54 protein-coding genes and 1 tRNA gene (1 of these 55 cut by a window edge) are annotated in these 56631 nt (G+C 57.4%); 12 read left to right on the top strand and 43 right to left on the bottom strand.

Annotation, left to right across the window (positions count from 1 at the left end; all coding sequences use genetic code 11):
- A protein-coding gene (locus HMPREF3142_RS21680; protein WP_032732684.1) for an FGGY-family carbohydrate kinase crosses the window boundary here: on the top strand, positions 1 to 323 show its end. 1174 nt of this gene lie to the left of the window's left edge; the window shows 323 of its 1497 coding nt (coding positions 1175-1497); its start codon lies off the left edge, out of view; the stop codon is at positions 321 to 323.
- On the top strand, positions 320 to 1348 hold the full coding sequence (locus tag HMPREF3142_RS21675) for a 2-hydroxyacid dehydrogenase (protein ID WP_012542472.1): 1029 nt from the start codon (positions 320 to 322) through the stop codon (positions 1346 to 1348). Before HMPREF3142_RS21680 ends, HMPREF3142_RS21675 begins: the two co-directional genes overlap by 4 nt.
- Before the next feature lie 35 nt (positions 1349 to 1383).
- Here the strand turns inward: HMPREF3142_RS21675 and HMPREF3142_RS21670 are convergent, their stop codons facing one another.
- Genes HMPREF3142_RS21670 through HMPREF3142_RS21650 form a run of 5 tightly spaced genes read right to left on the bottom strand, consistent with a single transcriptional unit; the run spans position 1384 to position 6851 of the window.
- On the bottom strand, positions 1384 to 2325 hold the full coding sequence (locus tag HMPREF3142_RS21670; RefSeq protein WP_070612551.1) for a carbohydrate kinase family protein: 942 nt from the start codon (positions 2323 to 2325) through the stop codon (positions 1384 to 1386).
- Between the two features lie 11 nt (positions 2326 to 2336).
- Positions 2337 to 3341 (bottom strand): ABC transporter permease, encoded by a 1005-nt coding sequence (locus tag HMPREF3142_RS21665; RefSeq protein WP_070550270.1) that lies wholly within the window; start codon positions 3339 to 3341, stop codon positions 2337 to 2339.
- Positions 3338 to 4327 carry an ABC transporter permease gene (locus HMPREF3142_RS21660; protein ID WP_008805611.1) on the bottom strand — a complete coding sequence of 330 codons (990 nt, stop codon included), beginning with the start codon at positions 4325 to 4327 and terminating at the stop codon, positions 3338 to 3340. The genes HMPREF3142_RS21665 and HMPREF3142_RS21660 overlap by 4 nt, the downstream gene beginning before the upstream one ends.
- Positions 4324 to 5826: a sugar ABC transporter ATP-binding protein gene (locus tag HMPREF3142_RS21655; RefSeq protein WP_176747627.1), complete on the bottom strand. Its 1503-nt coding sequence runs from the start codon at positions 5824 to 5826 to the stop codon at positions 4324 to 4326. Before HMPREF3142_RS21655 ends, HMPREF3142_RS21660 begins: the two co-directional genes overlap by 4 nt.
- Before the next feature lie 44 nt (positions 5827 to 5870).
- Positions 5871 to 6851, bottom strand: a complete 981-nt coding sequence (locus HMPREF3142_RS21650) for a sugar ABC transporter substrate-binding protein (RefSeq protein ID WP_008805613.1) — start codon at positions 6849 to 6851, stop codon at positions 5871 to 5873.
- Positions 6852 to 7262: 411 nt separating this feature from the next.
- Between HMPREF3142_RS21650 and HMPREF3142_RS21645 the strand changes: the two genes are divergently transcribed.
- The gene (locus HMPREF3142_RS21645) at positions 7263 to 9572 is read left to right on the top strand and encodes a molybdopterin-dependent oxidoreductase (protein WP_070612548.1); all 2310 of its coding nucleotides are present in this window, start codon (positions 7263 to 7265) and stop codon (positions 9570 to 9572) included.
- A gap of 107 nt (positions 9573 to 9679) precedes the next feature.
- On the opposite strand, the gene HMPREF3142_RS21640 is transcribed toward HMPREF3142_RS21645, so the two are convergent.
- Both HMPREF3142_RS21640 and mtnC read right to left on the bottom strand, forming a co-directional pair.
- The gene (locus HMPREF3142_RS21640; RefSeq protein ID WP_008805615.1) at positions 9680 to 10222 is read right to left on the bottom strand and encodes a 1,2-dihydroxy-3-keto-5-methylthiopentene dioxygenase; all 543 of its coding nucleotides are present in this window, start codon (positions 10220 to 10222) and stop codon (positions 9680 to 9682) included.
- The gene (gene mtnC / locus HMPREF3142_RS21635; RefSeq protein WP_008805616.1) at positions 10219 to 10908 is read right to left on the bottom strand and encodes an acireductone synthase; all 690 of its coding nucleotides are present in this window, start codon (positions 10906 to 10908) and stop codon (positions 10219 to 10221) included. Before mtnC ends, HMPREF3142_RS21640 begins: the two co-directional genes overlap by 4 nt.
- Before the next feature lie 140 nt (positions 10909 to 11048).
- On the opposite strand from mtnC, the gene HMPREF3142_RS21630 reads away from it, so the two are divergent.
- Positions 11049 to 12194: a pyridoxal phosphate-dependent aminotransferase gene (locus HMPREF3142_RS21630; protein WP_162499994.1), complete on the top strand. Its 1146-nt coding sequence runs from the start codon at positions 11049 to 11051 to the stop codon at positions 12192 to 12194.
- On the opposite strand, the gene HMPREF3142_RS21625 is transcribed toward HMPREF3142_RS21630, so the two are convergent.
- The 4 genes from HMPREF3142_RS21625 to dsbG form a co-directional block, all read right to left on the bottom strand.
- The gene (locus HMPREF3142_RS21625; protein ID WP_012542464.1) at positions 12195 to 12821 is read right to left on the bottom strand and encodes an IbrB-like domain-containing protein; all 627 of its coding nucleotides are present in this window, start codon (positions 12819 to 12821) and stop codon (positions 12195 to 12197) included.
- Positions 12806 to 14029: a phosphoadenosine phosphosulfate reductase gene (locus tag HMPREF3142_RS21620; protein ID WP_012542463.1), complete on the bottom strand. Its 1224-nt coding sequence runs from the start codon at positions 14027 to 14029 to the stop codon at positions 12806 to 12808. The genes HMPREF3142_RS21625 and HMPREF3142_RS21620 overlap by 16 nt, the downstream gene beginning before the upstream one ends.
- Before the next feature lie 111 nt (positions 14030 to 14140).
- Positions 14141 to 15073, bottom strand: coding sequence for a DNA-binding transcriptional repressor CitR (gene citR, locus HMPREF3142_RS21615; protein WP_070612546.1), 933 nt, complete (start codon positions 15071 to 15073; stop codon positions 14141 to 14143).
- Between the two features lie 180 nt (positions 15074 to 15253).
- Positions 15254 to 16003 (bottom strand): thiol:disulfide interchange protein DsbG, encoded by a 750-nt coding sequence (dsbG, locus tag HMPREF3142_RS21610; protein ID WP_022065704.1) that lies wholly within the window; start codon positions 16001 to 16003, stop codon positions 15254 to 15256.
- A 411-nt stretch (positions 16004 to 16414) separates the two neighbouring features.
- Between dsbG and ahpC the strand changes: the two genes are divergently transcribed.
- Together ahpC and ahpF are read left to right on the top strand one after the other, a co-directional pair.
- On the top strand, positions 16415 to 16978 hold the full coding sequence (ahpC, locus tag HMPREF3142_RS21605; RefSeq protein WP_002894394.1) for an alkyl hydroperoxide reductase subunit C: 564 nt from the start codon (positions 16415 to 16417) through the stop codon (positions 16976 to 16978).
- Positions 16979 to 17166: 188 nt separating this feature from the next.
- Complete coding sequence (ahpF, locus tag HMPREF3142_RS21600) at positions 17167 to 18732, top strand: alkyl hydroperoxide reductase subunit F (protein WP_008805622.1); 1566 nt, start codon at positions 17167 to 17169, stop codon at positions 18730 to 18732.
- A 72-nt stretch (positions 18733 to 18804) separates the two neighbouring features.
- Here the strand turns inward: ahpF and uspG are convergent, their stop codons facing one another.
- The 4 genes from uspG to dcuC all read right to left on the bottom strand — a co-directional run bounded on the left by uspG (position 18805) and on the right by dcuC (position 22274).
- Positions 18805 to 19233, bottom strand: a complete 429-nt coding sequence (uspG, locus tag HMPREF3142_RS21595; protein ID WP_002894401.1) for a universal stress protein UspG — start codon at positions 19231 to 19233, stop codon at positions 18805 to 18807.
- A gap of 188 nt (positions 19234 to 19421) precedes the next feature.
- A complete protein-coding gene (rnk, locus tag HMPREF3142_RS21590; RefSeq protein ID WP_008805623.1) occupies positions 19422 to 19832 on the bottom strand; it encodes a nucleoside diphosphate kinase regulator in 411 nt (136 codons plus the stop codon).
- A 178-nt stretch (positions 19833 to 20010) separates the two neighbouring features.
- Entirely contained in the window at positions 20011 to 20808 is a 798-nt protein-coding gene (rna, locus tag HMPREF3142_RS21585; RefSeq protein WP_016160487.1) for a ribonuclease I, read from the bottom strand.
- 92 nt (positions 20809 to 20900) lie between these two features.
- Complete coding sequence (dcuC, locus tag HMPREF3142_RS21580; protein ID WP_008805625.1) at positions 20901 to 22274, bottom strand: anaerobic C4-dicarboxylate transporter DcuC; 1374 nt, start codon at positions 22272 to 22274, stop codon at positions 20901 to 20903.
- Between the two features lie 332 nt (positions 22275 to 22606).
- On the opposite strand from dcuC, the gene pagP reads away from it, so the two are divergent.
- Complete coding sequence (gene pagP / locus HMPREF3142_RS21575) at positions 22607 to 23131, top strand: lipid IV(A) palmitoyltransferase PagP (protein WP_306034378.1); 525 nt, start codon at positions 22607 to 22609, stop codon at positions 23129 to 23131.
- 194 nt (positions 23132 to 23325) lie between these two features.
- Positions 23326 to 23535 (top strand): transcription antiterminator/RNA stability regulator CspE, encoded by a 210-nt coding sequence (cspE, locus tag HMPREF3142_RS21570; RefSeq protein WP_012542460.1) that lies wholly within the window; start codon positions 23326 to 23328, stop codon positions 23533 to 23535.
- A 66-nt stretch (positions 23536 to 23601) separates the two neighbouring features.
- On the opposite strand, the gene crcB is transcribed toward cspE, so the two are convergent.
- The gene (gene crcB / locus HMPREF3142_RS21565) at positions 23602 to 23985 is read right to left on the bottom strand and encodes a fluoride efflux transporter CrcB (RefSeq protein WP_008805628.1); all 384 of its coding nucleotides are present in this window, start codon (positions 23983 to 23985) and stop codon (positions 23602 to 23604) included.
- 89 nt (positions 23986 to 24074) lie between these two features.
- Here crcB and HMPREF3142_RS21560 point away from each other — a divergent pair, with 89 nt between their 5' ends.
- Both HMPREF3142_RS21560 and tatE read left to right on the top strand, forming a co-directional pair.
- On the top strand, positions 24075 to 24863 hold the full coding sequence (locus HMPREF3142_RS21560) for a deaminated glutathione amidase (protein ID WP_060876151.1): 789 nt from the start codon (positions 24075 to 24077) through the stop codon (positions 24861 to 24863).
- Between the two features lie 244 nt (positions 24864 to 25107).
- On the top strand, positions 25108 to 25314 hold the full coding sequence (gene tatE, locus HMPREF3142_RS21555; protein ID WP_008805630.1) for a twin-arginine translocase subunit TatE: 207 nt from the start codon (positions 25108 to 25110) through the stop codon (positions 25312 to 25314).
- A 191-nt stretch (positions 25315 to 25505) separates the two neighbouring features.
- Here tatE and lipA read toward each other — a convergent pair whose 3' ends face one another.
- From lipA to leuS, 15 genes are all read right to left on the bottom strand, one after another.
- Positions 25506 to 26471, bottom strand: coding sequence for a lipoyl synthase (gene lipA, locus HMPREF3142_RS21550; protein WP_002894467.1), 966 nt, complete (start codon positions 26469 to 26471; stop codon positions 25506 to 25508).
- A 180-nt stretch (positions 26472 to 26651) separates the two neighbouring features.
- Positions 26652 to 27611, bottom strand: coding sequence for a YbeF family transcriptional regulator (locus tag HMPREF3142_RS21545; RefSeq protein WP_012968702.1), 960 nt, complete (start codon positions 27609 to 27611; stop codon positions 26652 to 26654).
- Positions 27612 to 27740: 129 nt separating this feature from the next.
- Complete coding sequence (lipB, locus tag HMPREF3142_RS21540) at positions 27741 to 28385, bottom strand: lipoyl(octanoyl) transferase LipB (protein ID WP_012542459.1); 645 nt, start codon at positions 28383 to 28385, stop codon at positions 27741 to 27743.
- A 104-nt stretch (positions 28386 to 28489) separates the two neighbouring features.
- Positions 28490 to 28753: a DUF493 family protein YbeD gene (gene ybeD, locus HMPREF3142_RS21535; RefSeq protein WP_002894474.1), complete on the bottom strand. Its 264-nt coding sequence runs from the start codon at positions 28751 to 28753 to the stop codon at positions 28490 to 28492.
- 112 nt (positions 28754 to 28865) lie between these two features.
- Complete coding sequence (gene dacA, locus HMPREF3142_RS21530; RefSeq protein ID WP_008805633.1) at positions 28866 to 30065, bottom strand: D-alanyl-D-alanine carboxypeptidase DacA; 1200 nt, start codon at positions 30063 to 30065, stop codon at positions 28866 to 28868.
- Positions 30066 to 30204: 139 nt separating this feature from the next.
- Complete coding sequence (gene rlpA / locus HMPREF3142_RS21525) at positions 30205 to 31362, bottom strand: endolytic peptidoglycan transglycosylase RlpA (protein ID WP_008805634.1); 1158 nt, start codon at positions 31360 to 31362, stop codon at positions 30205 to 30207.
- Between the two features lie 11 nt (positions 31363 to 31373).
- Positions 31374 to 32486 carry a peptidoglycan glycosyltransferase MrdB gene (gene mrdB, locus HMPREF3142_RS21520; RefSeq protein ID WP_008805635.1) on the bottom strand — a complete coding sequence of 371 codons (1113 nt, stop codon included), beginning with the start codon at positions 32484 to 32486 and terminating at the stop codon, positions 31374 to 31376.
- A complete protein-coding gene (gene mrdA / locus HMPREF3142_RS21515) occupies positions 32486 to 34387 on the bottom strand; it encodes a peptidoglycan DD-transpeptidase MrdA (protein ID WP_008805636.1) in 1902 nt (633 codons plus the stop codon). The genes mrdB and mrdA overlap by 1 nt, the downstream gene beginning before the upstream one ends.
- Positions 34388 to 34414: 27 nt before the next feature.
- Positions 34415 to 34882: a 23S rRNA (pseudouridine(1915)-N(3))-methyltransferase RlmH gene (rlmH, locus tag HMPREF3142_RS21510; RefSeq protein ID WP_002894620.1), complete on the bottom strand. Its 468-nt coding sequence runs from the start codon at positions 34880 to 34882 to the stop codon at positions 34415 to 34417.
- Between the two features lie 3 nt (positions 34883 to 34885).
- Positions 34886 to 35203 (bottom strand): ribosome silencing factor, encoded by a 318-nt coding sequence (gene rsfS / locus HMPREF3142_RS21505; protein WP_002894623.1) that lies wholly within the window; start codon positions 35201 to 35203, stop codon positions 34886 to 34888.
- Positions 35204 to 35425: 222 nt separating this feature from the next.
- The gene (locus tag HMPREF3142_RS21500; protein WP_016160489.1) at positions 35426 to 36055 is read right to left on the bottom strand and encodes an adenosylcobalamin/alpha-ribazole phosphatase; all 630 of its coding nucleotides are present in this window, start codon (positions 36053 to 36055) and stop codon (positions 35426 to 35428) included.
- Positions 36056 to 36127: 72 nt separating this feature from the next.
- Positions 36128 to 36778, bottom strand: a complete 651-nt coding sequence (nadD, locus tag HMPREF3142_RS21495; RefSeq protein WP_008805638.1) for a nicotinate-nucleotide adenylyltransferase — start codon at positions 36776 to 36778, stop codon at positions 36128 to 36130.
- Positions 36771 to 37802 carry a DNA polymerase III subunit delta gene (holA, locus tag HMPREF3142_RS21490; protein WP_032691138.1) on the bottom strand — a complete coding sequence of 344 codons (1032 nt, stop codon included), beginning with the start codon at positions 37800 to 37802 and terminating at the stop codon, positions 36771 to 36773. Before holA ends, nadD begins: the two co-directional genes overlap by 8 nt.
- Positions 37802 to 38392, bottom strand: a complete 591-nt coding sequence (lptE, locus tag HMPREF3142_RS21485) for an LPS assembly lipoprotein LptE (protein WP_008805640.1) — start codon at positions 38390 to 38392, stop codon at positions 37802 to 37804. The genes holA and lptE overlap by 1 nt, the downstream gene beginning before the upstream one ends.
- A 14-nt stretch (positions 38393 to 38406) precedes the next feature.
- Positions 38407 to 40989 carry a leucine--tRNA ligase gene (leuS, locus tag HMPREF3142_RS21480; RefSeq protein ID WP_012542455.1) on the bottom strand — a complete coding sequence of 861 codons (2583 nt, stop codon included), beginning with the start codon at positions 40987 to 40989 and terminating at the stop codon, positions 38407 to 38409.
- A gap of 226 nt (positions 40990 to 41215) precedes the next feature.
- Between leuS and HMPREF3142_RS21475 the strand changes: the two genes are divergently transcribed.
- Complete coding sequence (locus HMPREF3142_RS21475; protein WP_032691348.1) at positions 41216 to 41698, top strand: zinc ribbon-containing protein; 483 nt, start codon at positions 41216 to 41218, stop codon at positions 41696 to 41698.
- Positions 41699 to 41743: 45 nt separating this feature from the next.
- On the opposite strand, the gene HMPREF3142_RS21470 is transcribed toward HMPREF3142_RS21475, so the two are convergent.
- From HMPREF3142_RS21470 to miaB, 11 genes are all read right to left on the bottom strand, one after another.
- Positions 41744 to 43537, bottom strand: a complete 1794-nt coding sequence (locus HMPREF3142_RS21470) for a filamentous hemagglutinin N-terminal domain-containing protein (RefSeq protein WP_070612544.1) — start codon at positions 43535 to 43537, stop codon at positions 41744 to 41746.
- A 64-nt stretch (positions 43538 to 43601) separates the two neighbouring features.
- Positions 43602 to 45272: a ShlB/FhaC/HecB family hemolysin secretion/activation protein gene (locus tag HMPREF3142_RS21465; RefSeq protein ID WP_070612542.1), complete on the bottom strand. Its 1671-nt coding sequence runs from the start codon at positions 45270 to 45272 to the stop codon at positions 43602 to 43604.
- A 372-nt stretch (positions 45273 to 45644) separates the two neighbouring features.
- Positions 45645 to 46370, bottom strand: a complete 726-nt coding sequence (locus tag HMPREF3142_RS21460) for an amino acid ABC transporter ATP-binding protein (protein ID WP_008805645.1) — start codon at positions 46368 to 46370, stop codon at positions 45645 to 45647.
- Positions 46370 to 47044 (bottom strand): glutamate/aspartate ABC transporter permease GltK, encoded by a 675-nt coding sequence (gene gltK, locus HMPREF3142_RS21455; RefSeq protein ID WP_012542451.1) that lies wholly within the window; start codon positions 47042 to 47044, stop codon positions 46370 to 46372. Before gltK ends, HMPREF3142_RS21460 begins: the two co-directional genes overlap by 1 nt.
- Positions 47044 to 47784, bottom strand: a complete 741-nt coding sequence (locus tag HMPREF3142_RS21450) for an amino acid ABC transporter permease (RefSeq protein WP_002894709.1) — start codon at positions 47782 to 47784, stop codon at positions 47044 to 47046. Before HMPREF3142_RS21450 ends, gltK begins: the two co-directional genes overlap by 1 nt.
- A 164-nt stretch (positions 47785 to 47948) precedes the next feature.
- Entirely contained in the window at positions 47949 to 48860 is a 912-nt protein-coding gene (locus HMPREF3142_RS21445) for an amino acid ABC transporter substrate-binding protein (protein ID WP_012542450.1), read from the bottom strand.
- A 355-nt stretch (positions 48861 to 49215) separates the two neighbouring features.
- The gene (gene lnt / locus HMPREF3142_RS21440) at positions 49216 to 50754 is read right to left on the bottom strand and encodes an apolipoprotein N-acyltransferase (RefSeq protein ID WP_070612540.1); all 1539 of its coding nucleotides are present in this window, start codon (positions 50752 to 50754) and stop codon (positions 49216 to 49218) included.
- Positions 50755 to 50882: 128 nt separating this feature from the next.
- A complete protein-coding gene (gene corC, locus HMPREF3142_RS21435) occupies positions 50883 to 51761 on the bottom strand; it encodes a CNNM family magnesium/cobalt transport protein CorC (RefSeq protein WP_004197606.1) in 879 nt (292 codons plus the stop codon).
- A 147-nt stretch (positions 51762 to 51908) separates the two neighbouring features.
- Complete coding sequence (gene ybeY / locus HMPREF3142_RS21430; protein WP_002894722.1) at positions 51909 to 52382, bottom strand: rRNA maturation RNase YbeY; 474 nt, start codon at positions 52380 to 52382, stop codon at positions 51909 to 51911.
- Positions 52379 to 53425 carry a PhoH family protein gene (locus HMPREF3142_RS21425; protein WP_008805649.1) on the bottom strand — a complete coding sequence of 349 codons (1047 nt, stop codon included), beginning with the start codon at positions 53423 to 53425 and terminating at the stop codon, positions 52379 to 52381. Before HMPREF3142_RS21425 ends, ybeY begins: the two co-directional genes overlap by 4 nt.
- Positions 53426 to 53578: 153 nt before the next feature.
- Positions 53579 to 55003 carry a tRNA (N6-isopentenyl adenosine(37)-C2)-methylthiotransferase MiaB gene (gene miaB / locus HMPREF3142_RS21420; RefSeq protein WP_012542448.1) on the bottom strand — a complete coding sequence of 475 codons (1425 nt, stop codon included), beginning with the start codon at positions 55001 to 55003 and terminating at the stop codon, positions 53579 to 53581.
- Between the two features lie 179 nt (positions 55004 to 55182).
- On the opposite strand from miaB, the gene ubiF reads away from it, so the two are divergent.
- Positions 55183 to 56358 (top strand): 3-demethoxyubiquinol 3-hydroxylase, encoded by a 1176-nt coding sequence (gene ubiF, locus HMPREF3142_RS21415; RefSeq protein ID WP_032739319.1) that lies wholly within the window; start codon positions 55183 to 55185, stop codon positions 56356 to 56358.
- A 119-nt stretch (positions 56359 to 56477) separates the two neighbouring features.
- Here ubiF and HMPREF3142_RS21410 read toward each other — a convergent pair.
- A tRNA-Gln gene (locus tag HMPREF3142_RS21410) sits at positions 56478 to 56552 on the bottom strand.
- Positions 56553 to 56631: the final 79 nt, after the last annotated feature.

Genomic DNA, 56631 nt, shown 5'->3' with positions numbered 1-56631 from the left:
GCGGCGAGCTGTATCTGACCGGCGGCGGCGCAGCCTCGGCGACCTGGCTGCAGATTATCGCCGACTGTACCGGGCGTACGGTGGTCTCCAGCGCCTTTAACGAACTGAGCGCGCGCGGCGCGGCGATTCTGGCGGCCCGCAGCGTCGCGGCGCTGGCCGAGACGCCTCCGCTGGCGCAGACCCGCTATCAGCCGCGCCCTCAGGCGCATGCCCGCTACGCGGCGCTGTATCCCGTTTACCGCCTGCTGCGTGAGCAGATGCTGCCGGTATGGCAGGCCAGACAGGCCGCCCTTCAATCTTTTTCTCAGGACCGACAACCATGAAAATCGTTTTTACCGCCGAGCATGCTGGCGACCTTAGCGCCTTCCACCAGCTGGGCGAGCTGCTGGTGGAGGGATGGGCGCTGGGCAAACCGAAACTTAGCGCCGGTCAGCTGATTGAGCTGGCCCATGACGCCGAGGTGCTGGTGACCAGCTATGATGAGGTGACGGACGCGGTAATGGCCGCCTGTCCGCGCCTGCAGGTGATCGCCTGCACCCGCGCGAATCCGGTGAATATTGATACCCAGGCTGCGCAGGCGCGCGGCATCCGGGTGCTCTACACCCCGGGGCGCAATGCCGATGCCGCCGCGGAGCTGACGCTTGGCCTGATGCTCAGCCTGGCGCGCCATATTCCGCAATCCCATGCGGCGCTGAAGCGGGGGGAATTCACGCAGGCTGACAATGCCGCCGCCGCCACCCAGCAGGGTCTGCGGCGGGATGTGGTCTGGGACGTGAGCCCGGAAAGCCCCTATGAAGTGTTTAAAGGCAGTGAACTGCGCAATAAAACGCTGGGGCTGGTGGGGTATGGCAACATTGGCCGCCGGGTGGCGCGTATCGCCCGGGCGTTCGGCATGGCGGTGTTGGTGGTGGATCCGTTCGTCGCCGCAGAGGATATCAATGAGCCAGGACTACAGAAAACGACCCTGGAGGCGCTGTTCCGCGAGGCGGATATCGTCAGCCTGCATCTGAGCAGCGGGCCGCACAGTGACGGGCTGGTGAATGCGGCGCTGTTAAACAGCATGAAGCCCGGCGCGCTGCTGATCAATACCTCTCGCGCGGCGGTGGTCGACGAGGCGGCACTAATTGATGCCCTGCGTCACGGCCCGCTGGGCGGCGCGGCGCTGGATGTCTATCACCGCGAACCGCTGTGGCGCGATCATCCTTTTGTCACCGAGTTCGATAACGTGATTATCACGCCGCATATCGCCGGAGCCACCCGGGAGAGTATCGCCAAACACACGGCGATGATTGCCGCCGATCTTCAGCGCTATGTCGCCGGGGAGCCGCTGCTGTACCAGTGGCGTTAAGCCGCTTGCGCCGCTGCGGCGGCGCGGGTCCATCGTCAGGGGCGATGGGCCGCCATAAAAGCCTGGGTCTGTTCCCAGTCCACTACCCCGGCATCCGATCCCATCCCGGTCGCCACCAGCGCGGCCACCGCCGAGGCGACGTCACACGCTGCTTTCACGCTGAGTCCGCGCGCCAGCGCGGCAATAAACCCGCCGCAGTAGCTGTCGCCGCAGCCGGTGGTATCCACTGCCTCGACCGGCCACGGCGCAATATGCTCCAGCGCGCCATCGCGACGGATAAGCCAGGAGCCGTTCTCGCCGTCTTTCAGAATGCAGGTGCCCACGCCGAGCGCCAGGAAGAAGCGGCCGATGGCCTCCGGCTGCGTCTCGCCGGAGAGAAAGGCGGCTTCCTCCAGCGAAGGCATGAAATAATCCACCGACGGCAACAGGGGCCGCAGTAGTTCGAGGGTGTCTTCATTCGGGGCGATAAGGTCAAAGCTGGTGGTGACTCCGCGTGCTTTAGCCGCCTGCAACAGCCGCGCGCTCTGTCCCTGGTCCATTGCCGCCAGCAGTCCGGTCCCGCCGTGATGCAGGAAACGACAGTCGAGGACGGCGTCAAATTCCGTTTCACTGACGAACAGGGCGTCGGATGCGCCCCGGCAATGCAGGGCCGGACGCTCGCCGTTGGGGCGAATCGGCAGGATCGTCGCCGAGGTCTCTTTCAGCGCGGTGCGCTGGATAAGCGAGCAGTCGATGCCCAGCCGGGCATAGCTGGCGAGGATAAAGTCGGCCTTTTCATCTTCACCCAGGCAGGCCACCGCTGCGGTGCGGATCCCCAGCTTCGCGGCGTTAATATTGGCCCCGGCGGCGGTGCCGGCGGGGTTGAGGCGAATGTGCTCAATAAAGGCGACGCCGCCGCGCGGCGGGATCGCCACCACCGGGCGCCCGGCGATATCCAGAATAGTCAGGCCGACAAACACGGCGTCAAAGGTTGCCATCGTTCTCCCGTTTAGCGATGCGTTTGGCGCAGGCGCGCCTGCCAGAAAGAAAGGGCGAGGGCCACCACCAGAATCACGCCGACCAGCGCGTCCTTCACCAGATAATTGAGCCCCATCAGGTTCAGGCCATTATCAATAATGGCAAGGAACAGCACGCCGCCGAGGGTGCCGAGGATGCTGACCCGGCCCAGACGGTTAAAGGCGGTGCCGATAAATACCGCCGCAATGGCGTCCATCAGGTAAGACTGCCCGGCCAGGGGAGTAAACTGCCGCAGGTTGGCGGAGAGGATCACCCCGCCGATGGCGCAGAGCGCCGAGGCGGCCACCAGCACGCCGAGCATGGTCAGGCGATCGCGGATCCCGGCGATGCGCGCCGCTTCGCTGTTCTGACCGATGGCGCGGACATATTTGCCCCACAGCGTGCGCTCGGTGACCAGCCAGGCCACCAGCCACAGCGCCAGCACAATCACCACCGGCGTGGGGATCCCACCAAGGCTGCCCACTGCCAGATCGTGATATTCCGGCGCCATCCGCCGATAAGCTATCGCGCCGCCGCCGTCGGTATAGATGCGCTCGGCGCTGCTGGCGATAAACCAGGTGCCGAGCGTGGCGAGGAAGGGGCGGATCCGGCAGATGAGGATCAGAAAGGCATTGAGCAGGCCAATCAGCACGCCGCCAAGCAGGGCGCAGCCCACCGCGGCCTGCCACGGCAGATGCCAGGTTTTCAGGGCGACGAGGGCGAAGGCGGCGCCGAAATCGAGCGCAACGCCCACCGACAGATCAATCGCCCCGGCGCTGACGATCAGGGTCATCGCCATCGCCACAATCAGCAGGATCGCGCTGCCCTGCAGCAGGTTGGCCCAGTTATCCACGGTTAAAAATACCGGATTCGCCCAGCCAAACAGGGCGATGGCCAGCAGGGTGATGACGCCAAATCCGGCCCGCGATAGCCAGGCCAGCGGGCTGCTGGCCGTCTGTTCTGTCGGGGCAGGGGTTTTCAGGGTGATTTGGCTCATGCCTCGCCTCCTTTGTGTCTGACCGCCGATGCCGCCAGCACCACCAGGATCAGGCCGCCTTTAATGGCGCCCATCCAGAAGATATTGACTCCCAGCAGGCCGAGCCCGTTAGAGAGGGCGTTGACCAGAATTGCCCCCAGCAGCGCCCCCCAGATGGTGACCACCCGACGGCGCGAGAAGGCGGCGCCGATAAAGGTCGCCAGCACGGTTTCCAGCAGCAGCGGCGTGGCCGTCCCGCTGGAGCTGCCGGAGCCCTGGCTGAGCAGCGGCAGAATAGCCAGCCCGGCGGCAATGCCCGCTAACAGCCAGACCAGCAGGGTCAAGCGGCGCACGTTCAGGCCGCTCATCTGCGCCATATCGCGGTTGCCGCCCACCGCCTGCACATGCTGGCCGAAGCGGGAGTGGTGGAGCAGGAACTGGAACAGGATAAACACCCCCAGCAAATAAATCAGCGGCCAGGGCAGGCCCAGCACGCTGTTATCGCGAAAGGCGACCATCAGCGGATCGCTGACCGCGATGCGTCGCTGGCCGGTCAACAGATCTGTCAGGCCGGTAAACGCCACGGAGGTCGAGAGGGTGGCCAGCAGCGGCGGCAGGCCGGCCGCCAGCACCAGGAAGCCGTTGATCGCCCCGCAGAGCAGGCAAACCGCCGCCAGCAGCGCCAGCAGCAGGAGATACGGCGTGTGCCATTCGGCCAGCCCGAGACTGAGCAGCGCGACGCCGAGCACCGCCGTCGCCGGCAGGGAGAGGTCGATGCCGCCGGAGACCACGTCATCCCCGCCCACGGCGATAACGCAGACCAGGCCGAAACAGAGGATCGCCAGCGGAACGCTCTGGACCAGCATCAGGCTGATATTTTGCCAGCTGAGAAAGTAGGGAGACTGTACGCTCAGCCATACCAGCAGCGCCAGAAACAGGATCAGGGGAAATTTTTCAATCAGCGTCGCCAGGCCCGGACGGCCGCGACGCTGGATAGCGGTACTCATAGTGAAGGCTCCTGTCCGCCGTTGATCGCCACCAGCAGGGCGTCCAGCGTTAGCCCGCGGGTGGGCAGATTGGCCGCCAGCGTGCCGCGCCAGAGGACCAGGATCCGGTCGCATAGTCCGAGCAGTTCGGGGGCGTCGCTGGAGGAGACCAGCACCGCCCGTCCTTTATCGGCCAGCTGGCGCGTCCGTTGATAAATATCGCGACGGGCGCCGATATCGACCCCAAGGGTGGGTTCATCGAGAATAAACAGCCGGGCATCGGTGCCGAGCCAGCGGGCGAGGATCGCTTTTTGCTGGTTGCCGCCGCTCATGTAGCGTACCGGCAGCGCCGGGCGTCCCGGGCGGATCGCCAGCTGTTCTATCCAGTCGCGCGCTTTCTGCTCGGCGATACCCCGCCGCTCCCAGCCAAAGGTAGCGGTCTCCGGCAGTGAGGCGAGATTAATATTGTCGGCGGTGGTGAAGGGCAGGATCAGCCCCTGATGGCGGCGGTCGCGTGGCACCAGCGCCATGCCGGCGCGGATCGCCTGCTTCGGCGTACGAATGCGCCGCGGCTGGCCGTCGAGGTGGATCGTACCGCTTTCTGCCGGGCGTAAGCCGTAGAGTAAGTCGACCAGAACATCGCGTCCGGCGCCCAGCAGGCCGGCGACGCCGACGATTTCGCCCGGCTGAATATCAAAAGAGAGATCCTGCAGCTGCCGCCCGTCGCTCAGCTGGCGCACCGAGAGCAGCGGGGCCGCCCCGGTGTCTGCCGCCGGGTGCTGGCGCGGGGTATACAGCTGGTCGATTTCCCGGCCGACCATCATGGCGATCAGCGCCTCGGTATTCTGCAGCAGGTCGCGGTCCGGGTAACCGACCACTTCCCCGTTACGCAGCACGGTGCCGCGGTCGCAGAGGGTAGCTATCTCATTGAGGTAGTGGGAAATATACAGAATGGCAATGCCCTGGTCGCGCAGGCGAAGGATGGCGGAGGAGACCAGACTGGCCTCCTGCGCCTCCAGGGGGGCGGTGGGCTCGTCGAACACCACCAGCCGCGCCGCGCCGTCGATCAGCGCGCGGGCAATCTGCACCAGCTTGCGCTCGGCCAGGCTCAGGTCGCGCACCAGCCGTTCGGGGTCGATCGCCAGTTGCCAGTTTTGCTGGAAAAATTGCGCCGTGGCGGCCTTCATCCGTCGGCGATCCAGCGCCCCCCAGCGGGTGCGATACTCCTGGCCGAGAAACACCGATTCCGCGACGGTAAAGTGCGGGATCAGGTTAAGCTCCTGGTGAATGACGCGAATGCCGGCGGCTTCAATGACTGCCGGATTGCCGAGGGGCAGCGGGTGACCGTCGAGGGTCGCGCTGCCGCTGTCAGCCTGATAGACGCCGGCGAGGATTTTAATCAGCGTCGATTTACCGGCGCCGTTCTCGCCAATCAGGCCATGAATTTCCCCCGGATTGAGGCGCAGGGTGACTGAATTAAGCGCCGTAACGCTGGCAAAACGTTTGCCGATCTGGTCCATGACCAGACCCGCGGCGGGGCGCTCCCCGCCAGGGTGTTGATTTATCACTGCAGTTCGCCGTATCCCAACTGTTTATACACCGCTTTCGCCTCCTGCGGACCTTTCACCGGTATCACCGGGATAAAGGTTTGCACCGGCAGTTTCTGACCGGCAAAGTAGCGGGCCACGTTGTCGGCGGAGGTCTGGCCAATCAGATGCGGCTGCTGCGCGACGTTAGCCACAAACGGACTGCCGGGCTCTGCCATGATCTCCAGCGTCTCCGGACCGGCGTCGATGGCCGTCACTTTCACGTCCTTATCACGGCCGGTCTCTTCCAGTGCCTGGACGATACCGATGGCCGGTTGATCCCAGCAGGCGACATGGATGGCGTCCAGTTTGCCTTTCGGATACTGGCTGAGTAATTCGAGGGTTTTCTTCCGCGCGTCTTCCGGCGAGTTGGCGAACTGTTCCGCGAGCTCAGGCTGGATAATATGAATATCCGGATAATCCTTAAGGACATATTTCCACTGATCGTAGCGAATTCCGCAAATACGCAGCGCGCTGGAGAACGCGTTAAATACGGCGACGTTGCCTTTGCCGCCTAATTCATCCGCCATGTAGCGGCCGATGGTCGAGCCTAAGGTGTAGTTATCGGAGGTGGTATTGTTGACCGAATATTGAGAAACATGATCCACGGTAAATACCGGGATACCAGCATCACGCAATGCTTTAAATTTTGGTTCGACGGCGCTGTCGCCGAGAATACTAATTACCGCGTCCACCTTGCGTGACAGTAAAATATCGTGATTATTGGCATGCACCTGATTATCGCGACCGCCATCAACGCCAATGACTTTGCCCCCCAGTTTCTCCACTTCCTCTGTCGCACCCTTAAAGGCCTCGCGATCCCAGAAATGCTGAGTGCCGACAACGGCAACGCCAATGGTTTTTCCCTGTAAGGAGAGGGCGTCTGCGGCAGTGACGCTCAGCGAGGCAAGGGAAAGCAGTCCCAGCGCGGCAGGCAATAATTTTCTCTTCTGCGACATTGTTATTATGATCCTGTGATGAAGGTGGTTGCGGACCGGTAGCATGACAAGAAGCACCTCGCCACCTCAAATACAAAATAAGTCTAAGTTATGCCGGGAATGTTATATCGCAGAAACGCCAGAGAAAAATGTTATTTTGCCATCGGGAACCTGAAAATATTTCATGATGCAAAATATACCTTTTTATTTTGTGGTTTTATTTTTGACTTATTCCGTGTTTATTTAACGGATAAAGACGGCTTTCTGTTTATAGTAATGGCGTGGAGAAATACGGCCCTTGCAGGGGAATGCAGGTGATTTCGCGGGCTAATACTTTTTTTAGCAGAGTAATGTCTGGCTGGGACGGGGATATTTCCGTCATTTCCTCGATTTATTTTAACGAGTTTTTTGGCTGAGAAGAACGCGAGTGCTATGAAGAAACAGCATAATTATACGGTGATGCACTGGGGAACGTGGCAGGTGGAGAGCCGCGAGGGCGATATCGTGGCGGTTAATCCGGTGCCCTGGGATAAAAATCCGTCACGCATTGGTCAGTCGCTCCCCGACGCGGTGACCAGCCAAACGCGCATTCGCCGTCCGGCGGTGCGCGCCGGCTATCTTCAGCAGGGCCCAGCGTCACGAGAAGGGCGAGGCAAGGAGCCCTTTGTTGAAGTCAGTTGGGAGGTGGCGCTCGACCTGCTGGCTCGCGAGCTGCGCTCGGTCAAGGCGCGCTGCGGCAATGAGGCGATCTACGGCGGCTCCTATGGCTGGGCCAGCGCTGGACGCTTTCACCATGCGCAGAGCCAGCTGCACCGGTTTCTCAAGGGCTTTGGCGGGTACACCGCCAGCACCAATACCTATAGCAGCGCCGCGGGCGAGCGCATTCTGCCGCATATTCTCGGGCCGTTGAGCCCGCTGCACCGTCAGCATACCCATTTTTCCGAGCTGGCGCGGGAGTGTCAGCTGTTTGTCGCCATCGGCGGACTGCCGCTGCGCAATGCCCAGGTCAACGGCGGCGGCGCCAATGACCATATGCTGCCGTACTGGCTGGATAAGATGCAGGCCAACGGCACCCGGTTTATGAATATCAGCCCGGTACGCAATGACCTCAGCGCGGTGCCCGACGCCGAGTGGCTGGCCATTCGGCCGGGCACCGATACCGCACTGCTGCTGGCGCTGAGCTATGTACTGATCGCTGAGTCTCTCTACGACCAGGCGTTTGTTGCCAGCCATACCGTCGGGTTTGCCCCCTATCGCGCTTATCTGTTGGGCGAGCACGACGGCGTAGCGAAAACCCCAGCGTGGGCGGCGGCGATTACCGGCCTGGACGCCCAGCGCATCGCCGACCTGGCGCGGGAGATGGCCCGCCACCGGACGATGGTGAATATCTCCTGGTCTATCCAGCGCGCCCGTCAGGGAGAGCAAGCCTACTGGGCGACGGTGGCCCTGACCGCGCTGCTGGGACAGATCGGCACGCCGGGCGGCGGCCTCGGGTTTGGCTACGCCTGCACTAACCTGGCGGGCGCGGTGCGAAAAGCGTTTTCCGGCCCACGCTTACCCGCCGGGGAGAATGCGGTGGATAGCGTTATCCCGGTGGCGCGGCTGTCCGATATGCTGCTGCACCCGGGAGAAGCCTATGAGTTCGACGGTCAGCAGCTGCGCTATCCCGACATCCGTCTGGTTTACTGGGCGGGAGGCAATGCGTTTCATCATCATCAGGATATCAACCGACTGTGCGAGGCCTGGCGCCGTCCGGAGACGGTGGTGGTGCATGAGCAGTACTGGACCGCGCAGGCTAAATTCTCCGATATTGTCCTGCCAGCCACCACCTCGCTGGAGCGAGAGGATATCGGCAGCGGCGGTCACGACGGGTTTATGATCGCCATGAGCGCGCAGATCCCGCCGGTGGGCGAAGCGCGTGACGATTACGCCATTTTCCACGATCTGGCCGATCGGCTGGGCTTCGGAGAACAGTTCAGCGAGGGGCGGGACGCCGGGCAGTGGCTGCGTCATCTCTATGAGGAGTCAAGACCGCGGGCGCAGGAGGAGGGTATTGCGCTGCCTTCGTTCGAGGACTTCTGGCAGCAAGGGGTGCTGGAGTACAGAGCGCCGGAGCGGCCGCAGATCTTTCTCGCCGATTTTCGCGCCGATCCGCAGCGCTATCCGCTCTCCACGCCCTCCGGCAAGATTGAACTCTTTTCCGCCACCGTCGCCGGGTTTGGCTATCGTGAATGCCCGGGCCATCCATGGTGGGATGAGGAAGAGGCCGCCCGGCAGCGGCAGGAGGCGGCGCGGTGGCCGCTTCATCTGCTCTCCAGCCAGCCGCGTGCCCGCCTGCACAGTCAGTACGACCACGGCAGCGTCAGCCGGGCGACGAAAATTCAGGGACGCGAGCCGCTGTGGATGCATCCGAGCGATGCGCAGGCAAGAGACATCCGCGAAGGCAGCGTGGTGAAGGTCTATAACGACCGCGGGGCGATTCTGGCGGGCGTGCACCTGAGCGAGCAGATTTTGCCCGGCGTGGTACAGATGTCCACCGGCGCCTGGTATGACCCTCTGGATCCCAATGAAAAAGGATCGCTCGATAAGCACGGTAATCCCAACGTGTTAACCGAGGATCGCGGCAGTTCGCGCCTGGGGCAGGGCTGTAGCGCCCAGAGCTGTTGGGTGGAGATCGCCCCGTGGCGTGAGGCACTGCCGCCGATCACCGCCTTTGATCCGCCGAGGTTTATTGAGGTTTAGGCGTTGGCGCTCGCCGGCGGCGGGGCGGGTAGTCCGGAGGAGGCGCGGTATGCGCCGCCTCCGGCAAAGCCCGCGCCTGGCGGTTTAAGACTGACGACAGTTTGACGTTACGCCAGCCGCGGGTAGGCGCTGGCGATATCGTCACCGGTAAACTGGGCGATCCAGCCTTCCGGGTTATCAAAAATGCGAATGGCGGTGAAGTTCGGTTCTGAACCCATATCAAACCAGTGCGGGGTGTGGGCGGGAACCGAAATCAGATCGTTCTTTTCGCACAGTACCTGGAACACCTCGTCGCCAATATGCAGGCAGAACAGGCCGGCGCCCTCGACAAAAAACCGCACCTCGTCTTCGCCATGGGTGTGCTCGTTGAGGAATTTTTCCCGCAGCGCCTCTTTTTGCGGGTTATCGGCGCGCAGGCTGATGACGTCCCAGCTCTGATAGCCCTTTTCGGCGACCAGTTTATCAATCGCATGCTGATAGGCGGCAATGACCGTTTCCGGGCTGGGATTTGCGCCGAGGTCACGGTCGGCCTGCCAGCGCTCGAAGCGGACGCCTTTGGCGTTAAGTTGATCCTGAATCGCTTTGGCGTCGGTGCTGTGCCAGAGCGGTGTTTGCGGATCGGTCACGGAAAAAAGAGTTAATGCGCTCATGCTGGGATCTGCTCCGGATGAATGTCGTCAAAACGCTGAACCTGAGGATGGTGGCTCGCCGGGTCGCGGTCGCCGCGTACCAGCTGGATCGTTCGCAAACCTGCAGCCTCGGCGGCGTCGAGCTCCTGATGGATATCCGACAGGAACAGGATGGTGCCAGGGGCATGGCCCAGGTGTTCAGCAATGTTACGGTAGGACTGCACCTCGCGTTTGGCGCCTACCAGGGTATCGAAATAGCCCGTGAACAGATGAGTAATATCACCTTCATCGCTGTAGCCAAATAACAATTTCTGCGCGGCAACGGAGCCTGAGGAATATACATAAAGATCAATGCCCTGCGCTTTCCATTTCTCCAGCGCCGGCAGTACGTCCGGATAGAGATGGCCGGTAAAGTCGCCGTTGAGATAGCCGTCACGCCAGATGATCCCCTGCAGCGCCTTTAGCGCCGTGGATTTACGGTCTTCGTCCATAAAGGCGAAGAGGGTAGTGATAAGGTCGGCGGTGCTGGCGGCCGGGGCGTCTGTCTCGCGGCGCAGGTTGTCGAGAATGGTTTTGACGGGCTCAGCGTACTGCTGAGCGGTCACAAAGCCGGCCAGTCGTTCGCGGGCGTAGGGGAACAGCACGTTATGCACGAAGCGGATATCGCTGGTGGTGCCTTCTATGTCGGTCACGATGGCGCGGATCATGGTTTCTCCAGAGTGGCGTGGCGCGGAATAACATTAGCATTTAGACGTCTAAGCGTCTTGATTGCCAAATATTAACATCGTGTTATAGTGGCTTCAACAACAGCATTACAATCGGTATAAAAAGAATGAGCAATAACCCTTTGATTCCAGAGAGTAAACTTCCTGCGCTCGGCACCACGATTTTTACCCAGATGAGCGCCCTGGCCCAGCAGCATCAGGCCATCAACCTGTCACAGGGCTTTCCCGATTTCGACGGCCCGCGCTATCTTCAGGAGCGTCTGGCCTACCATGTGGCGCAGGGGGCGAATCAGTACGCCCCGATGACCGGCGTGCCGGCGCTGCGCGAGGCGATCGCCGGGAAGACAGCGGAGCTGTATGGTTACCTGCCCGACGTCAATAGCGATATCACGGTCACCGCCGGCGCGACGGAGGCCCTGTACGCGGCGATCACCGCCCTGGTGCGCCGCGGCGACGAGGTGGTCTGTTTCGATCCCAGCTATGACAGCTATGCCCCCGCGGTGGCGCTGGCCGGCGGCGAATTACGCCGTATTGCGCTGCAGCCGCCGCATTTTCGCGTCGACTGGCAGCAGTTTGCTGCGGCGCTGAGCGATAAAACCCGTCTGGTGATCCTCAATACCCCGCACAATCCATCAGCCACCGTCTGGCAGCGTGAAGATTTCGCTGCCCTGTGGCAGGCGATTGCCGAACGCGAGATCTATGTCCTCAGCGATGAGGTCTATGAGCACATCTGCTTTGCCGAGGGCGGCCACGCCAGCGTGCTGGCGCATCCCCAGCTTCGCGAGCGGGCGGTGGCGGTCTCCTCGTTTGGCAAAACGTTTCATATGACCGGCTGGAAGGTCGGCTACTGCGTAGCCCCGGCGGCCATCAGCGCCGAACTGCGCAAGGTGCATCAGTATCTGACCTTCTCGGTGAATACCCCGGCGCAGCTGGCGATCGCCGACATGCTGCGCGAAGCGCCTGAGCACTATCGTGAGCTGCCGGCGTTTTATCGGGAACGCCGCGATCTGTTTATTGAAGCGCTGCGCCCAAGCCGACTGGAACTTCTGCCCTGTGAAGGGACCTATTTCCTGCTGGCGGACTACAGCGCCATTTCCGATCTTGACGACGTCAGCTTCTGCCGCTGGCTGACGACCGAAGTCGGGGTGGCGGCGATCCCGCTCTCCGTCTTCTGCGCCGATCCGTTCCCGCACAAGCTGATCCGCTTATGCTTTGCCAAACAGCCGGCGACTCTGTTGGCTGCGGCGACGCGTTTGTGCCAGCTGTAGTCACTTAATCGTCCACGCCTGGGAGAACTGGCGGCCAGCGAACATCTCCGTGAGGCCGCTAATTTGCTTCAGGCGCAATACCTCATCGGCATCCATCCCCAGCTCTTTGCCGATTTTCTGTGGCGTCCAGCCAAGCTGGGTCAGTTCGCGGACAATCTCTGACATGGCGTGGATTTGGTGGCGCCCGCGCGCCCGGTTATGGCGTATGGTCGCTGCCATCAGCCCGTCACGCGAGGCGGCTTCACTCGTCAGGCAGGTCACTGGCAGATAACCTTTCAGCGTTTTTTTCAGCACCGCTTTGCTGCAGGCCAGCTCATGACGGTGAAAACCGTCGACAATCGTATACGCCTGCGGGCTTTGCTGGATGACGACGACCGGCTGGGTAAAGCCGTCGGCTTCCAGCGACGTTTGCAGCAGGCGTTTTTCCGGTGGCGCCACGTTATTCGGATTGTAGTCGTTGGGGATGACCTGCTCCTGTTTTACCCACAGCACGCAGTCAACGGGCTGGGAGCGGAAGGGACTGCGCTGGTGGAGCACCTGACGAAACGCATTGATTGCCTCGATGCGCGCCTCGTCATCCAGCGTTTGCAGATAAGCGTCCAGCGCCTGCGTCAGTTGTTGTTGCATAATATTCCCCATTGTTGGCGATGTTTTTCCATGCGTTTACGGTAGCGCTGATAGTGGCTGCTTTTGGTCGGGCTAAACGAAAGCTGACGGCACCAGTAGTCGTTATTGAGCAGCACTTTGCAGACCCGCCGCCAGGACGGGATATCTTTGGTGCCAATGTCCGCAGGCTGGGTGTCCGGAATATCTTCCATGCCTTTTTTCTGATACCAACGCAGGTAGACGGCGATTTTGTTGCGGTAGTGCTCGGCAGTGGTTTCCGGCATGCTGTCGAGCAGGAACAGCGCATAGCTTTTCCATGTCAGGTGGTCGGGCTTGTCGATTTTTCGGTGGCCGTAAAATTGATTATCATGCCCGGCATAGACCCCGCCGCTGTGTGCGCCGCTCACCCGCTGACACATTGCGGCCCAGCGCTCAGGCTCCAGCACATGGTAGAGCCACAGCCCCTGGCGCTGCTCCGGACCGAACGGTTCGCAGATGCGCATATAGCGCAGCGGCACCCCGGCCTGATACATCAGATCGTACAGAGGGTTATAAGACTGCCCGCTTTTGGCAAACCAGGTCCAGATGTCGGCCGTTTTCCAGTCATAGAGCGGGTAGATGTACCAGGCGTGGCCGCCCGGCGCCGAGGTGGTCCAGGGTTTATCATCGGCGAAGCGCTGTTTACGCTGCGAAGAGATGGCCATAAAGCGATTCAGTGACTCGTCGGCGCGAATGCCCACCAGCACGGCGGCGGGGCGCCGCTGTGAAAACCACTCGGCGAAGTGGCTGACAAAGGACTCAAAGCTCATCCCCGGTTGATAAAATGAAAAATAGCCCGGGTGGGTAATCGCCCAGGGCGGCGGCTGACGGACCCAGTCGGCCCCGGGCTCCCAGCATTGCCATTGCGGTTTATACTGCGTCAGCGCGTTTTGGGTGGTGAGCGGCAGGGCGACCCAGTAAAAGGTTTCGACAACATCCGCATACAGCGCACGCAGTTTTTCGCAGTGGGCGATGGTGCAGGAGAACTGCGCTTCCCAGTCAATAAACAACACACTGATTTTTTTACCCTGTAACCGCGCCGCCTGGGCGGTTAAATGCAGCATGACGGTGGAGTCTTTTCCACCCGAGAAAGAGACGCAAACGCGTGAAAAATTATCCAGCACCCACTGGATGCGCTGCTCAGTTGCCTGCAGCACCGATTCCGGTAAGGGATATTTAATAAACGACATGACCATTAATCCTTTAATAGTAGAGCTTCCCGTTTGTTCAGTATAAACGATGAGCGCTGCGAAATTAATGGTCGATCTGCATTCAAACAGAGTGTGAAAACAGGTGGGCAGTTACTCACTATTATTAAGTTGTGGGCGTGATATATCTCTGTCATTCATTAGAATGGAGATTAATTCAGATATAAAATGATTTTGTGTAGATGATTGATGGTAGTTAATGTATATCGTGATCTCTGGAAAAAGTGCCTCTATATCGAGAGCGTGAAGTGGCATGGCCGGGGAAATAAAATCATATAAATAGGAGGGGATGAAGCCAATTAAGTCGGTTTTATTGATCATGTTAAGAATGGTCATAAAAGAGTCGCTGCGAAAGGCAATATTACCCGGATTTAACCATGGCGTGCTGCTTTGCTGGACGCGCTGAATGACAGGATCGTTGGTGATATAGTGGGTGAAAAATTCCTGTGCCAGCGCTTCAATCGACGTGAGTTGATCTCGCCGCGGATGGTCCGCCCGGCAAACCGCCAGCGTCTGCACCGTCTGATAGGGCTGACAGATCGTGGCGCGGTTGGTAATAGGCATTCGGGTGAACACCAGGTCCGCCTGGCGATACGCCAGCAGCTCCTCAGCCGATTCCGTGGTGGTCAGGTTATGGTGTTCAATCTGCAAATTGGCCTGATGACAGAGCTCATTAATCATAAAATGGCTATTCACTGAACAGAACAGCGGAGGGCCATATATCACGATACGTTTACGCAGTTCGGAGCGATTATTGAGATTGATGGTTTTTTCCAGCTGTTCGAGATTTTGTTGCAAATGATAATGAAGATTGACACAGGCGGTAGTGGGCGTCATCCCTTTCCCAACGCGAACAAATAACGGATCGTTTAACTGCTGGCGCAAACGCTGCAACGACTGGCTCACCGCTGACGGGGTGATAAATAACATGGCGGCTGCTTTGCTAATGCTCAAATGTTGATAGATACATTCAAAAATAACCAATAAATTCAAATCGAACTTTTTCAGATCGTAAAGATTTGCCATTAATGCAGTCCTGTGTATTATCAGCGCGGGTGGAAATATTCTTAGTGAGAATGTTGATTGGCTTAATATTTGCGGTGTGAATTTAATTACCGGACTATAACGTTAAGTTCTGCTTAATATATCTTATCGTCGTCAGGGGCGCCAGCGGTCGTTGTTATCTGGCGCCATTATGCAATGGGATTATTCTTGTTCGCCCATCATGATCTGCAGTTTTTCTTTATCCGGCAGGCCGACCACCTGCTGCAGCATATTATCCTTATTCATATAGTAAATGGCTGGCGTGACGTTGGCCCCCAGTTCGTCCATCAGTTGCTGATTAACGTTGAGCACTTTCATTTTCTCCGGCGGAATAGCCTGCGGGATCGTCAGGGCCATTTTTCCATTCGATTGCTCATAATCATGCCAGGTCTTCGCCGGATCCTTGGTGGCCAGAATCGCGGCGGCGGTGGCCGGGCTTTCGGGCTTGATCACCCCCACCAGCAGGGTGCGGATCTGCACTTTACCGGCTTCCACCCAAGGGCGGGACTGCTGCCAGAACTGTTTACAGTAGGGGCAGAAGGGATCGGCAAAGACATACAACACGATGGGGGCGTCCTTATTGCCATCCTGCAGCCAGTGGGCGCTGGCCATCTTCTTCCACATCTCCTGTCCTGCCGGCGTGTAGAGCTCTTTTTGAAACAACTGCTCGCTGAGGTTGTTGCCGTTCTCGTCATACATATAGCCGGAAATGGCATGTTTGCCGTCCGGCGTGAGGTAGATGGTGACCCCCATGTCCTGGTATTTGCCCAGCCAGCCTTTCATTCCCCCCGGCGCCTCAAAGGGTTTTATAATAGTAATGCCCTGTTTTTCAATCGCTTTTACCGGAGCGGGGAGCTCCTCCGCCTGGCTGCATAACGGAAAAAGGCTGAGCAAGAGAAGACGCTTTAACATGAATATTCCTTGTAAAATCAGCAGGAAAGGGCAAAACGATTGTCGAACCTATCACAGTCATAGGCAAGATCAGCAGAATGACGGATTGCCCTTTGCTGGCGTGGGTGATGTAATCCTGGATGCTGTTACATTAAGGTAATGTAGAGCGCAACACATAGCCAGTCTGACTGGCGCTGAACCTACCTTCGGGTATTTCAGGTAACGGGGCCGCCTGAAAGGGTGGCCTTTTTACTTTTGTCGCGGCAAATGATGCGAAAAACAGCGATCAGCGCTGAACGCGTCGACAGGTTCACAGAGTTGTCTTGTTCCGGTTGTTAGATAACGCTTATTGATTCGATAATGTAAACGCATTGGTCGGGTCAGGAAAAATTCGTTAACTTAGACCTCAACGAAAACACGGAGGAAGTATAGATGTCCTTAATTAACACCAAAATCAAACCGTTCAAAAACCAGGCATTCAAAAATGGTGAATTCATCGAAGTCACCGAGAAAGACACCGAAGGCCGCTGGAGCGTCTTCTTCTTCTATCCGGCTGACTTCACTTTCGTCTGCCCGACCGAACTGGGCGACGTGGCTGACCATTACGAAGAACTGCAGAAGCTGGGCGTAGACGTTTACTCTGTGTCTACCGATACCCACTTCACCCACAAAGCGTGGCACAGCAGCTCTGAAACCATCGCGAAAATCAAATACGCGATGATCGGCGACCCGACTGGCGCCCTGACCCGTAACTTCGACAATATGCGTGAAGATGAAGGTTTGGCTGACCGTGCCACCTTCGTGGTTGACCCGCAGGGTATCATCCAGGCGATCGAAGTTACCGCTGAAGGTATCGGCCGTGATGCGTCTGACCTGCTGCGTAAAATCAAAGCGGCGCAGTACGTTGCTTCTCACCCAGGCGAAGTCTGCCCGGCTAAATGGAAAGAAGGCGAAGCGACACTGGCTCCGTCTCTGGACCTGGTCGGTAAGATTTAAGTCTGTTTGTGCCCGGCGGCGCTACGCTTGCACGGGCCTACAAGATTGTAGGCCGGGTAAACGGCGTGCCACCCGGCAATCAATGGGCGCTTTCGCGCCCATTTTATTCCAACACCATGATGCAAGCGCATTCAGGCCGCCTGGACGAGGCCGCTTGCATGATGATGTTTTAAGCCCAGGAGATAACAATGCTCGACACCAACATGAAAACCCAGCTCAAGGCCTACCTTGAGAAGCTGACCAAGCCTGTTGAGCTGATTGCCACGCTGGATGACAGCGCTAAATCGGCAGAAATCAAGGAACTGTTGGCTGAAATCGCTGAACTGTCAGACAAAGTCACCTTTAAAGAAGACAACACGCTCGCGGTACGTAAGCCATCATTCCTGATTACTAACCCAGGTTCCGACCAGGGCCCACGCTTTGCAGGCTCTCCGCTGGGCCACGAGTTTACCTCGCTGGTGCTGGCGCTGCTGTGGACCGGCGGTCATCCGTCGAAAGAGGCCCAGTCGCTGCTGGAGCAGATCCGCGATATTGATGGCGATTTCGAGTTCGAGACTTATTATTCACTCTCCTGTCATAACTGCCCGGATGTGGTGCAGGCCCTGAACCTGATGTCGGTGCTCAACCCGCGCATCAAGCACACGGCGATTGACGGTGGGACCTTCCAGAATGAAATTACCGATCGCAACGTCATGGGCGTTCCTGCGGTGTATCTGAATGGTCAGGAGTTTGGTCAGGGGCGAATGACGCTGACGGAAATTGTCGCCAAAGTGGATACCGGTGCGGAAAAACGCGCAGCGGAAGAGCTGAACCAACGTGATGCTTACGATGTGCTGATTGTCGGCTCCGGCCCGTCCGGTGCGGCCGCGGCGGTATATTCTGCGCGTAAAGGTATTCGTACCGGCCTGATGGGCGAGCGCTTCGGCGGTCAGGTGCTGGATACCGTGGATATCGAAAACTATATTTCGGTGCCGAAAACCGAAGGCCAGAAACTGGCCGGCGCGCTGAAAGCGCACGTCAGCGACTATAACGTCGATGTGATCGACTCCCAGAGCGCGACCAAACTGACGCCAGCGGCGACAGAGGGCGGCCTGCATCAGATTGAAACCGCCTCTGGCGCGGTGCTGAAGGCGCGTAGCGTCATCATTGCCACCGGGGCGAAATGGCGCAATATGAACGTACCGGGCGAAGATCAGTATCGCACCAAAGGCGTGACCTACTGCCCGCACTGCGACGGTCCGCTGTTTAAGGGCAAACGCGTAGCGGTAATTGGCGGCGGGAACTCCGGGGTAGAAGCCGCTATCGACCTGGCGGGCGTCGTAGAGCATGTGACCCTGCTGGAGTTTGCTCCAGAGATGAAAGCCGACCAGGTGTTGCAGGATAAAGTCCGCAGCCTGAAGAATGTCGACATCATTCTTAATGCGCAGACCACGGAAGTGAAAGGCGATGGCAGCAAAGTCACCGGCCTGCAATATCGTGACCGGGTGAGCGGTGATGAGCATCATGTCGCGCTGGCGGGGATCTTCGTCCAGATTGGCCTGCTGCCTAACACCACCTGGCTGGAAGGCGCCGTTGAGCGCAACCGCATGGGTGAGATCATCATCGATGCGAAGTGCGAAACCAATGTCAAAGGCGTATTCGCCGCTGGCGACTGCACCACCGTGCCGTACAAGCAGATTATTATCGCGGCAGGGGAAGGGGCAAAAGCGTCGCTGAGCGCCTTCGACTACCTGATCCGCACGAAAACCGCATAACAAGTCAGACAATAGACCTGCATAACAAAGAGGCTACCCTGGGGTAGCCTCTTTTTTTCTATTTCGTCATATTTACCTGACGACCATCACCGGGATATGGGCATGGCGGATCACGCTTGAGGCATTGGATCCGAGCAGGTGGGTACTGATGGACGGGTTGCGCGAGCCAATCACCACGACATCGGCGTTAATTTCGCTGGCCAGCTCGTTGACCATATCGCGCACGCTGCCGAAACGGACATGCAGCTTGATACGTGAGGGGTCAATGCTGAAATGGCTGACCATCGTCTGCAGACGAGTTTCCGCCTCATGCTGCAGGTGTTCTTCAAACCGCCGCAGATCGGCGGTAAAGCGGCTCATGGTGAAGCTCGCAGAGCCGGGTAATACGTGGAGCAGATGGATCACCCCGTCCTGCTGGGCCAGAAACTCCGCATGCCGGACGGCTTTATCGCTCAGCGCCATCTCAAAGACATCAACGGGCATAATGATAGTCTTATACATATGCAATCCTCCTTGTTCATTTGCGTCTATATCAACATATTATATGCGGATATAGTGTCATTCAGGTCGCAAAACTGTCAGTCAGGCAGGTGCAAAGCGTAAAAAAAGGTTAGCGGGGGAAGAAACAGCAGAAAGAGGATGTATGGACATCCTCTGAATAAAGCGCGAAACGCCTCAGGCAGCAGGGATTAGCGGTGGAATTCGCCAGCGGCTTCCGGCTGGTACAAGAGCTCCAGCACTTCCAGGTGTGTCGATGCACCGCCCGGCAGCTCCCAGTGAATGGTGCTGCCGACTTTCAGACCCAGCAGCGCGGCGCCCACCGGCGCGAGGACGGAGAGCTGGCTGGCGCTGTCAGTCACCTGAGACGGAAACACCAGCGTCCGCACGCGCTCTTCGCCGCTGGTTAAATCGCGGAATTTTACCTTACTGTTCATGGTGACGACGTCATGCGGCATCGCTTCCGGCGCCAGCATTTGCGCGCGGTCGAGCTCGTCATTCAGGGCATCGGCAACCGGTAAGTTGGCGAAAGCCGGCTGCTCCAGCAGCCTGTCGATACGTTCGGCATCCAGTTCGTTAATGATGATTGCGGGTCTGGTCATTGCATACTCCATGTTATCCAGGAACCTGTCCGTAAAAGAAAACCCTCGCCGAAAAGGGCAAGGGTTAAGGTCCTACCATCATACTGAGAGTTGCCGGTAGTTTGAAGTGATGAAACGCACATTCAGCGTGCAACGCCCCCCGGCGGGCGGCGTTTTCTGCTCAGCATGTCGCTTTGCGCTACTGACCGACCTTGTCCAGGATAAACTGGGTTCCACAGTTGCCCGGATGGGGTTGCGGCAGAAAGGCGGACGTGGTCAGCGGGGCGTTGATGGTGGCGGCGTTGAGGGAGATTTGCATCTCGGTCAGATAGGCCGGATTACCGTTACAGGTTAATTTAAACGCCTTCACGCTTTGCGGACCCCAGGCGCGGGCCACCGCGGCATCGAAGTCGGCGCGGCTGACGGTTTGACCATAATGCTTCGCGAGGAAATCGCCTACCGGGCTATGCTTAATTTCCCCATTCAGGCGCACCATGGTGCCAAAATAGCTATCGGGATCAAAGCCGAAGCAGACGCCATGTTTGGCGTATTCGTAGCGCTCCAGGCAGGAGGTGCCGCCCGAACCCGGCATCACGTTATTGAGCTTATTGGCCATCTCCAGCGACAGCCCGGTTTCCGCCGCCTGGCATTTGCGGTTCGCTTTCACTTCCGGCATGTTGGGCACCGGGCGCGTGGCGCAGCCGTAGCGCATCCAGCGTCGTTCATCCACCCCGCGCGCGGCAATCGACTTTGGCAGCCCGGGCCACAGGCCGTGCACGGTCAGAAAGTCGGCTTTGTTCGCGGTGTCCTGCTGCAGGCGACACTCTTCCGGTTCGCTACGGTTGCGGTCAAGCATGCTCTGACAGAATCCGGTTTGCCAGGAGAGGGCAAGAACGTAGCGGTCAAAATCAGCGTATCGCGTCGCGGTGAGCGGTTCAGCGCCGGCCTGAGTGGCGGTGAGCACAAGGGCAAGCGCGGCGAAATCCTTCCTGAACATGTTTATTCCTGATTGTGGATGGCAAAAGATAACGGGGAGTTATTAAAGCATAAAAAAGGCGCCCGCTGGCGCCTTTTCGCGTGGTTAGACCATTAGTGGACTGCGCTGCCGGGCACCAGAATCTCAGTGGCGATAATCACCACCAGCAGGCCAACCATCACCGGCACGGAGGTACGTTTGACCACTTCGAACGGCGAAATTTTTGCCATCCCGGCAACGGCGACCACCACCCCGGAGACCGGCGATATCGTGCGGCCGAGGTTAGAGGCCTGCAGCATCGGAATCGACAGATAAGCCGGATTGATGCCGGAAGAGTGCGCCAGCTTGGGGATCATCTCAACGAAGGCGTAGAACGGGGCATTACCGGAACCGGTGGTCATTGCCGCCAGCATGGTCAGGATCACCAGCACCAGCATCAGAATAATACTGGCCGAGCCGAAGGAGGTGGCGATGGAGATCAGCCCATTGATAAAGCCGATGGTGCTTAGCCCCTGGGCGAAGACGCCGGCGGCGACCAGCAGCATCACTACGCCGGCGAAGGCGTCAGCCATCCCGCGGTAGGCGACTTCAAGCCCGCTGAAGACGTTTTTGGTGTTAAACCCGCGCAGGAACTCAAGGATCGCCGCCAGCAGCATGCAGCCGACGAGGATGGTGATAATGTGCAGTTCCGGTCCCCATTTACCATCAAAGATCAGCACGCCGATGATCGGGGTAAACGGCAGAATGGCGTACAGCGCCGGGGCGGTGGTGGTGATGTCGTTGACATCCAGCATTTCGTGGGAAATGTTCTCTTTTTTATCCAGGTAACGCTGCCAGAAGAAATGGGCGATTGCCATGCAGATAATGGCCGCGATGGAGATGGGCAGCGTGGTCTTGAAGGCAAAGTCGATCAGCGGCATTTCTGCGGCTTTAGCCGCCAGTACAACATCGCCAGAGGTAGGCGAGAGGATAATGGCCGCCGGTGAAGCGCAGATGGCTGCCGCCGCCCCGCGACTGATACCGACGTTCACCATCACCGGGAACAGCGTCGCCATCAGCAGCACGCCAAGGCCGGTCGCAGAGGAGACCGCCAGCGACATCAGGCAGGCGACAAAGTAGGCGGCAATCATCAGCAGATAGGGCGAATTAATATAGCGCAGCGGCTTTGATGCTAATTTCACCACCATATCATTGGCGCCAATATGGGTCATGTAGGTGGCGAAGCCGCACAGCATCATAATCATCATACCCAGATCGCCACCGCGGCTCATGAGTAGAATCTTAATGTATTCAATAATATCGGTGGCAGAATAACCGGTGCTGTCGGTATTGCCCGGCAAGACTTTATGCCCCAGCAGGGCGCTGACGATCAATAAGATTAAGCCCCCGACGAACAGCACCCCGGTGGCCGAGTAGCCCTTAATGATATAGCGGGCGACGCCCACAATGACCACAATCCCGATCAGGATCTCAACAAACGTCAGCATTTATTACCCCTAAGCCCAAAGAATATGTAGATAAAAAGCGTCATGCCAAATTTTAATGTGCGAATGTGCCGAAAAAACGGACAAAACTCGCTGATGCAAATCAATAAAGCGATAAGAACTACGCGTCACCCGTCTCGCCTGGATATAATCACCAGATGGATAGTTAAAAGGTTCTGATGGTCACCGGGCAAAAATCAGGAGTTTGCCTTATTTCGTTCAACCTGTATTGAGACTATCTTTGCTATTTTAGGCGGCTTTTAAATGAAAGTGGTAATGGAAAAGTGTTGATGTTACGTCGTTTTTCTCTGTTTTCTCTTGGTTTTTTTGGATGGTTGTTGGTATCCGTAAACGCCAGCGCGTCGTTTTCATCGACCCTCAGCGAAGGTTACCAGACCTTAAGTAATAACGTCGCGCAGACCTGGAATGAGCCGGAGCACTATGACTTGTACGTTCCAGCCATTACCTGGCACGCGCGGTTTGCCTATGATAAGGAAAAGACGGATAAGTATAACGAACGCCCCTGGGGCGCGGGTTTTGGCGTCTCGCGCTGGGATGAGAAGGGAAACTGGCACGGTCTGTACCTGATGGCGTTTAAAGATTCTTTCAATAAATGGGAGCCTATCGGCGGCTACGGCTGGGAGAAAACCTGGCGCCCGCTGACCGACCAGAATTTCCACCTTGGACTCGGCTATACCCTTGGCGTGACGGCGCGCGATAACTGGGACTACATCCCCATTCCGGTGATCTTACCATTGGCGTCAATAGGTTACGGTCCGGCGACTTTCCAGATGACCTATATTCCCGGCACCTACAATAACGGTAACGTTTACTTCGCCTGGGCTCGTATACAGTTTTAATTCGCTAAGTCTTAGCAATAAATGAGATAAGCGGTGTGTCTTGTGGAAAAACAAGGACTAAAGCGTTACCCACTAAAAAAGATAGCGACTTTTATCACTTTTTAGCAAAGTTGCACTGGACAAAAGGTACCACAATTGGTGTACTGATACTCGACACAGCATTAGTGTCGATTTTTCATATAAAGGTAATTTTGATGTCTAAGATTAAAGGTAACGTTAAGTGGTTTAATGAGTCCAAAGGATTCGGTTTCATTACTCCGGAAGATGGCAGCAAAGATGTATTCGTACACTTCTCTGCAATCCAGTCCAACGGTTTCAAAACTCTGGCTGAAGGTCAGCGTGTAGAGTTCGAAATCACTAACGGTGCCAAAGGCCCTTCTGCTGCAAACGTAATGGCTATCTAACCAACACGTCAGTAGAATATAAAAACCCGCTTAACGCGGGTTTTTTTTTGCCTGTTTTTCAGATTGTTAACGGCTGGCGGCCTGCGAGAAAAGCCAGAAGGCGACGGCCGTCATGGCAAACGAACCCAGCAAATTCACCATCACGTTGAGGAGTGCCCAGCTCACCCGCCCCTGCTGCAGGAGAAAGACCACTTCCGCCGAGAAGGTGGAGAAGGTGGTCAACCCGCCGCAGAACCCGGTGGTGATCAGGAGCTTCCACATCGGGTCAATATCCGTCAGACGGTTAAACCACGCCAGCCCGGCACCAATCACAAAGGCGCCTACCAGGTTGGCCGTCAATGTCCCAATCGGGATAGCATGATGCACAGGGTTGAGCTTCATGCCGAGCCACCAGCGCAATACGCTGCCGGTGCCACCGCCAATAAAAACGGCGCAAAGAAGTTGAAACACGGTTGTTTCCTGCTATTTGATATAAGAGAACCTCAAGTGTAGCGCGCGACGGGCGCGATTGGCTATTCATAACCTGACCGGAGAAAAACATGCGGGTAGCGGCAGGACAATTTGCCGTCACGCCAGTATGGCGGACGAATGCGCAGACCTGTGTGACGATGATGCAACAGGCTGCGCGTGAAGGGGCGGCGCTGCTGGTGCTGCCAGAGGCGTTACTGGCGCGAGATGACAACGACCCGGATATGTCAGTGAAATCGGCTCAGCCGCTGGATGGGGCGTTTTTGCAGCAGCTGCTGGCTGAGAGCGGGCGTAACCGTTTGACCACGGTCCTGACGCTGCATGTGCCGTCGGCAGAAGGCCGTGCGACCAATACGCTGGTGGTCTTGCGGGATGGCGAAGTAATAGCCCATTATCACAAACTGCATTTATACGACGCCTTCGCAATGCAGGAGTCGCGGCGGGTGGATCCTGGCCAGCAGATCCCGCCGGTAATTGAAGTGGCGGGGTTACGCGTTGGCCTGATGACCTGCTACGATCTTCGCTTTCCGGAACTGGCCCTATCGCTGGCGCTGAACGGAGCTGAGCTGCTGGTACTGCCCACCGCATGGGTGAGAGGGCCACAGAAAGAGCACCACTGGGCGACGCTGTTGGCGGCGCGCGCGCTCGATACGACCTGCTATATCGTGGCGGCAGGCGAATGCGGGACGCGGAATATTGGTCAGAGCCGCATTGTAGACCCGCTGGGAACGACGCTGGCGGGGGCCGGGAGCGAACCGCAGCTGATCTTTGCCGATGTCTCCGCAGAGCACCTTGCGCGGGTTCGCGAGCGTTTGCCGGTACTGCAGAACCGACGATTTGCGCCACCGCAATTATTGTGATGTTTTTTTAAACAGGGCTTGATTCACCTTGTTACAGATTGCTATTGTGTCCGCGCGTCAAATACCCGTATTGTTTATCCTAATAATTCGCTGTGCACGTCAGGACGGACACCCCTGCGCTAACTCCTTCAGGGGGAAGGCTCTGGGCCGAATCACGCAGCCCACGCACAGGTGGATTACAATATGACGGATAAATGCGTGTATGATGGCGTATTCGCAGCTTGTATAGAGAAGAAGGTTAGCTATGGGTGAGATTAGTATTACCAAACTGCTGGTAGTCGCAGCACTGATTATCTTAGTGTTTGGTACCAAGAAATTACGTACGCTGGGCGGCGACCTGGGTTCGGCTATCAAGGGCTTTAAAAAGGCCATGAACGAGGATGACGATAGCGCGAAGAAAGCCACCGTGGAAGAAGAAGCGCCGGCGCAGAAGATCTCTCATAAAGAGTAATTGATCCGATGCGTCCCCCCGGAGGGATGCTGGCGGAACGGCGAAGAGGCCGCGACGAATATCGTTGCGGCCTTTGTCGTTTTTGGCGATGCCGCGCAGAAAAGATGCAACGAACTGTTACGAAAACGCGAAGCAGAGGAAGCAGAGAGGGGCCGCTGCGGCGAAAAGGCGCGCAGCGGCAGAAGCGGCAATTACTTCACTTCCATTCCTTTAGCCTGCAGGTCGGCATGATAGGAAGAGCGAACGAAGGGACCGCAGGCGGCGTGGGTGAAGCCCATCGCCATCGCTTCCGCTTTCATCTCTTCGAACTCTTCCGGGCTGACGTAGCGCTGTACTGGCAGGTGGTGACGGCTCGGCTGCAGATACTGGCCTAACGTCAGCATGGTGACGCCATGGCGACGCAGGTCGCGCATGACTTCGATGATCTCGTCATTGGTTTCGCCCAGACCGACCATCAGGCCAGATTTCGTCGGGATCTCCGGATGCGCTTCTTTAAAACGCTCCAGCAGCTTCAGCGACCAGTTGTAATCCGCGCCCGGACGCACCTGACGATAGAGACGAGGTACGTTTTCGAGGTTATGGTTAAAGACATCCGGCGGGGTTACCGTCAGAATATCAAGCGCGCGATCCATGCGGCCGCGGAAATCCGGAACCAGCGTTTCGATCTTAATCGACGGGTTTTTCTCGCGAATGGCGCTGATGCAGTCGGCAAAATGCTGTGCGCCGCCATCACGCAGGTCGTCACGGTCCACTGAAGTGACCACGACGTAGCGCAGACCCATATCAGCGATGGTTTGCGCCAGCTTCTGTGGTTCGTTCGCATCTGGTGCAACCGGGCGCCCGTGCGCGACATCGCAGAACGGGCAGCGACGGGTACAGATCGCGCCGAGGATCATAAAGGTCGCGGTACCGTGGTTGAAGCATTCTGCAAGGTTCGGGCAGGAGGCTTCTTCACACACGGAGTGCAGGCCGTTCTTACGCATCGCTGCTTTGATACCCTGGATACGGGACGAATCTGCCGGAAGTTTGATTTTCATCCATTCCGGTTTTCTGAGCAGAGCTTCACGCTCAGTTGCCACGTTTTTCACCGGGATAAGGGCCATTTTATCGGCGTCGCGGTACTTAACACCGCGTTCCATCACAATGGGTTTACTCATAGCGTGCGTGTTCCAGTTGCGAGTCACGAAGGAAAGCGAATTAATTCAATGAAATGTTGCAATTATCAACTATTTTTGAATCAAGAGCAGGCAGTATACCATTGAAAAGGGTCAGAAAGCAGCCTGCCTGCCTCGCAAATTGTAAAATAGTTGTTGTTTTATCCTTTTCCTTTCCGTGCGCTACGCCTTAAACGCCTGGATTACCGTCTCGATAATTTCTTTCAGCAATGGCTCCTTCCCGCTTTGCTTATTGTAGTGCAGCGCAACATTAATTTTTTCGTCCTGCAGGGAGTGAAAATCCAGGGTTTGCAGTGGCCAGAGCCGGGATACCATGGCGAACAGGCGCTCGGTGGTCAGCCCCAGCATGTCGCTCTCGGCGATCATGGCTGCCTGGGTCAGCAGGTTAAAGGTGCTGAATCCGCAGCGTCGTTCGCCCATCTCTTCCTGCAGGCGGCGGTGAAGGGTGGGGTAGCGCTGGCCTTCCGGAAGCAGCAGCGCAAATTCATACTGAGCGAGATGGGCTTCATCCTGTGGGCCGTGCAGCGCAGGGTGCTCAGCACGGCAGTACATCCGTACCCGATCCTGGTACAGCACATGATGGCTTATCGCCTGGCCGCTGTGCAGATGAGTGTCAATTAACAGATCCACCTGGCGCTGGTCGAGCTGCCGCGCGGCGTCGGTGATGGCGATGTTGTGCAACAGGATCTGCGGAAAGGCCGGTTTTAGCGCACTGGCCACGATGGGTATCAGTAGCGCCCCCATGCCTGGCGTGGTGGCGATAGTGATCACCCGCTGCTGGTGGGGGCTACCGGCGATATCCAGCGCACTGAGGAAAGCCTCCATACCCCGGCTGATGTACTGATGAAGATGGGTAGCATACGCGGTGGGCATCACACCTTGCCCCTTGCGGATAAACAGCGGGTCAGGAAAAAGCGCCCGCAGTTTGTTAATCGACTGGCTAATAGCCGATGGCGTGATATTCAGTATCTTAGCGGCGTTGACGATGCCTTTATGGACGTAAACGGCTTCGAAGATGGTTAACAGGTTGAGGTCAATATTGCGCAGGATGCGAAACATCTGGCGGTCATAACGTTCATCCTGTCGTTCAGGGGATTCTGACGGAGACGTATTCTCTGGCACGCGATGAGTCCGGTTGGGAATGATAGGGCAAGTATAGCGGCCCACCGCCTCCCGTACGTGACAATTGATTGCAAAAATAATGTGTTAATCGTTTAGCGCCCCGCCGCCTGCGGGGCGCTGATCTACCGTTTACTGCTGGGGGAGATATTCGTGCGGGGGATGGTTCAGCAGCGCCAGCAGATTGGCAACCAGCCGCGGGGCGACCGTCTCTGGAGTCACCTCTGGCTGCCACTGGCGCATTTGCGTCATCTCCATGCCGGCATAGCCGCAGGGATTGATGCGCAGAAATGGCGCGAGATCCATCGCGATATTGAGCGCCAGACCGTGGAAAGAGCACCCTTTGCGGATCCGCAGTCCCAGTGAGCAGATTTTGCGATCGCCGACGTAGACCCCTGGGGCATCGGCGCGGGGATGCGATTCGATGCCATACTCGGCCAGGGTATTAACGACCGTTTGCTCCAGCAGCGTCACCAGCTCGCGCACACCCAGCTTGCGGCGTTTAAGGTTCAACAGAACATACATTACCTGCTGTCCTGGACCGTGATAGGTCACCTGGCCGCCGCGATCGCTCTGGATCACCGGAATATCGCCGGGCACCAGCACGTGTTCCGCTTTGCCTGCCTGGCCCTGAGTGAAGACCGGGTGATGTTCCACCAGCCAGATCTCGTCGAGGGTGTCTTCATCGCGGGCGTCGGTGAATTCATGCATCGCCTGCGAGATGGGTTCGTATGGTTGCAGGCCAAGCTGCCGGATAAGAATTTTATTGTGCTGCAAAACAACATCTCCGCCGGGAAGAGAGGACTCAGGGCGGGGAGTATATCACAGCAGGGCGGAAGGGGATGAAAGGACCCGGCACGGCGGCCGGGTCGGGGAAAAGGTTACAGCACCATCCGTACGATATCGATATTGCCTAACTCTTCGTACAGCGTTTCCACCTGCTCAATGTGGGTGGCGTTGATGGTGATGGAGACCGAGTGGTAGTTACCTTTGCTGCTCGGTTTTACTGACGGCGAGTAATCACCAGGCGCATGGCGCTGTACCACTTCCACCACCTGATCAACCAGCTCCGGCAACGCCTGTCCCATTACTTTGTAAGTAAAGGGGGTAGGGAATTCCAGCAGTTCGTTAAGTTTGGTTTTCATGTCAGCTCCGGTGTTACGACAAAATAATAACTCCCACCAAGGGCGGGAGTTATCAGGTTACTTGGATAAATAGTATATGGGGATGGAAATCACACTTTCAAGTGTTCGATTTTTAACCAAACCAGTGGTGGAACATTAACTTAATGTAATCAATAATTTTGCCAAAGAAATTCCCTTCCGGGATTTCCTGCAGCACCACGAGCGGGCGCTGATCGATAGTTTTACCATCCAACTGGAAGTTGATGGTGCCGACCACCTGGTTTTTCTGCAGCGGGGCGTGCAGTTCAGTGTTATTCAGCACATAGCTGGCTTTCAGATCTTTCATCCGGCCACGCGGGATGGTCAGGTAGACATCTTTATCCACCCCCAGCGAGGCGCGATCGCTGTCACCGAACCAGGCCGGTTCGGAAGCAAACTCTTTGCCGGCTTTGATCGGGTTGACGGTTTCAAAGAAGCGGAAGCCCCAGGTCAGCAGTTTTTTGCTTTCCGACTCACGACCTTTGAAAGTACGTCCGCCCATCACCGCCGAGATAAGACGCATCTGGCCTTCGGTGGCAGAGGCGACGAGGTTGTAGCCCGCTTTGTCGGTATGACCCGTTTTGATGCCGTCGACGTTCAGGCTGTTATCCCACAGCAGGCCGTTACGGTTCAGCTGGCGGATGCCGTTGAAAGTGAACTCTTTCTCACGATAGATAGAGTACTCGTTCGGCACATCGCGGATCAGCGCCTGGCCAATCAGCGCCATGTCGCGCGCGGAACTGTACTGTCCGTCAGCATCGAGGCCGTGAACGGTCTGGAAATGGGTGTTTTTCAGGCCCAGGGCGTTAACATAGTTGTTCATCAGGCTGACGAAGGCGTCCTGGCTACCGGCAACATAGTCGGCCATGGCCACGCAGGCATCGTTACCCGACTGCAGGTTGATACCCCGGATCAGCTGCGAAACCGGAACCTGCATCCCCGGCTTGAGGAACATCAGAGAAGAGCCTTTGAAAACCGGGTTGCCGGTGGCCCAGGCATCGTTGCCGACAGTGACCAGATCGGACTCTTTGAATTTACCCGCTTTCATCGCCTGACCGATGACATAGCTGGTCATCATTTTGGTCAGACTGGCCGGGTCGCGACGGGAGTCGGCGTTATTTTCCGCCAGCACTTTGCCGGAGTTGTAATCAATAAGCACCCAGGATTCGGCGTCAATCTGCGGGGCGCCTGGGATCATCGTTTTGATATTCAGGTCATCGGCGCGGGCAGCGGAGGAGAGCGCTGCAACGGAGAGCGCCGTGATGAGTAAACGAGCGGTGAAAGAGGTCTTCATGGTCAGAACAACGGCATCCGTGATGGAGTTAAAAAAAGTGCCTTACTATAGCAAATGCTCTGCGGGCCAGCATCCGACATTGCGCATGAGTTTGTTAATGACTTTTACATGCGCAAGGTGAACGGGCTGCCCGCGGCGTTTAGTTGGCGCGAGTAATAAAGGACTGCAGCTGCGCTTCGCTTTGCAGGCGCTGCTGAACGGCGCTGGCCTGCGCCTTATCAGCAAACGGGCCCAGCTGAATACGCCATACCGCGCCGTTTTGCGTGACCCGGCCTGGCACCGAGAACTGCTGGCTCAGGCGCTGCTGATACTGCTGCGCCCGCGCCTGGTCGCTCACTGCGCCAACCTGGACGACAAAATTACCGCTGGCGCTGGAGGTGGCGGTAGAGGAGGCGGCAACGGCGCTGGCGGTCGCGGCAGTGGCCGCTGTCGCCGCTACGCTACCCTGGATGGAGCCTGGCGCGGTGACGGGAGCCGTTTGCGTCGCGACGGCAGCAGCAGGGGCCGCAGTGGCGGCGGTCGTGGCTGCCGGCTCGCTACTCTCCAGCACGCCGCTGTTCAGCGGCGTCGGGGCGCCGAGGAAACCGCCGCTGTTCACCGGCGCGCCGACGCTGTCTTCCGGCTTCAGCGTGCTGTTGCTGATCGGGCGAACGTCGGCAGGCGCAGGCTGGTTCATACCTGTGGCGTCACCGCCGTCCAGATTCGGTCGGGCGGGCAGGGCGTACGTCTGTTTGGCGACGGTGGTGCAGGCCATTCCCGGACCGGAAAGCGAACCGTCAGGCGCAACGATGATGGGGTCGATACGCACCTTGGTGTTGTTCGAGGTGTTCAGACGGTCAGCAGACGCACGGGAGAGCGAGATAACGCGATCGTTACCATACGGGCCGCGATCGTTAATCCGCACGACGATCATGCGGCCGTTAGCGAGGTTGGTGATCCGCGCATAGCTCGGGATTGGCAGCGTGGGGTGCGCCGCGGTCAACTGGGTCGGATCGAAGGTTTCGCCGCTGGCGGTCAGGTTACTGTTAGGTTCCGCGTCATAGATCGCCGCAAAACCAGCCTGCGTAAAGTTGGCCGGATCCTGAACGATTTTATAGCTTTTACCGTCGCGCTCATAATCCTGATTCGCCGTGGCGTTCGGCGTTTCATACTGCGGATCGGCGCCGCTGATCTCAACCGTCGGGCCATTACAGACGGCCGGCTGTGGAGTACTGACCGTTTTTTGTTGCACGTCATCACTCGAACATGCCGCCAGCAGCCCCGCTGCTATGCAGATCCCCAGCCATTGCTTACGCATTGCAAACCCCTTTAAACGCTTTTCGACAACATTTTTCTGTGGGTATGGATCGACATCACGATACCAAACCCGGCCATCAATACGATCAGGGCGGAGCCCCCGTAGCTCACCAGCGGCAACGGTACGCCCACCACCGGTAAAATACCACTCACCATACCAATATTTACGAAGACATAAACGAATAAAATCAACATTAAACCACCGGCCATGACCCGGCCAAAGGTGGTTTGCGCCTGGGCGGCAATCCACAGCCCGCGCATGATCAGCAAAATATAGAGCGCCAGCAGGATCAGCACACCAATCAGCCCCAGCTCTTCGGCCAACACGGCGAAGATAAAGTCGGTGTGGCGTTCCGGCAGGAACTCCAGCTGCGACTGCGTGCCGTGCAGCCAGCCTTTGCCGCGCAGACCGCCGGAACCAATGGCAATTTTAGACTGAATAATGTGATAGCCGGCGCCCAGCGGGTCGGTTTCCGGATCGAGGAGCATCATCACGCGCTGGCGCTGATAGTCATGCATCAGGAAGAACCACAGGATCGGAATAAAGGCGGCGACCAGCACCACGGCGATCCCGATAAGACGCCAGCTTAGACCGGAAAGGAACAGCACAAACAGCCCGGAGAGAGCGATCAGAATCGAGGTGCCGAGGTCGGGCTGCGCTGCCACCAGCAGGGTCGGCAGGAAGATCAGCACCAGCGCAATCGCGGTGTTCTTCAGCGACGGCGGACAGACGTCGCGGTTAATAAAGCGCGCGACCATCAGCGGCACGGCGATTTTCGCTATCTCCGACGGCTGAAAGCGGACGATACCGAGATCCAGCCAGCGCTGCGCCCCTTTGGAGATAGCGCCGAAAGCATCAACGGCCACCAGCAGAATAATACAGAAAATATAAAGATAGGGCGCCCAGCCTTCATAGACCCGCGGTGGGATCTGCGCCATGACGATCATGATCACCACGCCCATGGCGATCTGGCCGATTTTACGTTCCATCATGCCGACGTCCTGACCGCTGGCGCTCCAGATAACCAGCGCGCTGTAGGTCAGTAGCGCCAGCAGGATCAGCAGCATGGTGGGGTCAAGATGGATTTTATCCCACAGCGATTTTTTGTTCGGATTGTCCGTCATTATTGATCCTCCCCTGCGGTGACCGCCGGGTTTTCGCTTGGCAGCGTGGTGTTGTTATCGCCCAGCATAATGTGATCAAGGATTTGTCGCATAATGGTGCCGACCGCCGGGCCGGCGCCGCCGTTTTCCAGGATCATCGCCACGGCAACCTGAGGGTTGTTATAAGGCGCAAACGCCGTCATCAGTTTATGGTCGCGCAGACGTTCAGAGATGCGGTGCGCGTTATAGGTTTCGTTGGCCTTCAGGCCGAACACCTGGGCGGTACCGGACTTGGCCGCGATCTTATACGGCGCGCTGGCGAAATATTTGTGCGCGGTGCCGTTGCCGCGGTTGGCCACGCCGAACATGCCGTCTTTGGCGATTTCCCAGTAGCCGGAATGGATGTCGCCCACCGGCGGCTCATGCGGCTGAACCCACGGAACGGGCTTGCCGTCTTCCACGGTGCTTTGCAGCAGGTGCGGCACTTTCACCACCCCGTCGTTAATCAGGATCATCAGCGCCTTGTTCATCTGGATGGGGGTGGCAGTCCAGTACCCCTGACCGATGCCCACCGGAATGGTGTCCCCCTGGTACCAGGGTTTCTTGAAGCGCTTGAGCTTCCATTCGCGGGTTGGCATGTTGCCCGAGCGCTCTTCAGAAAGGTCGATACCGGTGTAGTGGCCGTAGCCAAACTTGCTCATCCACTCAGAGAGGCGATCGATGCCCATGTCATAGGCGACCTGATAGAAATAGGTATCCGCAGACTCCTCCAGCGCTTTGGTGACGTTCAGGTGGCCGTGGCCCCATTTTTTCCAGTCACGATAGCGTTTATCGGAGCCAGGCAGCTGCCACCAGCCTGGGTCGAACAGGCTGGTATTGCGGGTGATCACCCCGGCGCTCAGCGCCGAGACGGCGACGTACGGTTTTACCGTTGACGCCGGCGGGTAGACCCCCTGCGTCGCGCGGTTGACCAGCGGCGTGTTCGGATCGTTGAGCAGGCCGGAGTAATCTTTACTGGAGATGCCGTCGACGAACAGGTTCGGGTCATAGCTTGGCGTAGATACCAGCGCCAGAACGGCGCCGGTACGCGGATCGGTGACCACCACGGCGGCACGGCTACCGGCCAGCAGGGTTTCGATATACTGCTGCAGCTTGAGATCGAGAGTGAGGTAGATATCGCGTCCGGCCTGCGGCGGCACCTCTTTCAGTTGTCGAATGACGCGGCCGCGGTTGTTCACTTCAACCTCTTCGTAGCCGGTCTGACCGTGCAGGACATCCTCATAATAACGCTCAATACCCAGCTTACCGATGTCGTGGGTCGAGGCGTAGTTAGCCAGCTTGCCTTCTTTGTCGAGGCGGTCGACGTCTTTATCGTTAATTTTTGAGACGTAGCCAATGACGTGCGTCAGCGCCGAGTTATAGGGATAATAACGACGCTTGTAGCCTTTGACTTCCACGCCGGGAAAGCGGTACTGGTTGACGGCAAAGCGGGCAACCTGCACTTCACTGAGGTTGACCTTTACCGGAATCGAGGTAAAGCGATGGGAGCGTGCGCGCTCCTTTTTGAAGCCGGCGATATCATCGTCGGTTAAATCGACGACGTCACGCAGCGCATCCAGCGTCTGCTGCACGTTATCGACTTTCTCCGGCATCATCTCCAGCTGATAAATGGTGCGGTTAAGCGCCAGCGGGGTGCCGTTGCGATCGTAAATAATGCCGCGGCTCGGCGGGATCGGTACCAGCTTGATGCGGTTTTCGTTCGAACGCGTCTGATAGTCATTGAAGCGAACGATTTGCACATTGTACAGGTTGGCGACCAGAACGCCGGTAAGCAGCAAAATCCCCAAAAAAGCGACCAGCGCCCGGCGCACGAACAGCGAGGATTCAGCCGTATAGTCGCGGAAAGAATTCTGTAATTTCATTCGCTGCTTAGTCTACCCTGATCATCATTACTCACGGTGGTACGGGTGGTTGGTGGTAATGCTCCACGCCCGATACAGACTCTCGGCCACCAGTACGCGCACCAGCGGGTGAGGTAAGGTGAGGGTGGAGAGCGACCAACTCTGTTCCGCCGCTGCTTTACAGGCTGGAGAGAGGCCTTCCGGGCCGCCTACCAGCAAACTGACGTCGCGCCCGTCCTGTTTCCAGCGTTCCAGTTCGCGCGCCAGCTGCGGCGTATCCCATGGTTTTCCCGGAATATCCAGGGTCACGATACGGTTCTTACCGGCAGCGGCCAACATCATCTCACCCTCTTTTTCGAGGATGCGCTTGATATCGGCGTTCTTGCCGCGTTTACCGGCGGGGATCTCCACCAGTTCAAACGGCATATCTTTGGGAAAACGGCGCAGATACTCGCTAAAGCCGGTCTGTACCCAGTCCGGCATTTTGGTGCCAACGGCCACCAGCTGCAACTTCACGCATTAACTCCAGAGTTTTTCCAGCTCGTACAGACGACGGCTCTCTTCCTGCATGACGTGAACCATCACGTCGCCGAGGTCGACGACGATCCAGTCGGCGGCGGCTTCCCCTTCAACGCCCAGCGGCAGCATGCCGGCGGCGCGGGATTCCTGAACCACGTGGTCAGCGATGGACATCACGTGACGGGTAGAGGTGCCGGTGCAGATAATCATGCAATCGGTGATGCTGGATTTGCCATGTACATCAATGGCGACGATGTCCTGACCTTTCAGGTCATCAATTTTGTCGATAACAAAATCCTGGAGTGCTTTACCCTGCAAGTGTTCCCCCTGGGTGCATGAAGATTGATAATGATAAAGAGCCTGACAGTATACCTGAACTGATGAAAAAGTCGGGTGAAATGTCTGTCGGCAGGCGTTCGTGGCGGGGTATCATCCCATCCCTCGCCGCGGATTGCATCGCCATTTTTGTAAAACAATTTCTGCAAACATGCTGTGGCGGATGCTGCCCGGCAGCGGAGAATAGCAGCCTGCTCTGGCCTGTCAATGGTCTGGCGGGAATTCTTCTTGCGGCTGCCAGACGGCCTGGCTATTTAATACGCGCAGGGTGGTGAAATCGTCGCGCATATCGAGGAGGCTCCAGGCGCCATGGGCAATCGGGAAATGCCACATCGCCGCCGCGGGCATCTGCAACAGCAGGGCCGTCAGCAGGCTCAGGACGCCCTGATGGCCGACAATCAGCAGGTGGTCAAGATGGCGGTAGTCGGCCAGCGTTGTGGTGAATTCGCTGACGCGGCGGGCAAAATTCTGAAAGCTTTCGCCGTTGGTGGGGGCCACGTGCTGCCAGTCAGCACACCACGCGGCATAGTTTTCCGCATCCTCTCGCTGAAGGTCGCGATGATGACGCATCTCCCAGTCGCCGAAAAACATTTCATTGAGCGTGGCATGGCACTCACGCGGGATATGGCGATCGCCAAGCAGCAGATCGGCCGTTGTCCCGGTTCTCGCCAGCTCGCTACAGATGACTTTGTCGAAAGGTACTGCCCGCAGCCGTTCGCCGAGCGCTCGCGCCTGGGCGACGCCGCGCGGCGTCAGAGGAGTGGGGGCGTGGCCGCTGTATAACCCGGCAACGTTGGCTTCGGTTTCGCCGTGGCGAACTAACCATAATTTCATGATGATGCTCAGACAGGCGGTGGAGACGTGGCGCTACGATAGCGCTTTTTTAGCGTCGGGCCCAGTCCGGGGTCAGCAATAGAGTCCCTGCTCGCGGATGTAGTCCAGCACGGTGGCCGGCAGCATCTCGGCGCAGGATTCCCCGCGCTCGAGGCGCTGGCGGATAATCGTCGCCGAGATATCGAACCACGGCGTCTCCGCCAGGTAGATGGCCCCGGCGGGGCGGTTATGCAGGCGCTCTACGTCGTGGGTTAAGTGACGGTCCAGCCACTGCTGATCCGCGTCGTGCGCCATGGTCAGCGGGTAACCCGGACGGCGGCAGACGATCAGATGAACGTTATCAAGGATGGTTTCATAGCGGTGCCAGGTGGGGAAGGTGAGCAACGAATCCTGGCCGATGATAAACGCCAGCGGTTTTTCTGACCCCTGCTCCTGCCGCCATGCCTGCAGCGTGTCTGCTGTCCAGGAGGGGGTGTCACGCTGCAACTCGCGTTCGTCGAGCGTGAACAGCGGTTTATCGGCAATCGCCAGCTTAAGCATATGCACGCGCTGGGCGCTGGTGGCTTCCGGCTGGGGACGGTGCGGCGGGACGTTGTTAGGCATGATGATGACCTTGCTCAGGCCAATCTGATTCGCCAGGATCTCGACCGGCTTGAGGTGACCATAATGCACCGGATCGAAGGTGCCGCCATAGATTGCCTGTAACTGAGTCATATCAACCATCAATAAAAACGTCCGCCAGGGCTTTGTGGCAGAGCAACAACGAAAGACTTTCCAGTTCGGGCCAGACGTCGTGCCCGTAATCCTGTTTAAAGGTCAGTTCCGCGCGGGTCAGGAGGGTCACCGCCTGGCGCAACTGTTCCCCGCTCAGTCGGGCGAGGGCATCGCTGAGCAGCTGACGGCGATTTTGCCAGACCCGATGTTTATCAAACAGCGAGCGCAGCGGCGTGTGCGTCGACTGGCGTTTGAGCGTGACCAGCAGCAGCAGCTCCCGCTGTAGCGTACGCAGCAGGATCGCCGGCTCGCAGCCTTCAAGGCGGAGCTGTTGCAGAACATGCAGCACGCGCTTGCTTTTGCCTGCCAGTAGCGCATCGACCCAATGGTAAGGGGTAAAGTGGGCGGCATCGTTTACCGCCTGCTCAACCCGGGGCAGGGTCAGCTTACCGTCCGGCCAGAGCAGCGCCAGACGCTCCAGCGCCTGCGCCAGCGCCAGCAGATTACCTTCGTAACAGTAGCACAGCAGCTGACTGGCCGCGTCGTCGAGCTGCAGCTGATGCTGTTTGGCCCGGGCGGCCAGCCAGCGCGGCAGCTGCGCGTATTCCGGCGTCTGGCAACTGACCTGGACGGCCCGCTGCGCCAGGGCGGTAAGCCACGCGGCATTCTCCTGGGCTTTGGTCAGCTTATTCCCGCGAACTATCAGCAGCAGGTCGTCGTGCAGCAGGCCGATCAGGGTCGCCAGCTGTTCGTTGATCGCCGCGTTAGGGCCGTTTTCCGGCAGGATTAGCAGCAGCGTTTGCCGGCTGGAGAACAGACTCAACGCCTGGCTTAACGCGAAAATCGCCTGCCAGTCGGTGCTGTTATCGATGGTGAAGGTGTGGTGCTCGGTAAAGCCCTGGGCGGCAGCGGCTTCGCGAATGGCGTCCTGGCTTTCCTGCAACAGCAGGGGATCGTTGCCAAGCAGCAGATAGGCCGCGCGCAGCCCTTCAGTGAGCTGCGCGCGGAGTTGTTCCGGGTACAACCGAATCATCATTGACCCAGAGTGGTGGATACGCGGTTACCCGAGGAAGCCGGTGCCGTGCTGCCGGCGACCGGTTTCTCTTCCTGCTGGGTTGCTTCAACATCTGCAACCTGCACGCTCGGCAGCTTACGAATCAGCTGTTCCGCCGCTTTGTCGTACATTTCCTGGATAATCATATCCTGCTCGGCGTCTTTCGCTAACGCCGCCTGCGGGTTATCGAAGAACGAACGATAGACCTTGGTGGTAATCGGATAGATATCGTGACCCGGGATCAGGACGCTGGCATGAACGGTCATGACCATCTGATATTCCGCGGTACGACCATCCTGGAACACCGAGGCGGTATCTTTCTGAATCGACGAACCATCGAGGCGCAGAGAAGGAACATCTTTACGCAGCGTGCTGGCGTCGATCAGGTCCACGCCATTAAGACGCAGCTGATTACGTACCGCGCGACTTAACGGTCCGTTCGGATCGCTCGACTGAAGAATCATGGTTTTCATGGTGGTGGGCACCTTCGTAGTGCTACGCAGATGCCAGCCACAGCCGGCGGTGACAAGCACCGCCAGGGATAACAACATTGTTACCAGATATCGCACGCTTCCTCCCGCGCTTAGCCAACGACCAGATTGAGCAGTTTACCCGGAACGTAAATCACTTTACGCACGGTTTTACCGTCGAGATATTTCGCGACCAGATGCTCCTGGCCGGCACGCTCGCGGACCTGCTCTTCAGTTGCATCTACCGCAACGGTAATTTTACCACGAACTTTGCCATTGACCTGGACGACGACGAGGGTGCTGTCTTCCACCATCGCGCTTTCATCCGCCACCGGCCACGGCGCGTTGTCGATATCGCCTTCGCCGTTCAGCTCGCGCCACAGGGTGAAGCTGGCGTGCGGGGTGAACGGGTTCAGCATACGCACCACCGCCAGCAGCGCTTCCTGCATCAGGGCACGATCCTGTTCGTCTTCCTGCGGCGCTTTCGCCAGCTTGTTCATCAGCTCCATGATCGCCGCGATGGCGGTGTTGAAGGTCTGACGACGGCCGATGTCATCGGTCACTTTGGCGATCGTTTTGTGAATATCGCGACGCAGCGCTTTCTGATCTTCACTCAGCGCCGCCACGTTCAATGCCGCAACGTCCCCTTTGGTGGTGTGCTCGTAGACCAGTTTCCAGACGCGTTTCAGGAAGCGGTTAGCCCCTTCAACGCCAGATTCCTGCCACTCGAGGGTCATATCCGCCGGGGACGCAAACATCATGAACAGACGCACGGTATCCGCGCCATAACGCTCAACCATCACCTGCGGGTCGATGCCGTTGTTTTTCGACTTGGACATCTTGCTCATGCCGGTGTACACCAGCTCATGGCCTGCCGCGTCTTTCGCTTTCACGATGCGGCCTTTTTCGTCGCGCTCAACGATGGCGTCAACCGGGGAAACCCAGTTACGTTCGCCGTTTTCGCCTACATAGTAGAAGGCGTCAGCCAGCACCATGCCCTGGCACAGCAGCTGCTTCGCCGGCTCATCGGAGTTGACCATGCCCGCGTCGCGCATCAGCTTGTGGAAGAAGCGGAAGTAGAGCAGGTGCATGATGGCGTGTTCGATACCGCCGATGTAGATATCTACCGGCAGCCAGTAGTTGGCCGCTTTCGAATCCAGCATCCCTTCCTGATACTGCGGGCAGGTGTAGCGCGCATAGTACCAGGAGGATTCCATAAAGGTGTCAAAGGTGTCGGTTTCACGCAGCGCCGGCTGACCGTTAACGGTGGTCTTCGCCCATTCAGGATCGGCTTTGATCGGGCTGGTGATGCCGTCCATGACCACATCTTCCGGCAGGATCACCGGCAGTTGATCTTCCGGGGTCGGCAGCACGGTGCCATCTTCCAGGGTCACCATCGGGATCGGCGCACCCCAGTAGCGTTGACGGGACACACCCCAGTCACGCAGACGGTAGTTAATTTTACGCTCGCCTACGCCCATGGCTGCCAGTTTGTCGGCAATGGCGTTGAAGCCGGCTTCATAATCGAGGCCGCTGAACTCGCCGGAGTTAAACAGGACGCCTTTCTCGGTCAGCGCCTGCGCGGAGAGATCCGGCTCGCTGCCGTCAGCGGCGAGGATAACCGGCTTGATGTTCAGACCGTACTTGCTGGCGAACTCATAGTCACGCTGGTCGTGACCCGGAACGGCCATGACCGCGCCGGTGCCGTATTCCATCAGCACGAAGTTTGCCGCCCAGACAGGAATTTCTTCGCCGGTCAGCGGGTGAATGGCTTTAAACCCGGTATCGACGCCTTTTTTCTCCATCGTCGCCATGTCGGCTTCGGCTACTTTGGTATTACGGCATTCGTCGATAAAGGCAGCCAGCGCCGGATTGTTCGCTGCAGCCTGCTGCGCCAGCGGGTGACCCGCCGCGACAGCCAGGTAGGTGCAGCCCATAAAGGTGTCCGGACGGGTGGTGTAGACGGTCAGCTTATCGGCGTAGTTGTTGACGTCAAAGGAGATTTCCACCCCTTCGGAACGGCCGATCCAGTTGCGCTGCATGGTCTTTACGGTGTCTGGCCAGTGATCCAGTTTATCCAGATCGTTCAGCAGTTCATCGGCGTAGGCGGTGATTTTAATAAACCACTGCGGGATCTCTTTACGCTCGACTTTGGTATCGCAGCGCCAGCAGCAGCCGTCGATAACCTGTTCGTTGGCCAGTACGGTCTGGTCGTTCGGGCACCAGTTCACCGCGGAGGTTTTCTTGTATACCAGCCCTTTTTTGTACAGCTCGGTGAAGAACTTCTGCTCCCAGCGGTAGTATTCCGGGGTGCAGGTCGCCAGCTCGCGGCTCCAGTCATAGCCAAAACCCAGCATTTTGAGCTGGTTTTTCATGTAGGCGATGTTGTCGTAGGTCCACGGTGCTGGCGCGGTGTTGTTTTTCACTGCCGCGCCTTCCGCCGGCAGACCAAACGCATCCCAGCCAATCGGCTGCAGGACGTTTTTGCCCAGCATACGCTGGTAGCGGGCAATCACGTCGCCGATGGTGTAGTTCCGCACGTGACCCATGTGTAGTCGACCAGAAGGATAAGGAAGCATCGACAGGCAGTAATACTTCTCTTTGCTCTCGTCTTCAGTTACTTCAAATGTACGATTTTCGTCCCAGTGAAGCTGGACTTTCGATTCTATCTCTTCCGGGCGGTATTGCTCTTGCATGGCAGCCAGTGGTCCTGTTTTCAATACAGCTACAAAATGTAGCCAATGGATGTGTTATTTCAGATCGGCATAGCATAGCCCAAACGCCCCCGTCAAAACAGCCTTTCGCACATTAACATCGGCAAAAGCCGCGCTGATTATTTCGCGACTCTGTGGCTTGTCAGACACAGCGGGAGAGGAATAAGGTCTATTATCAGAAGACGTTAACCACACCGGAGGCGAAATGATGAACAAGGTTGCTCAATATTACCGTGAACTGGTCTCCTCGCTCAGCGAACGGCTCCGCCATGGAGAGCGCGATATCGACGCGCTGGTGACACAGGCGCGGGAAAAAATCGCCCGCGCCGGCGATCTCACGCAGAGCGAGATCGAGTCGGTGATTGCGGCAGTAAAACGCGATCTCGAGGAGTTTGCCCGCAGCTACGAAGAGAGTCATGAAGACGAGAGCGACAGCGTGTTTATGCGGGTGATCAAAGAGAGCCTGTGGCAGGAACTGGCTGATATCACCGACAAAACGCAGCTCGAGTGGCGCGAAGTCTTTCAGGATCTGAATCACCACGGCGTGTACCACAGCGGTGAGGTGGTCGGCCTGGGCAATCTGGTCTGCGAGAAGTGTCACTATCACCTGGCAGTGTATACCCCGGACGTGCTGCCGCGCTGTCCGAAGTGTGGCCACGATCAGTTCCAGCGTCGGCCCTTCGAACCCTAAGCGGTGCGAAAACGATGCGCGAGGCTTCGCGCATCGTGGTTTGTCTTATTTCACGGTGTTGACTTCGGTGCTCTTGAAATACTGTTTCCCACCCATGTCGCTAACATATTTCTGCGATGAGTTGAGTACCAGTTTATCGGCGGTTAAGGTCCCGACGCCGCATTTCGCCAGGCCCAGTATGCCGCAACTTTTACCACCATTGACCACTTTGGTGGCGGTTAACGTCATATTGCCGCCCGCGCTGAGGGTGGAATAGTTGTAGATCGCGCCTTTATTTTTGGTATTTAAGGTCAGGTCGCCGGTGCTGCTGATCTGCCCTTCGTTGGTGATATCTGAGTAGGTCGTGATTGAAATATTCTTTGCATTGATAGTGCCATTGTTGCTTACCACGCCATGATCGGTGGTGATATCGGCCGCCTTCATATAACCATTTTGATTCAGCCAGTAGCTGTGGGCGGTAATGGCATTGGTGGCTTCCATGCGACCGCTGGTGCTTTGCGCCAGCGTACCGTTGGTCTGCAGGTTGATATTTTCGCCTGTGATATTACCGAGGTTATAGATTTCCCCGCTGTTTGCGCTGCCATCCTGCTTAAGCGACTGAATGGTGGTTTGGCCGGTAGAGTTAATGTTGCCGGTGTTTTTAAAGCTGTCGCCAACAAACGTCAGGCTGGTATTTTTGGCGCTGATTTTGCCTTCATTGAAGAAATCGCCCATCGCCGTGATGGAAATCTGGTTATTTGACAGCAATGAGGATTTTTCCTCGTTGCTGATTTTCCCGCCGCTGGTCAGCGTTAAACCGTTGGTGCCGGTGATCGAACCGGATTTAAAGCTCGTGATGTTACTGTTGGCGGAGGCAATCAGCTGGCCGCCGGTGAGCGATCCAGTATTGACGATAGAGCTCCCACTGGAAAGCATTAAGTAATAAGCGCCGGCGATGCTGCCGTCATTGGTGATCCCCGTGGCGGTGGAAACCTGGCTCAGCAAACCTTTGCCCGTTATTGTCCCTTTGTTCAGCAGGTTACCGTTGCTGGTGAGCTGCAGCGTGCTGTTAGCGACAATGGAGCCCTGGTTACGTACGCCAAAGCCGATGTTATTGCCGACCATGCTGATGCTGTTGGCGGTGATGCCGCCAAGGCTGCTGACGTCGATGCTGTACTGCGGGTTGATCGTCATTTCGATAAGCGTCGCTTGTTTACCTGCAGAGGTTATCGCGCCAGAGCTGTTATCCATGGTGAAGCGACCTGCGCTGACCAGGGCATTATTGGCCTGTACTTTACCGTTAATCTTAATCGCGTCGGCGAGCAGAACCGCGTAGCCGTTAGCGGCGTTCATGCCATTTTCGCCGATGGTGAGGGTGCCGCCCGATACGGTATAGCTGCCGATGGCCCCGTCGTCGGTCATATTAACCTTACCGGTGGTCAGGATGGCCTTGTTGGTATTGACAAAGCTACAGCCGGAGCAGGTTATGCCGTTCGGGTTGGCGATCACCACGTCCGCTTTCTGACCGTTAACTTCGATAAAGCCCTTCAGGCTACTGGCGTTTTTAGAGGTGACCTCGTTCAAAATCACCGAGGCGCTGCCGGCGGTCAGATTATTGTTACGAGCGATATTGCCAAAGGTGCTGTGGCTGACATCGTCGCCGCTGTTATTGAGGATGGTGCCATTGGTGCCAACGTTGAAGTCGCGGTACAGGTTATGGGAGACGCCGGCGGCGTTCGGCTTTTCAATATCAATAACCGTGGCGCCGGAAGAGTGCGTATAGCTGGTCGGGTCGGCATACACCACCGACGAGGTTAATACTGCCGCCAGCGCGACATAAGAAGCTTTAAACTTAAACATTTTATTTATTCCTTTAAATTAAGATTAATAAACAACGTAGCTGAAAGAATCGATAATGATTGAATTAATACCTCCACTGTAATGAAAAGCCCATATTCAGAGCGTCGCTATGAAACTTATCTGGTTTACTGAGCGGGGTGCTAATAAACAGATCGTATTGCGTTGACCATAGCTCGCCGCGCAGGCCGCTGACGGCGCCGGAAAGGACTTTGCCTTTTTGATACAGATCGGCGCCAATAAGGCGACCCACATCCGCGCCCAGATAGAATTGCCGCTCGCTGCTGGGCAGATCCCAGATAAAATCGTTGCGCCAGTACCATCCCTGATTGCCGGACAGGCTGTTTTCACCGTCAAAACCGCGCACGCTCCAGCGACTACCAATATTGAATTTATTATCGGAAGCGAGTTTGTCCGGGCTGAACTGGGCGCTCAAGCGGGGAGCCCAGGTAAATTTGTCGCCGGTGGCGTCAAATTTCATTAGCGCCTGCAGATTACCATGCACGATCCGTGACAGCGGGCTGTATAACCCGGCCTTTTCCTCCGGCGTTGGCGTTGAGCTGAGCCACGGCAGGCTGCGCTGGATGCCGATGCTGGCATCAACAATCTTTTTGTTAAAGTAGTGCTGGTGGTTGAGGGTGAACTCCCAGGCGGGTGTCTGCTTGCGCATCACCTGTAACTCACTGCCGCCGAAGTAATAATGCGAGGTACTCTTGGCGATCCGCAGGTCGGCGGTGGTTTTTTGCTGCCGGGTGTGGGAGAGCAGACGACTCAGCGTGGCGCTGTAGTAGCGATTTTTACTCTTATAATCCATCGTCGACCAGTTGCCGTTAAACTGCTGGCGATACTGGCTGTATGCCCCGTAGGCGCTGAGTGTCCAGTAGCCGAAGGGGATGGAGTAATACAGGCTGCCGTTGTGGTTGCCGTCGTTATGCTGATTGAATTCAATATCGCCCCCGCCGGAAAGGTACAGGATATCGTTGAGGGTGGTCAGGTCATAGAGATAGAGGGCGCCGCCGGCCTGGTAGCGGCCGCTGGCTTTGCTGCCGGCGTCGTCAAGCCAGGCGCCAAGCTGCCATTTTTTCGCCAGGCTGCGGGCAATCTGGATATCGCTTTCTCCCTCGTGCTGGCCTGGCAGCAGTTTCATGTGCGCCGTGGCGCCGGGCAGACGCTGCAGATTGGCCATCCCCTGCTCAAGATCGCTTAAGCGCAGGATTGTGCCGGAAGAGGTTGGCAGTGAATTCCACAGGCGGGTGGTGTCCGAGCCGTCGGCATAGCCGATAGCGCCCACTTTGCCATAGTGCAGCGTCAACCTGAGCATGCCCTGCTCCAGCGACTGGGAGGGCACATCAATCAGGGAGGTGATGTAGCCTTGCGCAATCAGCTCGTTTTGCAAGGTATAGGCCAGCAGGCGAATACCTTCGCTGCCGAGGCAGCGGCCCTGCGCCTGCTGCGCGGTTTTCGCCAGTAATTTCCGGGTGAGCGCCTGGTTATCGGAGTCGATATCGACCCGGTTGATCAATTTACAATGCGTTTCCTCAGGGAAAGGGATACCCTGCGGCGCCACGCGCTGTTGTGAAGACTGAAAGTCCTGTTGCTGCGGAGCCAGCGCCTCCTGGCGGGCTTTATCCTGTTCCGTCTGGTGAGCCGAGGTGGTCAACTGTGCGGCCCCGGCGGCTGAGGTGCCCGCCAGAGTGATAAACAGTAGCCCGGTGAGCGTGCGAGATCGAATTAACATGAAGCAATATCCATTTGTTTCATTGGTTCGGTGGCGCATCCGTTATTCTGCGTGCGGCAGAGAATATTGATGGCCTTTATTTCGCGCAGGCGAGGTCAGGCAAGAATATTATATTCAATTAATAAAATAATCGTGCAACGAACCTGTTACGAGGCGTTATATGCTAGCGGCGGTAGTGAAGCAGATCCACGAATTCATTAGTGAATTCTTTATGAATTGATCAATTTAATAAATAAGTTCAGCTTTTATCACTGAGGTTTATTTGGTACGTAAATGATAGTAGCGATAACCGGCCACATAAATAATATTGAAGAATAATATGGCGGGAAAGATAAGCTGCGCATACCGGGCGGTATGCGCAGCGAATAACGATTAATGCAGAATTTTGGCGAGGAAATCTTTGGCGCGATCGGATTGCGGATTGGCAAAGAAGGCTTCTTTATCGGCATCTTCGACAATCTTCCCTTCATCCATAAAGATCACCCGGTTCGCCACCTTGCGGGCAAAACCCATTTCATGGGTCACGACCATCATGGTCATCCCCTCGTTGGCCAGTTCGACCATGACGTCCAGCACCTCGTTAATCATCTCCGGGTCAAGCGCTGAGGTGGGCTCATCAAACAGCATAGCGATCGGGTCCATACACAGGGCACGGGCAATGGCCACGCGCTGCTGCTGACCACCGGAGAGCTGCGCCGGATATTTTTCCGCATGCGCCGCCAGGCCAACGCGCTCCAGCAATTTGAGGCCTTTCTTGCGCGCTGATGCTTTATCGCGGTTAAGCACTTTGACCTGCGCCAGCGTCAGGTTGTCGATAATCGACAGATGAGGGAACAGTTCAAAATGCTGAAAGACCATTCCGACGTGCGAGCGCAGTTTAGCCAGGTTGGTCTTTTTATCGTTAACCACGGTGCCGTCGACGATAATCTGCCCCTGTTGCACAGGCTCAAGGCCGTTTACGGTTTTAATCAGCGTGGATTTACCGGAGCCTGACGGCCCGCAGACCACCACGACTTCACCTTTTTTCACTTCCGTGGAGCAATCGGTCAGCACCTGAAAGTGACCATACCATTTTGAAACGTTTTTCAGGGTAATCATTACACAGTCCTTTTCTTCAACCAGCTGACCAACAGCGAGGCGCTGAGGCTAATCACAAAATAGACGCCGCCCGCGAACAGGATCATTTCGACCTGGGTTCCGTCGCGCTCACCAATGGTGGAGGCGGTACGGAAGAAGTCGGCGAGGCTCAATACATACACCAGCGAGGTATCCTGGAACAGGACGATCCCCTGGGTAAGCAGCAGCGGCACCATGGCGCGGAAGGCCTGCGGCAGGATCACCAGCCGCATTGACTGCCAGTGGGTCATCCCCAGCGCCAACGCGGCGCCGGACTGGCCGCGGGAGATGCTCTGGATGCCGGCGCGGATAATCTCTGAGTAGTAGGCGGCTTCGAACATCGAAAAGGCCACCATCGCCGAGATCAGGCGAATATCCGTTTTCGGCGACAGCCCCAGCACATTCTGCAGGAAGCCCGGAACAATCAGGTAAAACCACAGCAGGACCATCACCAGCGGGATAGAACGGAATACGTTAACGTAGGTTTTAGCAAACCAGGCCAGCGGCAGAAAGCTGGACAGGCGCATCACCGCCAGCAGGGTGCCCCAGACGATACCGACCACGATGGCGATCACCGTAATCTTCAGGGTGATCACCAGCCCTGCCAGCAGATAGGGCATAGACGGAACGATCGAACTCCAGTCAAAATCGTACATTATTTGCCTCCCATATTGCCAGGCAGGCGAACCTTACGCTCGACCACATACATAATCAGCATAATCACCGCGTTGATGAAGACGTAGGCCAGGGTGATGGCCGTAAAAGACTCCCAGGCATGAGCGGAGTAGTCCAGCAGTTTGCCCGCCTGCGCGGCCATATCGGCAAGACCGATGGTGGAGGCGATGGCCGAGTTTTTCACCAGGTTCATCATTTCCGAGGTCATCGGCGGCACGATAACGCGGTAGGCGTTCGGCAGCAGCACGTAGCGGTAGGTTTGCGGCAGGGTCAGGCCCATCGCCAGACCGGCGTTCTTCTGCCCGCGCGGCAGCGACTGAATGGCGGCGCGTACCTGCTCGCAAACGCGGGCGGCGGTAAACAGCCCCAGGCACAGCATGGAGGAGACAAAGAACTGAATGTTTGGGTCCAGCTCCGATTTAAACCACATGCCGATATTTTCCGGCAGGAATTCCGGCACCACCAGGTACCAGGTAAAGAACTGCACGATCAGCGGCACGTTGCGAAACAGTTCGACATAGCAGGTGCCAATGCCCGAGAGGAAGCGATTGGGGACCGTGCGTAAAATGCCAAACAGTGAGCCGACGAGAAAAGCGATGATCCAGGCCGAGATGGAGAGGGCGACGGTTATCTGAAAACCGCTCCACAGCCAGCCCAGGTAGGTAGTGTTGCCGAAGGGGGCCTGTTGCAGGAATATCCCCCAGTTCCAGTCTATTGACATACATGACTCCTGGAAAAAAAAGGGTAGCCATTGCTACCCTCGAAGACGGTTGTCCAGCTTGTTTCGGTATTCGCGGCGGCTGGGGAACGACCAGCCACCGTATAGTCTGTCCGTGCTGTGACAATCATCGGGAGGGCAGGATATCCCGCCCCTGGTTGTTATAATTAGTTCAGTGCTTTGTCATTAGGTGATTTGAACAGCGCTTTCATGTCGTCAGACAGTTCGAAGTTCAGGTTAAGGTTTTTCGGCGGAATTGGATTTTTGAACCATTTATCAAACCATTTCGCCGCTTCGCCAGAGGTCTGGGCCTGAGCAACGGTTTCATCGACCAGCGCTTTGAACGACGGATCGTCTTTACGCAGCATGCAGCCATAGGCTTCTTTCGACTGTGCGGTGCCGACGATTTCCCAGTTATCCGGTTTCTTCGCCTTGGCGCGTTCGCCGGCCAGCAGAGCGTCATCCATCATAAAGGCCACGGCGCGTCCGCTTTCCAGGGTGCGGAAAGAGTCGCCATGATCTTTGGCGCTGATAATGCGCATATTCATTTTTTTCTCATCGTTCAGCTTATGCAGCAGGATCTCTGAGGTGGTTCCGGAGGTGACAACGACCGCTTTATCCTTCAGGTCCGGGAAATCTTTGATCGGACCGCCTTTCTTCACCAGCAGACGGGTGCCGACCACGAAGATGGTATCGGAGAAGGCCGCCTGTTTCTGGCGCTCAAGGTTGTTGGTGGTTGAGCCGCACTCGAAATCAAAGGTGCCATTCTGCAGCAGCGGGATACGGTTCTGCGAGGTGACAGGGATCAGTTTGACCTGCAGGTCCGGCTTGTTCAGCTTTTTCTTGATGGCATCAACGATGGCGTTGGAGTAGTCCTGAGAGTAGCCCACAACCTTCTGCTGGTTATCGTAGTAAGAGAACGGGACTGAAGATTCACGATGGCCGACAACGATAACCCCATTTTTGGCGATCTTATCCAGGGTGCTCTGGCCTGCCGCCGGGGCGGCATCTTCTGCGTGTGCCAGACCGGCGGTCACACCCATGACCAGCATTGCGGCGGCCAGTTTACGTAATTGCATATCCAACTCCTTATCCGTAGCGTCAGCGGCGCTATTGATACCCATTGTGATTGTGTGTGTTGTTATTCGAGGCACGCGTCCACGTGCCGCATTTGTATGTGTTTGTTAGCATTTAGTTTGGCTTAATGTAAAGATTTTGCTGTTTTATTGTTTATTTTTGCGAAGTGCTCCGCACCAATGGGAGGCAAAGATCTTCTATTGCACCAAAATAGCGCGACCGCCGAACGTTTATGGTGCAACCCGGTTGCACTGGGTCGGACGATGGCGCTACCAGGGAGAATAAAGCAATGACTGTGCCAGGATGGCTGGCGCGGGGAGAAAAAATGCCGGCGACGGGCGTCGCCGGCGGAGAAACTTATCGGCGACGCTGACGCAGGCTCATCAGTAGCGCAGCGAAGCCTAACAGCGCCGTCAGCGCCCATAGCGGCCAGTTGCCGGTGCGGGCGTAAGGGGTTAAGCCGCTGGTGGGCGTCACGGTGGTGGTCAACACCTCGCGGGTAAACTGCGGGATCATCTTCTGGATCTCGCCGCGCGGGCCGATCACCGCAGTAATGCCGTTGTTGGTGCTGCGCAGGAGTGGGCGGGCCAGCTCCAGGGCGCGCATCCGCGCCATCTGGAAGTGTTGCCACGGACCGATGGACTTACCGAACCAGGCGTCGTTGGAGATGGTCAGCAGGAAGTCGGTATCCGGCCGGAAGTTATCGCGTACCTGTTCCCCGAGGATGATCTCGTAGCAGATGGCGGCGGTCAGCTTCAGGTTATGCGCCATCAGCTGCGGCTGCACGTAGGGGCCGCGGCTGAAGGAGGACATCGGCAGGTCAAAGAACGGCGCCAGCGGACGCAGAATCGATTCCAGCGGCACAAACTCACCGAACGGCACCAGATGATTCTTGTTGTAACGGTTGGTCGAGTCGTAGCGGTACGGGTTATCTTTACCGAGGGTAATGATGGTGTTGTAGGTATCGTAGCGGTTCTGCTTATTGAGACGCGCATCGACAATGCCGGTGATCAGCGAACTGTCTTTTGCGCGCAGCAGATCGTCCATCATGCTGAGGAACTGCTGCTGGTTGATCTCCAGATCCGGGATCGCCGACTCGGGCCAGATAATCAGCTGCGAGTGGCCGATATGCGGCTGGGTCAGCGCCAGGTAGGTTTTCAGGGTGTTGACCAGCTGCTTCTCGTCCCACTTCATGGCCTGTGGGATATCGCCTTGCACCAGCGAGACCTGGGTCGCGCGCTCCGGCAGCAGCTGATACCACTGGATATAGCGCAGCGGGAACGGCAGGGCGAGCAGCAGCGCGGCAATAGCCAGCGGCTTCCAGTTACGCTGGACGAGGGCCAGGGCCAGCAGGCCGCTAACCATCATCAGCAGGAAGTTGATCGCCTCGACGCCCATCACCGGCGCGAGACCTTTCAGCGGGCCGTCGATCTGGCTATAGCCGAACTGCAGCCATGGGAAGCCGGTCAGCACCCAGCCGCGCAGGAACTCGGTGATTTGCCAGACGACGGGAGCGGCGATAGCCACCCGCAGCCAGCTGGTTTTGGGCCACAGCCGGGAGAGCAGGCCGGCAAACAGGCCGGTATAGAGCGAGAGATAGGCCGCCAGCAGAACGACGAGGAAGACGTTAACCGGACCTGGCATACCGCCGAATTGCGCGATGCTGACATAGACCCAGTTGATACCGGTGCCAAACAGCCCGAATCCCCAGAAATAGCCGATCCCGGCGCTTTGCAGCGGGCGTCGGTTGAGGGTCAACGCCTGCAGACCGATCAGCGAAACGATAGCTGCCGGCCAGAAGTCATAAGGTGAAAAAGCCAGCGTTCCGCTGGCTCCGAATAGCAGCGCCAGCAGCAGACGTACGCCCTGGCGTTCAAGAAGAGAGGCAAATACCATTTAGGCTAATCGTCCCGTAAATTAACGCCTGTTGCCACAGGCTATGCTGTTTGCCAGCAGGGGGAGGGGACAGCCGGGGATCGCCCACGGTCTGTCTCCCGGCTGGCTGTGACCTTCAGCGCCGCGGCTTACTCTTCCAGCTTCGGCTGGGGAGCGTCATCGGGCAGCTTTACATGCACCTGAATGATACGACGGCTATCTGCCATTGCCACCTTGAATTGGTAACCATCAATGTCGATAGATTCGCCGCGGGCTGGCAGATGACCAAAGGCCTGCATCACCAGCCCACCAATGGTATCCACTTCTTCATCGCTGAAGTGCGTGTCGAAGGCGTCGTTGAAGTCTTCGATGGAGGCCAGAGCGCGCACCGTCCAGGTGTGGCGGCTCAGCTGGCGGAAATCGATATCTTCTTCTTCGTCGTATTCGTCTTCAATTTCCCCGACGATGAGCTCAAGGATATCCTCGATGGTCACCAGGCCGGAGACGCCGCCGAATTCGTCAATAACGATCGCCATATGGTAGCGCTGTGAGCGAAACTCTTTCAGCATGCGGTCGACCCGCTTGCTTTCCGGGACGACAACCGCCGGCCGTAACACTTTTTCCATGCTGAAGGCTTCGGCGTCGCTGCGCATAAACGGCAGCAGATCCTTGGCCATCAGAATCCCTTCGATGTGATCTTTATCTTCACTGATGACCGGGAAACGCGAGTGGGCGGATTCGATAATGACATCCAGGCACTCGTCCAGCGTCTGGTTACGTTTCAGGGTTATCATTTGTGAACGGGGGATCATAATGTCGCGGACCCGCTGGTCGGCGATATCCATTACCCCTTCGAGCATGTCACGCGTATCTTCATCGATAAGATCGTTCTGCCCGGAATCACGGATCAGCGCCAGCAGTTCATCACGGTTTTTCGGTTCCCCGTGAAAAAGCTGGCTGAGTAACAGGGAGAAAAATCCCTTTTTGCTGTTTACTGTGTCACTACTGTGTGAATTGTCGTCGCTCATGGCGTCGTTTGGGTTCTCATGTTGATTTAACTGTCGCTCGTCGCGCGTAAACTCAGCGCCGGACGGCATGGGTTGCCTGACGTTCAGGCTGGCAAAATGCAGGAACAGCGGCCGGATGCGGCGCAAGCGCCGCCATCCGGCAGGGGGCTATTCAGCAATCTTCTCGGAAATGTACGGGTCCTCATAGCCCAGAGCAAGCATTATCTCTGTTTCAAGGCCTTCCATCTCTTCCGCTTCGTCGTCTTCGATATGATCGTAGCCCAGCAGATGCAGGCTGCCGTGCACCACCATATGCGCCCAGTGCGCCTCCAGCGGTTTACCTTGCTCGCTGGCTTCCTGCTCCACCACCTGACGGCAGATGATCAGATCGCCGAGCAGCGGCATTTCAATCCCCGGCGGCGCTTCAAACGGGAAGGAGAGGACGTTGGTCGGCTTATCCTTGCCGCGGTAGGTCAGGTTCAGCTCGTGGCTTTCTGCAACATCGACCAGACGAATCGTTAACTCTGACTCCTCCTGAAATGGCGGAATGACGGCATCGACCCAGCGCTGAAAAAGGGCTTCGTCCGGCAGGCCGCTGGTCTCTTCGCAGGCCAGCTGTAAATCGAGGATCACCTGACTCATTTTTGCTCCTGTTCCTGGGCTTCGCGTTTGCGCTCGGCGGCCAGTTCTGCTTTACGTTTCTGGTCTGCGGCTTCCCACGCCTCATAGGCGTTCACGATGCGGGCAACCACCGGATGGCGCACCACGTCTTCGCTATGGAAGAAGTTGAAGCTGATCTCATCGACTTCGGCCAGCACTTCGATGGCGTGGCGCAGACCGGATTTGGTGCTGCGCGGCAGGTCAATCTGCGTGATATCGCCGGTGATCACCGCCTTGGAGTTAAAGCCGATGCGGGTCAGGAACATCTTCATCTGTTCAATGGTGGTGTTCTGGCTTTCATCAAGAATGATAAAGGCGTCATTCAGCGTTCGTCCGCGCATATAGGCCAGCGGGGCCACTTCGATGACGTTACGCTCAATCAGCTTCTCCACTTTCTCAAAGCCGAGCATCTCAAACAGCGCGTCATACAGCGGGCGCAGATATGGGTCGACTTTCTGGCTCAGATCGCCGGGCAGGAAGCCGAGCTTTTCGCCAGCCTCGACGGCCGGACGGGTCAGCAGAATACGGCGGATCTCCTGACGCTCCAGCGCATCGACCGCCGCCGCCACCGCCAGATAGGTTTTACCCGTCCCCGCCGGACCCACGCCGAAAGTGATGTCATGATCGAGGATATTGGCGATGTACTGCGCCTGGTTCGGCGTACGCGGTTTGATCACCCCGCGCTTGGTCTTGATATTGACGGCTTTCCCGTACTCCGGCACGCTCTCGGCGCTCTGCTCCAGCACGCGCGCCTCTTTGATCGCCAGATGGATCTGCTCCGGCTCAATATCCTGAATCTGACCGCGCATCGGCGCCGTATCGACATACAGGCTGCGCAGAATATCGGCGGCGGCGTGTACGCAAATAGCGCGTCCGGTCAGTTTAAAGTGATTGTCACGGCGGTTGATCTCAATGCCTAACCGACGCTCCAGCTGTTTGATATTGTCGTCAAACGGGCCGCACAAGGCTAACAGGCGTGCGTTATCCGCTGGCTCCAGGGTAATTTCACGAGTGTCTATGTTCAAACTGTTCCTCTTTACGCAGGTGGCCGGACGCGGCGCGTGGCCGGCTAATCAGGAAATTATTTACGTCACAGGAAAATGGCGCAAGCATTGCTGTAGATATAGGGACGGAGAGAGGAATTACAAGGCCTGCCGGAACCGACAGGCCTGAAGGGATCACGGCTGATAGATACCCACGCCAAGATCGTTCTCTTTACGGGTGCGGGCAATCACTGATTCAGGTGATTCAGCGATACGCAGACCCATCTCCGCCTCGGTACGCACGATTTTGCCGCGCAGCGAGTTGGTGTAAACATCGACGATTTCAACATCGACGAATTTACCGACCATATCCGGCGTACCTTCGAAGTTGACCACGCGGTTGTTCTCGGTGCGCCCGGAAAGCTCCATCAGGCTCTTACGCGACGTGCCTTCCACCAGAATGCGCTGTACCGTGCCGAGCATGCGACGGCTCCAGGCCATCGCCTGCTGGTTGATCCGCTCCTGCAGAATATACAGACGCTGCTTTTTATCCTCCTCCGGCACGTCATCGACCATATCGGCCGCCGGGGTGCCCGGACGAGCGGAGAAGATAAAGCTGTAGCTCATATCGAAATTGACGTCGGCGATTAGCTTCATCGTCTTTTCGAAATCGTCTGTAGTTTCGCCAGGGAAGCCGACAATAAAGTCAGAGCTTATCTGAATATCCGGGCGCGCCTCACGCAGCTTGCGAATAATCGCTTTGTACTCCAGCGCGGTATGGGTGCGTCCCATCAGATTCAGAACCCGGTCAGAACCGCTCTGCACCGGCAGGTGCAGGAAGCTCACCAGTTCCGGCGTATCGCGATAGACCTCGATGATATCGTCGGTAAATTCGATCGGGTGGCTGGTGGTGAAGCGAATACGGTCGATGCCGTCGATAGCGGCGACCAGACGCAGCAGATCGGCAAAGCTGCCGGTGGTGCCGTCGTAATTCTCACCGCGCCAGGCGTTAACGTTCTGGCCCAGCAGATTAACCTCACGCACGCCCTGCGCCGCCAGCTGGGCGATTTCAAACAGGATATCGTCGCACGGACGGCTGACCTCTTCTCCGCGGGTGTACGGCACCACACAGTAGGTGCAGTATTTGTTGCAACCTTCCATAATCGAAACAAAGGCGGTCGGGCCGTCGGCGCGCGGCTCTGGCAGGCGATCGAATTTTTCAATTTCCGGGAAGCTGATATCAACCACCGGGCTGCGGTTGCCGCGCACGGCGTTAATCATCTCCGGCAGGCGGTGCAGGGTTTGCGGCCCGAAAATAATATCGACATAGTGTGCGCGCTGACGAATATGGTCGCCTTCCTGGGAGGCCACGCAGCCGCCAACGCCAATAATCAGGTCCGGGTTTTTCTCTTTCAGCAGCTTCCAGCGTCCGAGCTGATGGAAAACTTTTTCCTGGGCCTTCTCACGAATTGAGCAGGTATTGAGCAACAGCACATCTGCTTCTTCCGCCACTTCGGTCAGTTGATACCCATGTGTCGCATCCAGCAGATCGGCCATCTTTGATGAATCATACTCGTTCATCTGACAGCCCCAGGTTTTAATATGGAGTTTTTTTGTCATTGACTTGCTCATGCTCAGTAATAGATATCCAAAACGCGGGGATATATACAGGGTGAATTTCGCTTTCCAGGGCGCGTATTGTAATGCTTTGGTCGCCCCCTGACCAGTGCGAGCGTTATCACCGCAAGGGAACAAAAAATCCGGTAAACTTAACGGATTCTGCTTTAAGGATAATAGCCATGACAATTCACGCAACAGATGTCGCCATCGTGGGCGGCGGCATGGTCGGCGGCGCCCTGGCGTTGGGGCTGGCGCAACAGGGATTTACCGTGACGGTGCTTGAGAAAACGGCGCCTCCGGCTTTCGATCCGGCATCCGCCCCGGATGTGCGGATCTCGGCTATCAGCGCAGCTTCGGTCGGCCTGCTGAAGAGCCTCGGCGTCTGGGATGCCGTACGGGCGATGCGCGTCCACGCTTATCGTCGTCTGGAGACCTGGGAGTGGGAGAGCGCGCACGTCGCCTTTGACGCCGCTGAGCTCAAACTGCCGGAGCTGGGCTACATGGTCGAGAACAAGGTCCTGCAATGGGGCCTCTGGCAAGCGCTGGCGGCGCATGAAGGGGTCACCCTGCGCGTTGGTAGCGAACTGGAGGCGATGCAGCGCGGCGAGGCGCATACCGTGCTGCATTTACGCGAGGGAGAGGCGATCCACGCCCGGCTGGTGATCGGCGCCGACGGCGCCAATTCTCAGGTGCGGGAGATGGCCGGCATCGGCGTACACGCCTGGCAGTATCAGCAGTCTTGTATGCTGATCAGCGTCGAATGCGCCGACGATCCCGGCGACAGCACCTGGCAGCAGTTTACCCCCAGCGGGCCGCGCGCCTTCCTGCCGCTGTTCGACCACTGGGCCTCGCTGGTCTGGTACGACACGCCTGCGCGGATCCGTCAGCTGCAGGGCATGACCATGGCGCAACTCCAGCAGGAGATCGCCAGTCACTTTCCGGCGCGGCTGGGTCGTGTGACGCCGCAGGCGGCCGGCGCTTTTCCGCTCACCCGGCGTCATGCGCTGCAGTATGTCCAGCCCGGCCTGGCGCTGGTGGGCGATGCGGCGCATACCATTCATCCGCTGGCGGGGCAGGGGGTTAACCTTGGCTACCGCGATGTGGATGCCCTGCTGGAGATCCTGGCGGAAGCGCGCGGTCGAGGCGAAGACTGGGCCAGCCTGCTGGTGCTGAAGCGCTACCAGGCGCGGCGGCGAGCGGATAATTTTATCATGCAGTCGGGGATGGATTTGTTTTATGCCGGTTTCAGCAATGACCTGGCGCCGGTGCGGATGCTGCGTAATATTGGCCTGATGGCGGCTGAACGCGCCGGGGTGTTGAAGCGTCAGGCGCTGAAGTATGCCTTAGGCTTGTAAAACCGGCTTCCCGGGCAGGGGCGTAGTGGAGAGCGCCTGCCCGGCAGTCAGTACTGCGTAAGCGTGTCAGGACGCCAATAGCAAAAAAGCTCACCGAAGTGAGCTTTTTTGCATTTAAGTGGCTGGGGTACGAGGATTCGAACCTCGGAATGCCGGAATCAGAATCCGGTGCCTTACCGCTTGGCGATACCCCAACAAATTGTTTCGGAATTATCGATGCGTATCGATACGTCCTGAATATGGTGGCTACGACGGGATTCGAACCTGTGACCC

The sequence above is a fragment of the Klebsiella sp. HMSC16C06 genome, assembly GCF_001808325.1.
Classification (GTDB): Bacteria; Pseudomonadota; Gammaproteobacteria; order Enterobacterales; family Enterobacteriaceae; genus Klebsiella; species Klebsiella variicola.
This window is presented reverse-complemented; position numbering and strand designations above follow the sequence as displayed.

What these genes read in the sequence shown, in the direction of transcription:
- HMPREF3142_RS21665 (WP_070550270.1), bottom strand. Translation starts at nt 3,341, where the DNA reads ATGAGCCAAATCACCCTGAAAACCCCTGCCCCGACAGAACAGACGGCC.
- cspE (WP_012542460.1), top strand. Translation starts at nt 23,326, where the DNA reads ATGTCTAAGATTAAAGGTAACGTTAAGTGGTTTAATGAGTCCAAAGGA.
- HMPREF3142_RS21625 (WP_012542464.1), bottom strand. Translation starts at nt 12,821, where the DNA reads ATGCAACAACAACTGACGCAGGCGCTGGACGCTTATCTGCAAACGCTG.
- HMPREF3142_RS21475 (WP_032691348.1), top strand. Translation starts at nt 41,216, where the DNA reads ATGAACAAGGTTGCTCAATATTACCGTGAACTGGTCTCCTCGCTCAGC.
- ahpF (WP_008805622.1), top strand. Translation starts at nt 17,167, where the DNA reads ATGCTCGACACCAACATGAAAACCCAGCTCAAGGCCTACCTTGAGAAG.
- HMPREF3142_RS21500 (WP_016160489.1), bottom strand. Translation starts at nt 36,055, where the DNA reads ATGAAATTATGGTTAGTTCGCCACGGCGAAACCGAAGCCAACGTTGCC.
- mrdA (WP_008805636.1), bottom strand. Translation starts at nt 34,387, where the DNA reads ATGAAATTACAGAATTCTTTCCGCGACTATACGGCTGAATCCTCGCTG.
- ubiF (WP_032739319.1), top strand. Translation starts at nt 55,183, where the DNA reads ATGACAATTCACGCAACAGATGTCGCCATCGTGGGCGGCGGCATGGTC.
- gltK (WP_012542451.1), bottom strand. Translation starts at nt 47,044, where the DNA reads ATGTACGATTTTGACTGGAGTTCGATCGTTCCGTCTATGCCCTATCTG.
- HMPREF3142_RS21460 (WP_008805645.1), bottom strand. Translation starts at nt 46,370, where the DNA reads ATGATTACCCTGAAAAACGTTTCAAAATGGTATGGTCACTTTCAGGTG.
- uspG (WP_002894401.1), bottom strand. Translation starts at nt 19,233, where the DNA reads ATGTATAAGACTATCATTATGCCCGTTGATGTCTTTGAGATGGCGCTG.
- citR (WP_070612546.1), bottom strand. Translation starts at nt 15,073, where the DNA reads ATGGCAAATCTTTACGATCTGAAAAAGTTCGATTTGAATTTATTGGTT.
- HMPREF3142_RS21645 (WP_070612548.1), top strand. Translation starts at nt 7,263, where the DNA reads ATGAAGAAACAGCATAATTATACGGTGATGCACTGGGGAACGTGGCAG.
- tatE (WP_008805630.1), top strand. Translation starts at nt 25,108, where the DNA reads ATGGGTGAGATTAGTATTACCAAACTGCTGGTAGTCGCAGCACTGATT.
- rnk (WP_008805623.1), bottom strand. Translation starts at nt 19,832, where the DNA reads ATGACCAGACCCGCAATCATCATTAACGAACTGGATGCCGAACGTATC.
- HMPREF3142_RS21655 (WP_176747627.1), bottom strand. Translation starts at nt 5,826, where the DNA reads ATGGACCAGATCGGCAAACGTTTTGCCAGCGTTACGGCGCTTAATTCA.
- HMPREF3142_RS21670 (WP_070612551.1), bottom strand. Translation starts at nt 2,325, where the DNA reads ATGGCAACCTTTGACGCCGTGTTTGTCGGCCTGACTATTCTGGATATC.
- holA (WP_032691138.1), bottom strand. Translation starts at nt 37,802, where the DNA reads ATGATTCGGTTGTACCCGGAACAACTCCGCGCGCAGCTCACTGAAGGG.
- corC (WP_004197606.1), bottom strand. Translation starts at nt 51,761, where the DNA reads ATGAGCGACGACAATTCACACAGTAGTGACACAGTAAACAGCAAAAAG.
- HMPREF3142_RS21660 (WP_008805611.1), bottom strand. Translation starts at nt 4,327, where the DNA reads ATGAGTACCGCTATCCAGCGTCGCGGCCGTCCGGGCCTGGCGACGCTG.
- dsbG (WP_022065704.1), bottom strand. Translation starts at nt 16,003, where the DNA reads ATGTTAAAGCGTCTTCTCTTGCTCAGCCTTTTTCCGTTATGCAGCCAG.
- dcuC (WP_008805625.1), bottom strand. Translation starts at nt 22,274, where the DNA reads ATGCTGACGTTTGTTGAGATCCTGATCGGGATTGTGGTCATTGTGGGC.
- lipA (WP_002894467.1), bottom strand. Translation starts at nt 26,471, where the DNA reads ATGAGTAAACCCATTGTGATGGAACGCGGTGTTAAGTACCGCGACGCC.
- lnt (WP_070612540.1), bottom strand. Translation starts at nt 50,754, where the DNA reads ATGGTATTTGCCTCTCTTCTTGAACGCCAGGGCGTACGTCTGCTGCTG.
- HMPREF3142_RS21445 (WP_012542450.1), bottom strand. Translation starts at nt 48,860, where the DNA reads ATGCAATTACGTAAACTGGCCGCCGCAATGCTGGTCATGGGTGTGACC.
- mrdB (WP_008805635.1), bottom strand. Translation starts at nt 32,486, where the DNA reads ATGACGGACAATCCGAACAAAAAATCGCTGTGGGATAAAATCCATCTT.
- HMPREF3142_RS21450 (WP_002894709.1), bottom strand. Translation starts at nt 47,784, where the DNA reads ATGTCAATAGACTGGAACTGGGGGATATTCCTGCAACAGGCCCCCTTC.
- HMPREF3142_RS21620 (WP_012542463.1), bottom strand. Translation starts at nt 14,029, where the DNA reads ATGTCGTTTATTAAATATCCCTTACCGGAATCGGTGCTGCAGGCAACT.
- leuS (WP_012542455.1), bottom strand. Translation starts at nt 40,989, where the DNA reads ATGCAAGAGCAATACCGCCCGGAAGAGATAGAATCGAAAGTCCAGCTT.
- rlpA (WP_008805634.1), bottom strand. Translation starts at nt 31,362, where the DNA reads ATGCGTAAGCAATGGCTGGGGATCTGCATAGCAGCGGGGCTGCTGGCG.
- ybeD (WP_002894474.1), bottom strand. Translation starts at nt 28,753, where the DNA reads ATGAAAACCAAACTTAACGAACTGCTGGAATTCCCTACCCCCTTTACT.
- ybeY (WP_002894722.1), bottom strand. Translation starts at nt 52,382, where the DNA reads ATGAGTCAGGTGATCCTCGATTTACAGCTGGCCTGCGAAGAGACCAGC.
- HMPREF3142_RS21675 (WP_012542472.1), top strand. Translation starts at nt 320, where the DNA reads ATGAAAATCGTTTTTACCGCCGAGCATGCTGGCGACCTTAGCGCCTTC.
- rna (WP_016160487.1), bottom strand. Translation starts at nt 20,808, where the DNA reads ATGTTCAGGAAGGATTTCGCCGCGCTTGCCCTTGTGCTCACCGCCACT.
- mtnC (WP_008805616.1), bottom strand. Translation starts at nt 10,908, where the DNA reads ATGATCCGCGCCATCGTGACCGACATAGAAGGCACCACCAGCGATATC.
- miaB (WP_012542448.1), bottom strand. Translation starts at nt 55,003, where the DNA reads ATGACAAAAAAACTCCATATTAAAACCTGGGGCTGTCAGATGAACGAG.
- nadD (WP_008805638.1), bottom strand. Translation starts at nt 36,778, where the DNA reads ATGGTTGATATGACTCAGTTACAGGCAATCTATGGCGGCACCTTCGAT.
- HMPREF3142_RS21470 (WP_070612544.1), bottom strand. Translation starts at nt 43,537, where the DNA reads ATGTTTAAGTTTAAAGCTTCTTATGTCGCGCTGGCGGCAGTATTAACC.
- dacA (WP_008805633.1), bottom strand. Translation starts at nt 30,065, where the DNA reads ATGAAGACCTCTTTCACCGCTCGTTTACTCATCACGGCGCTCTCCGTT.
- HMPREF3142_RS21560 (WP_060876151.1), top strand. Translation starts at nt 24,075, where the DNA reads ATGCGGGTAGCGGCAGGACAATTTGCCGTCACGCCAGTATGGCGGACG.
- HMPREF3142_RS21465 (WP_070612542.1), bottom strand. Translation starts at nt 45,272, where the DNA reads ATGTTAATTCGATCTCGCACGCTCACCGGGCTACTGTTTATCACTCTG.
- HMPREF3142_RS21650 (WP_008805613.1), bottom strand. Translation starts at nt 6,851, where the DNA reads ATGTCGCAGAAGAGAAAATTATTGCCTGCCGCGCTGGGACTGCTTTCC.
- HMPREF3142_RS21640 (WP_008805615.1), bottom strand. Translation starts at nt 10,222, where the DNA reads ATGAGCGCATTAACTCTTTTTTCCGTGACCGATCCGCAAACACCGCTC.
- ahpC (WP_002894394.1), top strand. Translation starts at nt 16,415, where the DNA reads ATGTCCTTAATTAACACCAAAATCAAACCGTTCAAAAACCAGGCATTC.